The 56,068-nt window shown below is 67.9% G+C and carries 55 protein-coding genes and 3 tRNA genes (2 of these 58 cut by a window edge); 34 read left to right on the forward strand and 24 right to left on the reverse strand.

All coding sequences use genetic code 11. The features are described 5' to 3' along the window. Positions 1 to 61, reverse strand: the start of a protein-coding gene (locus tag RZO50_RS04055) for a LacI family DNA-binding transcriptional regulator (protein WP_322598401.1). The gene continues 992 nt to the left of window position 1, outside the view; only the first 61 of its 1,053 coding nucleotides appear in the window; the start codon lies at positions 59 to 61; its stop codon lies beyond the left edge, outside the window. A gap of 71 nt (positions 62 to 132) precedes the next feature. Here RZO50_RS04055 and RZO50_RS04060 point away from each other — a divergent pair, with 71 nt between their 5' ends. The 5 genes from RZO50_RS04060 to RZO50_RS04080 are packed head-to-tail and all read left to right on the forward strand — an operon-like array spanning position 133 to position 6,217. Further along, positions 133 to 1,371, forward strand: a complete 1,239-nt coding sequence (locus RZO50_RS04060) for an MFS transporter (RefSeq protein WP_322598402.1) — start codon at positions 133 to 135, stop codon at positions 1,369 to 1,371. Between the two features lie 22 nt (positions 1,372 to 1,393). Further along, positions 1,394 to 2,089 carry an endonuclease NucS gene (gene nucS / locus RZO50_RS04065; protein ID WP_322598403.1) on the forward strand — a complete coding sequence of 232 codons (696 nt, stop codon included), beginning with the start codon at positions 1,394 to 1,396 and terminating at the stop codon, positions 2,087 to 2,089. A gap of 46 nt (positions 2,090 to 2,135) precedes the next feature. Continuing rightward, positions 2,136 to 2,819, forward strand: a complete 684-nt coding sequence (locus RZO50_RS04070; protein ID WP_322598404.1) for an HAD hydrolase-like protein — start codon at positions 2,136 to 2,138, stop codon at positions 2,817 to 2,819. Between the two features lie 9 nt (positions 2,820 to 2,828). Beyond that, the gene (locus RZO50_RS04075; protein ID WP_322598405.1) at positions 2,829 to 4,094 is read left to right on the forward strand and encodes a hypothetical protein; all 1,266 of its coding nucleotides are present in this window, start codon (positions 2,829 to 2,831) and stop codon (positions 4,092 to 4,094) included. A gap of 47 nt (positions 4,095 to 4,141) precedes the next feature. Beyond that, on the forward strand, positions 4,142 to 6,217 hold the full coding sequence (locus RZO50_RS04080) for a bifunctional lysylphosphatidylglycerol flippase/synthetase MprF (protein ID WP_322598406.1): 2,076 nt from the start codon (positions 4,142 to 4,144) through the stop codon (positions 6,215 to 6,217). A 68-nt stretch (positions 6,218 to 6,285) separates the two neighbouring features. Here the strand turns inward: RZO50_RS04080 and RZO50_RS04085 are convergent, their stop codons facing one another. Further along, complete coding sequence (locus RZO50_RS04085) at positions 6,286 to 6,492, reverse strand: cold-shock protein (RefSeq protein ID WP_071044236.1); 207 nt, start codon at positions 6,490 to 6,492, stop codon at positions 6,286 to 6,288. A 156-nt stretch (positions 6,493 to 6,648) separates the two neighbouring features. On the opposite strand from RZO50_RS04085, the gene RZO50_RS04090 reads away from it, so the two are divergent. Continuing rightward, a complete protein-coding gene (locus tag RZO50_RS04090; protein ID WP_322598407.1) occupies positions 6,649 to 7,287 on the forward strand; it encodes a GntR family transcriptional regulator in 639 nt (212 codons plus the stop codon). 87 nt (positions 7,288 to 7,374) lie between these two features. After that, the gene (locus RZO50_RS04095; RefSeq protein ID WP_322598408.1) at positions 7,375 to 7,863 is read left to right on the forward strand and encodes a GNAT family N-acetyltransferase; all 489 of its coding nucleotides are present in this window, start codon (positions 7,375 to 7,377) and stop codon (positions 7,861 to 7,863) included. A 132-nt stretch (positions 7,864 to 7,995) separates the two neighbouring features. On the opposite strand, the gene RZO50_RS04100 is transcribed toward RZO50_RS04095, so the two are convergent. After that, positions 7,996 to 8,079, reverse strand: a tRNA-Leu gene (locus tag RZO50_RS04100). Positions 8,080 to 8,238: 159 nt separating this feature from the next. Between RZO50_RS04100 and RZO50_RS04105 the strand changes: the two genes are divergently transcribed. The 7 genes from RZO50_RS04105 (at position 8,239) to pknB (ending at position 17,087) form a co-directional block, all read left to right on the forward strand. Further along, positions 8,239 to 8,973 (forward strand): DUF3662 and FHA domain-containing protein, encoded by a 735-nt coding sequence (locus tag RZO50_RS04105; RefSeq protein ID WP_322598409.1) that lies wholly within the window; start codon positions 8,239 to 8,241, stop codon positions 8,971 to 8,973. Next, positions 8,970 to 9,494, forward strand: coding sequence for an FHA domain-containing protein FhaB/FipA (locus tag RZO50_RS04110; protein WP_322598410.1), 525 nt, complete (start codon positions 8,970 to 8,972; stop codon positions 9,492 to 9,494). The genes RZO50_RS04105 and RZO50_RS04110 overlap by 4 nt, the downstream gene beginning before the upstream one ends. A gap of 18 nt (positions 9,495 to 9,512) precedes the next feature. Further along, entirely contained in the window at positions 9,513 to 10,754 is a 1,242-nt protein-coding gene (locus tag RZO50_RS04115) for a PP2C family protein-serine/threonine phosphatase (protein ID WP_322598411.1), read from the forward strand. After that, positions 10,751 to 12,142, forward strand: a complete 1,392-nt coding sequence (locus tag RZO50_RS04120; protein WP_322598412.1) for an FtsW/RodA/SpoVE family cell cycle protein — start codon at positions 10,751 to 10,753, stop codon at positions 12,140 to 12,142. Before RZO50_RS04115 ends, RZO50_RS04120 begins: the two co-directional genes overlap by 4 nt. After that, positions 12,139 to 13,596 (forward strand): peptidoglycan D,D-transpeptidase FtsI family protein, encoded by a 1,458-nt coding sequence (locus tag RZO50_RS04125; protein WP_322598413.1) that lies wholly within the window; start codon positions 12,139 to 12,141, stop codon positions 13,594 to 13,596. The genes RZO50_RS04120 and RZO50_RS04125 overlap by 4 nt, the downstream gene beginning before the upstream one ends. Further along, positions 13,593 to 15,314 (forward strand): serine/threonine-protein kinase, encoded by a 1,722-nt coding sequence (locus RZO50_RS04130; protein WP_322598414.1) that lies wholly within the window; start codon positions 13,593 to 13,595, stop codon positions 15,312 to 15,314. The genes RZO50_RS04125 and RZO50_RS04130 overlap by 4 nt, the downstream gene beginning before the upstream one ends. Positions 15,315 to 15,389: 75 nt before the next feature. Next, positions 15,390 to 17,087, forward strand: a complete 1,698-nt coding sequence (pknB, locus tag RZO50_RS04135; protein ID WP_322598415.1) for a Stk1 family PASTA domain-containing Ser/Thr kinase — start codon at positions 15,390 to 15,392, stop codon at positions 17,085 to 17,087. A 6-nt stretch (positions 17,088 to 17,093) separates the two neighbouring features. Here the strand turns inward: pknB and RZO50_RS04140 are convergent, their stop codons facing one another. The 3 genes from RZO50_RS04140 to RZO50_RS04150 are packed head-to-tail and all read right to left on the reverse strand — an operon-like array spanning position 17,094 to position 18,699. After that, positions 17,094 to 17,732: an anthranilate synthase component II gene (locus RZO50_RS04140; RefSeq protein WP_322598416.1), complete on the reverse strand. Its 639-nt coding sequence runs from the start codon at positions 17,730 to 17,732 to the stop codon at positions 17,094 to 17,096. Beyond that, a complete protein-coding gene (locus tag RZO50_RS04145) occupies positions 17,729 to 17,884 on the reverse strand; it encodes a hypothetical protein (protein WP_322598417.1) in 156 nt (51 codons plus the stop codon). Before RZO50_RS04145 ends, RZO50_RS04140 begins: the two co-directional genes overlap by 4 nt. After that, a complete protein-coding gene (locus RZO50_RS04150; protein ID WP_322598418.1) occupies positions 17,884 to 18,699 on the reverse strand; it encodes a class E sortase in 816 nt (271 codons plus the stop codon). Before RZO50_RS04150 ends, RZO50_RS04145 begins: the two co-directional genes overlap by 1 nt. A 53-nt stretch (positions 18,700 to 18,752) precedes the next feature. Between RZO50_RS04150 and RZO50_RS04155 the strand changes: the two genes are divergently transcribed. Continuing rightward, on the forward strand, positions 18,753 to 18,992 hold the full coding sequence (locus RZO50_RS04155) for a cell division protein CrgA (protein ID WP_322598419.1): 240 nt from the start codon (positions 18,753 to 18,755) through the stop codon (positions 18,990 to 18,992). A 122-nt stretch (positions 18,993 to 19,114) separates the two neighbouring features. Here the strand turns inward: RZO50_RS04155 and RZO50_RS04160 are convergent, their stop codons facing one another. Continuing rightward, positions 19,115 to 20,002 (reverse strand): rhomboid family intramembrane serine protease, encoded by an 888-nt coding sequence (locus RZO50_RS04160; protein WP_322598420.1) that lies wholly within the window; start codon positions 20,000 to 20,002, stop codon positions 19,115 to 19,117. Between the two features lie 21 nt (positions 20,003 to 20,023). Continuing rightward, positions 20,024 to 20,581 (reverse strand): peptidylprolyl isomerase, encoded by a 558-nt coding sequence (locus RZO50_RS04165; RefSeq protein ID WP_322598421.1) that lies wholly within the window; start codon positions 20,579 to 20,581, stop codon positions 20,024 to 20,026. Positions 20,582 to 20,679: 98 nt separating this feature from the next. On the opposite strand from RZO50_RS04165, the gene RZO50_RS04170 reads away from it, so the two are divergent. After that, positions 20,680 to 21,264, forward strand: a complete 585-nt coding sequence (locus RZO50_RS04170) for a DNA helicase (protein ID WP_322598422.1) — start codon at positions 20,680 to 20,682, stop codon at positions 21,262 to 21,264. Next, positions 21,261 to 21,749, forward strand: coding sequence for an aminoacyl-tRNA deacylase (locus tag RZO50_RS04175; protein WP_322598423.1), 489 nt, complete (start codon positions 21,261 to 21,263; stop codon positions 21,747 to 21,749). The genes RZO50_RS04170 and RZO50_RS04175 overlap by 4 nt, the downstream gene beginning before the upstream one ends. Here RZO50_RS04175 and RZO50_RS04180 read toward each other — a convergent pair whose 3' ends face one another. After that, positions 21,750 to 22,175, reverse strand: a complete 426-nt coding sequence (locus RZO50_RS04180; RefSeq protein ID WP_322598424.1) for an NUDIX hydrolase — start codon at positions 22,173 to 22,175, stop codon at positions 21,750 to 21,752. It lies immediately after the preceding gene. A 74-nt stretch (positions 22,176 to 22,249) separates the two neighbouring features. On the opposite strand from RZO50_RS04180, the gene RZO50_RS04185 reads away from it, so the two are divergent. After that, positions 22,250 to 23,095: a class I SAM-dependent methyltransferase gene (locus RZO50_RS04185; RefSeq protein WP_322598425.1), complete on the forward strand. Its 846-nt coding sequence runs from the start codon at positions 22,250 to 22,252 to the stop codon at positions 23,093 to 23,095. Between the two features lie 95 nt (positions 23,096 to 23,190). Here the strand turns inward: RZO50_RS04185 and RZO50_RS04190 are convergent. The 9 genes from RZO50_RS04190 to dnaA form a co-directional block, all read right to left on the reverse strand. Next, positions 23,191 to 23,263: transfer RNA gene (locus RZO50_RS04190), tRNA-Ala, on the reverse strand. A gap of 13 nt (positions 23,264 to 23,276) precedes the next feature. Further along, positions 23,277 to 23,350 (reverse strand) — tRNA-Ile (locus RZO50_RS04195). An 81-nt stretch (positions 23,351 to 23,431) separates the two neighbouring features. Then, on the reverse strand, positions 23,432 to 23,836 hold the full coding sequence (locus tag RZO50_RS04200) for a DUF3566 domain-containing protein (RefSeq protein ID WP_322598426.1): 405 nt from the start codon (positions 23,834 to 23,836) through the stop codon (positions 23,432 to 23,434). Continuing rightward, complete coding sequence (gene gyrA, locus RZO50_RS04205; protein ID WP_322598427.1) at positions 23,833 to 26,385, reverse strand: DNA gyrase subunit A; 2,553 nt, start codon at positions 26,383 to 26,385, stop codon at positions 23,833 to 23,835. The genes RZO50_RS04200 and gyrA overlap by 4 nt, the downstream gene beginning before the upstream one ends. A gap of 127 nt (positions 26,386 to 26,512) precedes the next feature. Then, positions 26,513 to 28,564 carry a DNA topoisomerase (ATP-hydrolyzing) subunit B gene (gene gyrB, locus RZO50_RS04210; RefSeq protein ID WP_322598428.1) on the reverse strand — a complete coding sequence of 684 codons (2,052 nt, stop codon included), beginning with the start codon at positions 28,562 to 28,564 and terminating at the stop codon, positions 26,513 to 26,515. 121 nt (positions 28,565 to 28,685) lie between these two features. Continuing rightward, positions 28,686 to 29,180: a DciA family protein gene (locus RZO50_RS04215; RefSeq protein ID WP_322598429.1), complete on the reverse strand. Its 495-nt coding sequence runs from the start codon at positions 29,178 to 29,180 to the stop codon at positions 28,686 to 28,688. Beyond that, a complete protein-coding gene (recF, locus tag RZO50_RS04220; protein WP_322598430.1) occupies positions 29,173 to 30,342 on the reverse strand; it encodes a DNA replication/repair protein RecF in 1,170 nt (389 codons plus the stop codon). Before recF ends, RZO50_RS04215 begins: the two co-directional genes overlap by 8 nt. 75 nt (positions 30,343 to 30,417) lie before the next feature. Continuing rightward, positions 30,418 to 31,572, reverse strand: coding sequence for a DNA polymerase III subunit beta (dnaN, locus tag RZO50_RS04225; RefSeq protein ID WP_322598431.1), 1,155 nt, complete (start codon positions 31,570 to 31,572; stop codon positions 30,418 to 30,420). 519 nt (positions 31,573 to 32,091) lie between these two features. Next, positions 32,092 to 33,540 (reverse strand): chromosomal replication initiator protein DnaA, encoded by a 1,449-nt coding sequence (dnaA, locus tag RZO50_RS04230; RefSeq protein WP_322598432.1) that lies wholly within the window; start codon positions 33,538 to 33,540, stop codon positions 32,092 to 32,094. Positions 33,541 to 33,840: 300 nt separating this feature from the next. On the opposite strand from dnaA, the gene rpmH reads away from it, so the two are divergent. From rpmH to rsmG, 6 genes are read left to right on the forward strand one after another with little or no spacing between them, the layout of a single operon-like run. After that, the gene (gene rpmH / locus RZO50_RS04235; RefSeq protein WP_071044216.1) at positions 33,841 to 33,978 is read left to right on the forward strand and encodes a 50S ribosomal protein L34; all 138 of its coding nucleotides are present in this window, start codon (positions 33,841 to 33,843) and stop codon (positions 33,976 to 33,978) included. A gap of 7 nt (positions 33,979 to 33,985) precedes the next feature. Continuing rightward, entirely contained in the window at positions 33,986 to 34,321 is a 336-nt protein-coding gene (gene rnpA, locus RZO50_RS04240) for a ribonuclease P protein component (protein ID WP_322598433.1), read from the forward strand. Then, on the forward strand, positions 34,318 to 34,674 hold the full coding sequence (gene yidD / locus RZO50_RS04245; RefSeq protein WP_322598434.1) for a membrane protein insertion efficiency factor YidD: 357 nt from the start codon (positions 34,318 to 34,320) through the stop codon (positions 34,672 to 34,674). The genes rnpA and yidD overlap by 4 nt, the downstream gene beginning before the upstream one ends. Positions 34,675 to 34,682: 8 nt before the next feature. Continuing rightward, positions 34,683 to 35,795 carry a membrane protein insertase YidC gene (gene yidC / locus RZO50_RS04250; RefSeq protein WP_322598435.1) on the forward strand — a complete coding sequence of 371 codons (1,113 nt, stop codon included), beginning with the start codon at positions 34,683 to 34,685 and terminating at the stop codon, positions 35,793 to 35,795. Between the two features lie 23 nt (positions 35,796 to 35,818). Next, positions 35,819 to 36,334, forward strand: a complete 516-nt coding sequence (locus tag RZO50_RS04255) for a Jag family protein (protein ID WP_322598436.1) — start codon at positions 35,819 to 35,821, stop codon at positions 36,332 to 36,334. Between the two features lie 27 nt (positions 36,335 to 36,361). After that, complete coding sequence (rsmG, locus tag RZO50_RS04260) at positions 36,362 to 36,988, forward strand: 16S rRNA (guanine(527)-N(7))-methyltransferase RsmG (protein WP_322598437.1); 627 nt, start codon at positions 36,362 to 36,364, stop codon at positions 36,986 to 36,988. 1,246 nt (positions 36,989 to 38,234) lie between these two features. Here the strand turns inward: rsmG and RZO50_RS04265 are convergent. Then, positions 38,235 to 38,516 (reverse strand): GIY-YIG nuclease family protein, encoded by a 282-nt coding sequence (locus tag RZO50_RS04265; RefSeq protein ID WP_322598438.1) that lies wholly within the window; start codon positions 38,514 to 38,516, stop codon positions 38,235 to 38,237. 944 nt (positions 38,517 to 39,460) lie between these two features. Between RZO50_RS04265 and RZO50_RS04270 the strand changes: the two genes are divergently transcribed. The 3 genes from RZO50_RS04270 to RZO50_RS04280 all read left to right on the forward strand — a co-directional run bounded on the left by RZO50_RS04270 (position 39,461) and on the right by RZO50_RS04280 (position 41,805). After that, a complete protein-coding gene (locus RZO50_RS04270; RefSeq protein ID WP_322598747.1) occupies positions 39,461 to 40,399 on the forward strand; it encodes a ParA family protein in 939 nt (312 codons plus the stop codon). Continuing rightward, a complete protein-coding gene (locus tag RZO50_RS04275) occupies positions 40,399 to 41,400 on the forward strand; it encodes a ParB/RepB/Spo0J family partition protein (protein WP_322598439.1) in 1,002 nt (333 codons plus the stop codon). Before RZO50_RS04270 ends, RZO50_RS04275 begins: the two co-directional genes overlap by 1 nt. A 63-nt stretch (positions 41,401 to 41,463) precedes the next feature. Next, positions 41,464 to 41,805, forward strand: coding sequence for a tryptophan synthase subunit alpha (locus tag RZO50_RS04280; protein ID WP_322598440.1), 342 nt, complete (start codon positions 41,464 to 41,466; stop codon positions 41,803 to 41,805). A gap of 108 nt (positions 41,806 to 41,913) precedes the next feature. Here the strand turns inward: RZO50_RS04280 and trxA are convergent, their stop codons facing one another. The 4 genes from trxA to RZO50_RS04300 form a co-directional block, all read right to left on the reverse strand. Next, positions 41,914 to 42,237, reverse strand: a complete 324-nt coding sequence (gene trxA, locus RZO50_RS04285) for a thioredoxin (RefSeq protein ID WP_322598441.1) — start codon at positions 42,235 to 42,237, stop codon at positions 41,914 to 41,916. A 38-nt stretch (positions 42,238 to 42,275) separates the two neighbouring features. Beyond that, on the reverse strand, positions 42,276 to 43,304 hold the full coding sequence (trxB, locus tag RZO50_RS04290) for a thioredoxin-disulfide reductase (RefSeq protein WP_322598442.1): 1,029 nt from the start codon (positions 43,302 to 43,304) through the stop codon (positions 42,276 to 42,278). An 87-nt stretch (positions 43,305 to 43,391) separates the two neighbouring features. Next, positions 43,392 to 45,011: a murein biosynthesis integral membrane protein MurJ gene (gene murJ / locus RZO50_RS04295; RefSeq protein WP_322598443.1), complete on the reverse strand. Its 1,620-nt coding sequence runs from the start codon at positions 45,009 to 45,011 to the stop codon at positions 43,392 to 43,394. After that, on the reverse strand, positions 45,008 to 47,257 hold the full coding sequence (locus tag RZO50_RS04300; RefSeq protein WP_322598444.1) for a DUF6049 family protein: 2,250 nt from the start codon (positions 47,255 to 47,257) through the stop codon (positions 45,008 to 45,010). The genes murJ and RZO50_RS04300 overlap by 4 nt, the downstream gene beginning before the upstream one ends. Before the next feature lie 122 nt (positions 47,258 to 47,379). Between RZO50_RS04300 and RZO50_RS04305 the strand changes: the two genes are divergently transcribed. Together RZO50_RS04305 and RZO50_RS04310 are read left to right on the forward strand one after the other, a co-directional pair. Next, complete coding sequence (locus tag RZO50_RS04305; protein ID WP_322598445.1) at positions 47,380 to 48,900, forward strand: DUF7059 domain-containing protein; 1,521 nt, start codon at positions 47,380 to 47,382, stop codon at positions 48,898 to 48,900. Between the two features lie 35 nt (positions 48,901 to 48,935). Further along, a complete protein-coding gene (locus RZO50_RS04310; protein ID WP_322598446.1) occupies positions 48,936 to 50,363 on the forward strand; it encodes a CCA tRNA nucleotidyltransferase in 1,428 nt (475 codons plus the stop codon). Positions 50,364 to 50,418: 55 nt separating this feature from the next. Here the strand turns inward: RZO50_RS04310 and RZO50_RS04315 are convergent, their stop codons facing one another. Beyond that, positions 50,419 to 51,462 (reverse strand): NAD(P)-dependent alcohol dehydrogenase, encoded by a 1,044-nt coding sequence (locus RZO50_RS04315; RefSeq protein ID WP_322598447.1) that lies wholly within the window; start codon positions 51,460 to 51,462, stop codon positions 50,419 to 50,421. 134 nt (positions 51,463 to 51,596) lie between these two features. Between RZO50_RS04315 and RZO50_RS04320 the strand changes: the two genes are divergently transcribed. From RZO50_RS04320 to RZO50_RS04340, 5 genes are all read left to right on the forward strand, one after another. Continuing rightward, positions 51,597 to 52,910, forward strand: coding sequence for a GAF domain-containing protein (locus RZO50_RS04320; protein WP_322598448.1), 1,314 nt, complete (start codon positions 51,597 to 51,599; stop codon positions 52,908 to 52,910). A gap of 108 nt (positions 52,911 to 53,018) precedes the next feature. Continuing rightward, the gene (gene exaC / locus RZO50_RS04325) at positions 53,019 to 54,569 is read left to right on the forward strand and encodes an acetaldehyde dehydrogenase ExaC (RefSeq protein ID WP_322598449.1); all 1,551 of its coding nucleotides are present in this window, start codon (positions 53,019 to 53,021) and stop codon (positions 54,567 to 54,569) included. A gap of 140 nt (positions 54,570 to 54,709) precedes the next feature. Next, positions 54,710 to 55,111, forward strand: coding sequence for a DUF779 domain-containing protein (locus tag RZO50_RS04330; RefSeq protein WP_322598450.1), 402 nt, complete (start codon positions 54,710 to 54,712; stop codon positions 55,109 to 55,111). A gap of 40 nt (positions 55,112 to 55,151) precedes the next feature. Then, the gene (locus RZO50_RS04335; RefSeq protein WP_322598451.1) at positions 55,152 to 55,784 is read left to right on the forward strand and encodes a TMEM175 family protein; all 633 of its coding nucleotides are present in this window, start codon (positions 55,152 to 55,154) and stop codon (positions 55,782 to 55,784) included. 84 nt (positions 55,785 to 55,868) lie between these two features. After that, positions 55,869 to 56,068, forward strand: partial view of a mechanosensitive ion channel family protein gene (locus RZO50_RS04340; protein ID WP_322598452.1) — the 5' end (the start) only. The gene runs 976 nt beyond the window's last position; only the first 200 of its 1,176 coding nucleotides appear in the window; its start codon is at positions 55,869 to 55,871; its stop codon lies off the right edge, out of view.

Raw genomic sequence — 56,068 nt, forward strand, 5'->3', positions numbered from 1 at the left:
TCGACGGCGAGACGCGCGCCTCTCGGGCGACGTCGGCGATCGTGGCTCTCCGGGCGCTCATCGTGCGTCGATGCTAGCGCGCACGTCCCGAATCGTTTCGATTCGAATCGATTCGACGGTACGATGGTCGCCATGGATCAGCCCCTCACCCGCGCCCAGTACGTGCGCTGGCGCACGGCCGTGTTCGCGATCTTCCTCGCCAGCGGACTGAGCATCGCGACATGGGCTTCACGCGTCCCCGACATCAAGGACGCGCTCGGCATCGACAACAGCCAGATCGGTCTGCTGCTGCTCGGAATGGGAATCGCCTCCATCGTCGGACTGTCGATGGCGTCGGTGATCATCGCCCGCGTCGGCACGCGGCGCGGGATGCTCGGTTCGATGCTCGTCTTCGCCGCCGGGGTCGCGCTCGTAGGGCTCGGAACGGACGTGTGGGGTTCCTTCCCCGTCGTCGTCGCGGGATTGGCGCTGTTCGGCTTCGGCAACGGTGCCGTCGACGTGATGATGAACGTCGAGGGCGCCGCCATCGAGAGCCACTCGGGCAAGACGATCCTCCCCCTCTTCCACGCCTTCTTCTCCTTCGGCACCGTCATCGGGGCGAGCCTCGGCGCCCTGGCTGCAGCCCTCCGCGTCGGGGTCGCCGTCCACGCGCTCGTGATCGCGGGCACGATCGTCCTGATCGCCGTGGTGTCATTCGCGAACGTCCCCGTGCGCGAGCAGGCCGGCGATCCCGTCGCCGCCGAGCCCGGGTGGCGCGAGCGTCTCGCGGTGTCCTTGTCGGCCTGGCGCGAACCCCGCACGTATGCGCTGGGTGTGATCATGCTCGGAATGTCGTTCGCCGAGGGCGGGGCGAACGACTGGCTCGCTCTCGGCGTCAGCGAAGCGCACGGCGGCGGGGCGACGCTCGGAGCCGCGGCGCTGGCCGTGTTCTCGGTCGCGATGACGGTCGTTCGCGTGTTCGGCGGCCCACTCGTCGACCGCTTCGGGCGCGTGGCGACGCTCCGCGTGCTCTCTGCGGCGGCGGCCGTCGGCATCCTGCTGTTCATCCTGGCGCCGAACCTTCCCCTGGTCTTCGTGGGGGCCGCCCTGTGGGGCGTGGGCGCTTCGCTCGGCTTCCCCCTCGGCATGTCGGCCGCCGCGGACGACCCCGCCAAGGCCGCCGCGCGCGTCAGCGCCGCGGCGACGATCGGCTACGTCGCCTTCCTCGCCGGTCCCCCGGCCCTGGGCTTCATCAGCGACCAGATCGGGCTGCTGAACACGCTCTACATCCTCGTGGCGCTCGTCGTGGCCTCCGGTATCGCCTCCGGCGCCGCCCGTCCGATCGCCGGCTCGACCGTGGGTGCCGGTAACCCGCACGAGCGCATCCGCTGACGACGGGGCGTAGGCTCTTCGGGTGCGTCTCGTCATCGCCCGCTGCTCGGTCGACTACACCGGACGGCTCAATGCCCACCTGCCGCTTGCGACCCGTCTGCTGGTCCACAAGGGCGACGGAAGCCTCCTGGTCCACTCCGACGGCGGGTCGTACAAGCCGCTGAACTGGATGAGTCCGCCGTGCCGACTCGAGGTCGAGGAACCCGATGAGGAGTCGGCGAGCGCCGGCGTGCAAGAGCACTGGCGCGTCACCCACGCCAAATCCGGCGACGCGCTGCTCGTGCGCATCTACGAGGTTCTCCACGACACCTCCCACGAACTGGGAATCGACCCCGGCCTGCAGAAGGACGGCGTCGAGGCCGACCTGCAGCGCCTGCTGGCCGAACAGGTCGAGGTGATCGGCGAAGACCTGACCCTCGTGCGGCGGGAGTTCCCGACGGCGATCGGCCCGGTGGACCTCCTGCTGCGCGACCCCACCGGCGGCACGATCGCCGTCGAGGTGAAGCGCCGCGGAGACATCGACGGCGTGGAGCAGCTCACCCGGTACCTGGATCTCCTCGGACGCGATCCGCACCTCTCCCCGGTGACGGGCGTCTTCGCCGCGCAGGAGATCAAGCCGCAGGCCCGGGTGCTCGCCACCGATCGCGGCATCCGTTGCGTCACCCTCGACTACGAGGGCATGAAGGGCATCGAGTCCGGCGCCCCCCGTCTGTTCTGACCGCACACCGGCGCTCCGCCGCAGTCCGGCCCCGTAGGCTGGGACCATGGCGACGCGATCCCCCTGGACCTGCATCCTCTGGGATGTCGACGGCACGATCGTGGATGCGTCCGACGGCATTCTGCGCCGTCTCACGATCGCCCTCGAGCACTTCGGAAAGCCGAAGCCGACCCGCGCGGAACTGGCGCATTGGATCGGCCCGCCGATGTACGAGTCCTTCCAGGCGAACGTCGGCATGAGCCCCGAAGAAGCCGCGGAGGCCGTCGCGTTCTACCGCACGCTGGGCAAGGCCGATGGCTACACGACCGGCGCGAAGCTCTTCCCCGGTGTCGGCGAACTCATCCACGAGGCGCACGCATGCGGGATCCCACAGGCCACGGCCAGCTCGAAGCCCGAGAACCAGGTCGTCGCCCTCATGGACCACTTCGACCTCGCCCCCTGCTTCACCGCAACGGTCGGTTCGACGCCGGACGAGAGAACCCTCGCCACGAAGGCCGACATCGTCGCGGAGGCCCTGCGACGACTCGCTTCGGCCGGGGTCGACACCTCTCGACCGGTTCTGATCGGCGACCGCCACCACGACGTCGAGGGCGGCGCCGCCCATGACGTTCCGGTGATCTTCGTGGGGTGGGGCTTCAGCTGGCCGCACGAGTCCGAGGGCGCCCAGGCGTCCGTGGAGACCGTCGACCGGCTGCGCGACCTGCTGCTGCTCACCGACGCGGACGCCTAAGGGTCGACGATGGATGACGTCGCCGCCGAGGTGGTCGGCTGGGTGATCCCGGCGATCGTCGTCTTCGGTGTCGCCGCGCTCGCGCTGGCCGTCACCGTCTGGGCGATCCGGCGCGCCCGCCGCTCCCCCGCCGCGCGCCGTCGCGCCGATCAGGAGCGGCTCGATGCCGGCGCCGTCTTGGTCCGCCTCGATGACGCCATCGCGGAGCTCGAGCTGGAAGTGGGCCTGTCCGGTGCGCTCTACGGCGGCGACGCCCCCGCATCGCTTCGGCGCGCTCGATTGACCGCCCAGCACACCCGGGACGCCGGCTTCGACCTCTACCGCGCGATCTCGCTTCCCACCGCCACGCCCGTGGAGGTTCGCCGCGGCGCCAAGCGCATCCGGGAGCAGGCCGACAAAGCGGCCGTCGCCATCCGTCACGCACGCTCGGACCACGTGGAGTGGATGGGGCGTCACGTCACCGCCGGTTCCCAGTTGGCATCGACGCGGCGTCGCCTCGACGACCTCCGGGCCTCGATGGGGGAACCGGGTCCACTGCTCGATCAGCTCGCGGCGACGTTCGCCGAAGACGAATGGCGCGCCGCGTCCGACGCGGCCACCAATGCCGTCACCGAGGCGGCCGAAGCGCAGGTCCGCCTCGACGCGGCCGCCGAGGCGGTCGAAGATCCCTCACGCAACGCGCTGGCCGACATCGCCGCCGCCGAGCGCGCCCTCCGCCAGGCCGAGACGGACGCGCGCGCCTTCGAGGAGGCCTACCGGCTGATCACCCAGGCGTCGCAGGCCCTCCCCGGCGAGTTCGAGGCCACACGCACAGCGATGCGACAGGCCGTGCTCTCGCGCAGCACCCTGCCTCCGGACGACGCCGACCGCCTGGCCGACGAGGTTCGCGCCATCGAGGTCGAGCTGAACACCCTCGAACGCGACGCGGCCCGACGCCCGACGTGGGCGATCGACCGTATCGCGCGCCTCCGCGACCGCCTCGACCTGGCGATGGGCGACGCGCGGACCGCGCAGCAACGTCTCCGCGGCGCACGCAGCGCCCTCCCCGGCACGCTCGCGGCAGCGCGCAACGCGGTGGCCATGGCAGAGGCCGTCGCGACCCACACCCACGGCAGTGCGGATGCCCGATCTCGGCTGCGTTCCGCACAGCGCGAACTGGCCAACGCCCGCGCGTCGGCCGACCCGGTCACCGCCCTCGACGCCGCGCGGCGCGCGATGCGCGAGGCGGAGGACGCCAAGGCCCTCGCCGACTACGAACGCCTGCACGGTCGGTGACCCCGGCCTCCCGGTCGACGGCTTCGGCTGTCGATAGGGTGAGGGCCATGAGCGAGGCCCCCGCGCGAGCGCCCCACCCGGTCCGGGTGTTCCTGCGCCGCATCCCGGCAACCCTGACTTTCGTGGCCGCGCTGCTGGCGGTCGGCGTGATCTGGGGCGGCCTGTGGTCGCCGTTCGAAGACACCGACCTGTTCGACGCGGTCGCCTACGGTCTGCCCGCCTTCGCCGAAGGACGCTGGTGGACGGTGGTCACGGGCACCTTCTTCGTCAATCAGCCGTGGGTGTACATCTTCACGCTCGCCAGCTTCGCCGGCATGGCCTACCTGGAGTTCCGCCGCGGTACGCGCGTCGCGCTGCTCTACTACTGGATCGGGCAACTGTTCGCGGTGTTCGCCACCGCCCTCGTCCTGTGGCTTGCCGCACTGGCGCCCTGGGAGTGGGCACAGACGCAGGCCGCCGCGCTGGACGTGGGCGCATCCGGCGGCACCATGGCGTGCATCGCCGCGGCGGTGGGACTGTTCGCATCGCCGTGGCGTGTCCGCGCGTGGCTGCTGCTGCTCGCGCTGTCGTTCCTCGCCCTGCTGTTCTGGGGCCACATCGCCGATGTCGAGCACCTGCTCGCCGTGCTGTTGATCATGTTCGTGGATCGTTCGCTGACCATTCAGCGCTCCAGCGTGCGCGAGCAGCGCTTCCTGGCGTTCTTCGGCATGGTGGTCATCGGGGCGATCCAGGTCATCGTCCTCCTCGTGCCGACCGACGGCATGTTCGGTCCGACCGAGCCCGCTTCGGGCGGCTACATCGACGCGGCCGTCGACGTCGTGATCATCCTGCTGGTGGCCAACGGAATGCGCCGCGGTCGACGCTGGGCGTGGGTCGTGAGCATCATCCTGGCCTCTCTCAACGTGCTGACGGGCGCCCTCGTGCTGACGATCATCAGCGTCTCCAGCGAGGCTGACCTGGAGTCCCTCATCGATGCCGAGACCGAGCTGGCGATGGCCAGCGCCGTCATGTGGCTGCTCATGCTGGTCTACATCCTCTGGGTGCGCGGCGCGTTCGCGGTGCGCCGCCGAACGCGTCTCGGCGCCGAGACGCCGCCGACGGTCGATGAGGTGAAAGACATCATCCGCGCCGACGGCGGCGGCACCCTGTCGTGGATGACCACGTGGGATGACATGTCCTACGCGCACATCGCCGGTGGCGTCGTCGGCTTTCAGAGTCGTCGAGGAGTCGCCATCGCGCTCGGCGATCCGCTTGGGCCGGAGCCGCTCCGACCCGGCGTCGTCCGCGGGTTCATCGACGCAGCGGAGCGCGCCGCTCTCGTGCCGTGCTTCTTCAGCGCGGGCGAGGCCACGCGCGCGGCCATGCCCGACGGCTGGCGCTCCCTCGTCGTCGCCGACGACACGATCGTGGACCTGCCCGGGCTGGAGTTCAAGGGCAAGGCATGGAACTCGGTCCGCTCCTCGATGAATCGCGCGGGTCGGGAGGAGATGACCTTCGTCATGTCCCGCTATACCGACCAGCCGTGGGGTGTGCAGCAGCAGATCCGAGCCATCTCGGAGATGTGGGTCGGCGACAAGGGCCTGCCCGAGATGGGATTCACGCTGGGCACCCTCACCGAGGCCCGCGACCCGGAGGTGAGGCTCGCACTCGCCCTGTCTCCCCGCGGGGACGTCGACGGCTTCCTGTCGTGGTTGCCGGTCTACGGGCGAGGCGGCGTGGTCCGCGGATACACCCTCGACCTGATGCGGCGTCGCGAGGGCGGCTTCCCACCCGTGATGGAGTTCCTGATCGGCTCCTCCGCGAAGCACTTCGCCGAGGAGGGTGCCGAGATCCTGTCGCTGTCAGGGGCACCCCTCGCCCACGAGGAACCGGCGGACGCGGGCCTGATCGCCGACCTCACCGACAGGCTGGCCGCGACCCTCGAACCCGTGTACGGATTCCGATCCCTGCACCGCTTCAAGCAGAAGTTCAATCCGCGCTACGAGACGATGTACCTGCTGTACCGCGATGAGGGGGATCTTCCCGCCATCGCCGCCGGTCTGACCAAGGCCTTCCTGCCCGACGCGACGCTGCGGCAGTTCGCGGGCGCGGGGATGGAACTGGTGCGCGGCGACCACGGCTGACGCCCGGCCCGAGATACCCGGACCGGGCGACGCCGGTGTTCTGCGCCGAACCGGCGCGTCACACAGACTCAGAGGGGCCGGATGGCCTCCGCCTGCAGGCCCTTGGGGCCCTGGGCGATCTCGAACTCGACCCGCTGGTTCTCTTCGAGGGAGCGGTATCCCTTGGACTCGATCGCGGTGTAGTGCGCGAAGACGTCTGCGCCGCCTTCATCCGGAGCGATGAAGCCGAAGCCCTTCTCCGCGTTGAACCACTTGACCGTACCCTGCGTGCTCATTACTTGCCGTTCTTGCTGGGCGTCCGCGCACGTTCGGCGCGAATCACCGTCCACGCTACTGGTGGTGCCCCGTCAGCACACCCCCCGTTTCAGACAGTGACGAAAACGTTGCCAAATCAGCGTCCTCGAAGGCGGCCGCCCTACACTGACGGCGACATGTCCGAGTCGCTCCGACCCTTCGATCCCCGCGGAACCGTCCTCGGGGACGAGGTCTACACGCGCCTCGGTGAAGCGATCATCGACGGATCGCTCGCTCCCGGTGAGAGATTGCGTGACCATGAGCTCGCCCGCCGGCTCGGCGTTTCCCGCACACCCGTGCGCGAAGCACTGCAACGACTCGAGCGGATCGGGCTGGTCGAGGTGGCGCCGAATCGGTACACGCGCGTGTCGATCCCGTCGCAGAAGAGCCGCGAAGACGTCCGCGAGTTCCTCGTGCTGTCCGCCTCCAACGCGGCGCGCTTCGCCCTGCGCCGCGGAACGGATGTTGACATCGCTCGGGCGGTCGACCTCGCCGAAGCCGTCGTGACGGCATCGGCCGCCGACGACTACACCGCCATCGTGACGGCCTCTTCCGAGTTGTTCGCCCACCTGATGTTCACGGCCGGAAACGGCACGATCCTGCAGGTGATGAAAGAGGCGCAGTTGGCGATCCGCCGCTATACGAGCCAGTGGCGCCCGTATGACACCGATCCCGACGTGCGCACCGCGAAGTACCGAGCGGTGCGCGACGCCCTTGCGGACCGCGATGACGCGGCGGCCGAACACGCCGTCCGCGCCGTCTACGGGCTGGACTGAGCGGCCCTGATCAGTCCGGTTCCTTCCGTTCGCATCCCCTCCCCCCGTTCGGGCCCGCCGTCGCTCTCGGGGTCTAGGTTGGGAGGCGTGGCAGGACACGTCGAACTCCGTGACCTCGACGACGACGATCTCGACGCCGTCTTCGACATGATGCGAGCGCCCGAGGCGGTGCAGATGGCAGCCTTCACGGCGGCCGATCCGGATGATCGGGCCGCTTTCGATGCATGGATCGCGCGCGAGAGAGCGGCACCGCTCGTCCGCCTGTACGCCGTCACCGAAGACGGCGGCTTCGCCGGCACCGCGGCACTGTTCACCGTCGACGTCGAGCGCGAGATGACCTTCTGGATCGCCGCGAACGCGTGGGGCCGTGGTGTGGCCAGCGAAGCGGTGCGCATCCTGCTCTCCCTCGAACCGGAGCGACCGCTGTTCGCCCGGGCCGCCGCATCCAACGCCGCAGCCCTCGCCGTCCTCGCGAAAGCCGGGTTCACCGAGGTCTCCCGCACCCTCGCGAACGCCCCCGCACTCGGGCACCAGGTGGAGGAGATCACCCTCACCCTCGCTCCCGTGCTCGAATGACTGCGCCGCCTCGGCAACTCGGCATGAGGGACCACGCATCGCGCGCCGGTTCGCGCCGAACCGGGTTCAGGGGCGGGCGGCGGGATGCCCGGAAACGCGAAAACCCCCGGATGATCCGGGGGCTTTCCGCTGTGCGCGAGGGGGGACTTGAACCCCCACGCCCTTGCGGGCACTGGCACCTGAAGCCAGCGCGTCTACCTATTCCGCCACTCGCGCGAGGCGCCCAGACCGAGCCCGGGCACTCAACTTACCGAGAATAACACGGCGCACCGCCTGCTCATGCATCGTGCGACCCGCCACACGATGTCATCACCATGGCGGATTCAGCGTATGCAATTAGCATGTAGCGAACCGTCTGCCTGCCTGAGGAGCCCCGTGGGACTACTGGACAGCTTCGAGAAGGGACTCGAACGCGCTGTGAACAGCGCGTTCGCGAAGACCTTCCGCAGCGGAATTCAGCCTGTCGAGATCGCGTCGGCGCTGCGCTCCGAACTCGACAAGAAGGCCGCCGTCGTCAGCCGCGATCGCATCCTGGCACCGAACACCTTCACGGTGCGCCTCGCTCCCTCCGATGAGGAGAAGATGGCCGCGATCGGGCCCGCGCTGCTCGACGAGCTCGACGGCCTGGTCAAGAAGCACGCGCGAGCGCAGGGCTACAGTTTCGCCGGCGCCGTCACGATCGAGCTCCGTCGCGACCCGTCCGTGTCGACGGGGACCCTGCGCGTGGATTCCGAGACCGCGCAGGGTCAGGTGTCGTGGCGCGCGGTGGTCGACGTCGAGGGCAAGCGCCACCCCCTGACCGCGTCGCGCACGGTGATCGGCCGCGGCAGCGATGCCGACATCACGATCTCCGACAGCGGGACCAGCCGCAAACACGTGGAGATCCTGTGGGACGGCGAGCGCGCGATGGTGCGCGACCTCGGCTCCACGAACGGCACCAAACTGAACGGGGTCAAGGTCGGCGAAGCGCCGCTGGCCCCGGATTCGACCATCACGATCGGGCGCACCGATATCGTGTTCCGTGTCGTCGCACACGCGGCGCCGTCACGCCCGCCGCGCCCCGTCAGCGACGCGACCCGGGTATTCGACCAGCGCGAGGGACTGTCGTGAGCGAACTGACCCTGCTGCTCCTGCGCATCGGCTTCCTCGTGCTGATGTGGTTCTTCGTCTTCGCGGTCGTCTACTCGCTGCGCGCCGACCTGTTCGGAGTGAAGGTGCGGAAGATGCCAGAGCCGGCCGCTGCCGGCGCGCAGACGAAGGCGCCCGCTTCCTCCCCCGATGCGCCCACGGCCGCGGTCGCCCGCTCGAGCGGCGCTTCGTCGGGGATGGCGACACGTGATTCCGTCTCGCGCATCGTCATCACCAGCGGTCCGAAGGCAGGGCTCGAAGTCCCCCTCGGCGACGACACCGTCACGATCGGACGTTCCAGCGAATCCGGCCTGGTGATCCGCGACGACTACACCTCGAGCCACCACGCCCGCCTCGTCCAGCGCGGCGACCAGTGGATGCTGCAGGACCTGGATTCCACGAACGGGACGTGGCACGACGGCACGCGGGTCACGGCGCCGGTCCCGATCAAGACCGGCGCCCCGATCAAGGTCGGCGCAACGACCTTCGAGCTGCGGAAGTAAACCCCGAGGTCGACACGGATGGTCTTCCAAGGATCGAGCGCGGCGATCTCCCACACCGGGAAGGTCCGCTCCAACAACCAGGATTCCGGCTATGCCGGATCCAACCTCTTCGTTGTCGCCGACGGCATGGGGGGCCATGCCGGGGGCGATGTGGCGTCGGCACTCGTGATCCACCGCCTCGAGCACCTCGACGACGATCCGTTCGACTCGCCGACGGTGGCCGAGCGCGCCCTTCGCGACGCGATCGCCGACAGCGCGACGGAGCTGATCGACACCGTCGGACGACGCCCCGAACTGGCGGGCATGGGCACCACGGTCAGCGCGCTGGTGATGGTCGACGACCTCGCGGTGATCGCGCACATCGGCGATTCGCGGATCTATCTCTACCGCGACGGCTCGCTGACCCAGATCACTACCGACCACACCTTCGTGCAGCGGCTGGTGGATTCGGGACGCATCACGCCCGAAGAGGCGCGGTACCACCCGCGTCGCTCGGTTCTCATGCGGGTGCTCGGCGACATGGACCCCGATCCCGAGATCGACACGTTCATCATGCCGACCAAGCCCGGCGACCGCTGGCTGCTGTGTTCGGACGGGTTGTCCGGAGTCGTCGACGACGCTCACACCCAGAAGGCCCTCGCCGCGGGGAACGCACCCGGACGCACGGCAGACACCCTGCTCAAGCAGGCCCTCGACGGCGGCGCCCCCGACAACGTCACGATCGTGCTGGTGGATGTCGGCGGCGCGCATCCGGTCTTCACCGGAACCGCCACCGTCGTCGGATCCGCATCCAATCCCGAGGGTGTCGAGGTTCCCGCGGCCCGTCCCGGCCGCTCGAGCTGGCTCCACCCCAACCGCCAGGCCGCGAACGAGCCGACGCACTTCGAACCCGACGCCGACTTCCTCGAAGAGCTCATCGAAGAGGACAAGCGTCGAGCACGTCGTCGCAGAGTCGGCTGGATCGTGGGGCTCGTGCTGGTGATCGGGATGCTCGCGACGGCGGGCTTCCTGGCGTACGAGTGGACCCAGACCCGGTATTTCATCGGCGCCGACGAAGACACGGTCGTGATCTACCGGGGCATCCAGCAGGACATCGGTCCGATCTCGCTGTCGACGCCGTACCAGGACACCGGCATCGCGCTGGAAGACCTCCCCTCGTTCACCCGCAGCACCGTCGAGCGCACCATCTCGGCCACCTCCCTCGACGCGGCCGAAGTGATCGTCGACCGGCTGCGCGACACCGCGGAGGCTTACGGATGAGCGCCCCCCTCGACACGACCGACCAGGTGTCGACCGACACCGCCGTCGTGCGCGCGCTGCGCAAGATCCGTGTGCCGCAGACACGACGCAATCGCGAACTCGCCCTGATCCTGTTCGCGACCCTCATCAACGGGTCCGCGGTCGCGCTCGTCCAGCTCGGCGCCATCGGCGCGATCGACTGGACCTTCATGATCTACACCGCCGCGATCGCGGTGCTCGTGCTCGCCCTGCACGTCGTGCTGCGATTCGTCGCCCAGTCGGCCGACCCGTTCGTCGTGCCGATCGCCACCCTGCTCACCGGGCTCGGGCTCGCCGAGATCTACCGCATCGACATCGCCAAGGGCGCCGAGGGGTGGGATGCCTTCTCGACACGCCAGCTCGCGTGGGCGGCGATCGCCCTGGCGGGAGCCATCGCCCTGGTGCTGATCCTGCGGAACTACCGCGTGCTGTTCCGCTACACGTACGTGTCGGGATTCGTGGGTCTGCTGCTGCTGATACTCCCGTTCATCCCGGGTCTGGGGACCGACGCCAACGCGAATGTCTGGGTCTCGCTCGGGTTCGTGTCGTTCCAGCCGGGTGAACTCGCCAAGATCGCGCTGGCGATCTTCTTCGCGGGATACCTGGTCCGCACGCGCGAATCGCTCACCTCGACCGGCACGCGATTCCTCGGACTCACGTGGCCCCGTGCGCGGGAGCTGGGGCCGGTGCTGGTCGTGTGGGGCGTCTCGCTCGGCATCATCGTGATGCAGCGCGACCTCGGTACCGGGATCCTCATCTTCGGCATGTTCATCGCCATGCTGTACGTGGCCACCGGCAAGACCAGCTGGGCCCTCATCGGGGTGACCCTCGCCGCCCTGGGCGCCTTCCTCGCCTCCCGCGTGCTCCCGTACGTCGGCGAGCGCTTCTCGAACTGGCTCGACGCGTTCAACCCCGACACCATCAACGGACCCAGCTACCAGCTCGTCCAAGGCATCTTCGGACTCGCGCAAGGCGGCCTCATCGGCACCGGTCTCGGCCAGGGGCGTCCCGAGCTGACCCCGGTCGCCGAGAGCGACTACATCCTGCCGAGCCTCGGCGAGGAGCTCGGTCTGGTCGGCGTCTTCGCCATCCTGTGCCTCTACATGGTGTTCATCAGCCGCGGCATCCGCATCGGGCTCGCCGGGCAGGACGACTTCGGCAAGCTCCTCGCGACCGGCCTGGCCTTCACGATCGGCCTGCAGGTGTTCATCATGGTGGGCGGGGTGACGCGGGTGATCCCCCTGACGGGTCTGACGACACCCTTCCTCGCCGCCGGCGGGTCCTCCCTCGTCGCCAACTGGCTCATCGTCGCCCTCCTGCTGCGGATCTCCGACGCCGTGCGCAACAAGCCCCGGGTGGTGATCGGATGACCCGCGAACTGCGCCGCCTGAGCATCGTGCTCCTGGCGATGTTCCTCGCCCTGTTCACCTCGGTCAGCTACATCCAGGTGATCCACGCCGACGCTCTGGCCGAGAACCCCGCGAACACCCGTGCCCTCTACGACTCCTACGAGGTGCAGCGGGGGTCGATCATCGCCAGCGGCGCCGCGATCGCCTCGTCGGTTCCCTCGGATGACGTCTACAGCTGGCAGCGGGTCTACCCGAACGGCGAGCTGTGGGCGCCGGTGACGGGCTACATCAATCCTGCGCTCGGATCGGCGACCGGCATCGAACAGGCCATGAATGCGCAGCTGAGCGGAACCGGCAGCACGCAGTTCCTCTCCCGTATCGAGCGCATCATCACCGGCCAGCCGGCGGCCGGATCGAACGTGGTGCTGTCGTTGGATGCGACGGTGCAGCAGGCGGCCTACGACGCCCTGGGCGATCTGACGGGCGCGGTCATCGCGATCGAGCCCGAGACCGGGCGCATCCTGGCGATGGTCACCAGCCCCGACTACGACCCCAACGCCCTGGCATCCCACAACACCTCCGAGGTGGTCGACATCTACAGCCAGCTGGAGTCGGATCCCGCGAAGCCGCTGTCGAATCGCGCCATCGCGGGCGATCTGAACCCGCCCGGATCGACGTTCAAGCTCGTCACCGTGTCGGCCGCGCTCGCGAGCGGCGACTGGACACCCGAGTCCGAACTGCCCAACCCGGGGACCTATACGTTGCCGGGTTCGTCGAGCGTCATCCGCAACGCCACCGGCGGCACGTGCGGATCGGGCGACACCGTCACGATCGCCGATGCGCTGCGCCTGAGCTGCAACATCCCCTTCGCCGAACTCGCGGTCGAACTCGGCGATCAGGCCATCCTCGAGGAGGCCGAGAAGTACGGCTTCAACATGTCGTTCGAGACCCCGCTCGTCTCGACCGCGTCGAGCTACCCGCGCGGCCTCGACGACGCGCAGACCGCGCTCACCGGGTTCGGGCAGGGGCAGGTGACGGCGACCCCGCTGCAGATGGCGATGGTCTCGGCCGGCATCGCCAACGAGGGAATCGTGATGAACCCGCGCATGGTCGACCGTGTCATCGGGCCGGACCTGTCGGTGCAGCAGACGTTCGAAGACACCGAGTTCGGCCGAGCCCTGGAATCCGATCTCGCCGACGAGCTCGTGGCGATGATGGTCGACAACGTCGAAAACGGCGTCGCAGGCGGTGCAAGAATAGACGGAGTGGATGTGGCCGGTAAGACCGGCACCGCAGAGAACGGGACGGATGACCCGTATACGCTCTGGTTCACTGGCTTCGCCCCCGCCGAGAATCCCGAGGTCGCTGTAGCGGTCGTCGTGGAGGACGGTGGCGGTCAGGGGCAATCCGGGAGCGGCGACACGATCGCCGCGCCTATCGCGAAGAAGGTCATGGAGGCGGTGCTGGGACAATGAGACCGACGCAAGGTGCGACCTTCGGTGGGCGCTATGAACTGGATTCGCGTATCGCCGTCGGCGGTATGGGCGAAGTGTGGGAGGCCACCGACCACGTCATCGGCCGTACCGTCGCGATCAAGATCCTCAAAGACGAATACATGGGGGACCCCGGGTTCCTCGAGCGGTTCCGTGCGGAGGCGCGCCACGCCGCCCTCGTCAATCACGAGGGCATCGCGAGCGTGTTCGACTACGGCGAGGAGAACGGCAGCGCCTTCCTCGTCATGGAGCTCGTGCCAGGTGAGGCGCTGTCGACGATCCTCGAGCGCGAGACGTCGCTTTCCACCGACAAGACCCTCGACATCGTCGCGCAGACCTCCGCGGCCCTTCAGGCGGCGCACGCCGCAGGGCTCGTCCACCGCGACATCAAGCCCGGGAACCTGCTGATCACCCCGGACGGTCGCGTCAAGATCACCGACTTCGGCATCGCTCGCATCGCCGACCAGGTGCCGTTGACGGCGACCGGTCAGGTCATGGGGACCGTTCAATACCTGTCACCGGAGCAGGCGTCCGGGCACCCGGCCTCGCCCGCGACCGACATCTACTCGCTCGGGATCGTCGCGTACGAGTCACTCGCCGGCAAAAGGCCCTTCACGGGCGAGTCGCAGGTCGCCATCGCGATGGCCCAGATCAACGAGCAGGCTCCCCCGCTCCCGGCGACGGTCGCACAGCCTGTGCAGAACTTCGTCACGGCCATGATCGCCAAGAAGCCCGAAGAGCGCCCGGGGTCGGCGGCGACGGTCGCCCGAGCCGCGACCGCGCTGCGCCGGGGCGACCTGGCGGCGGCGGCTTCTGCCGTGCCGGCGATCGCGGCGGGCGAGGTCGGCGACGACGTCACCCAGCTGCTCACGGCCGGGGGCGCCACCGCCGCCGCCACCCAGCTGCTTCCCACCGACACCGCCGCAGCGCCCCTCGCCGACGGCGAGGAAGAGCCGGCGCAGAAGAAGCGCAGTCGCTGGACCTGGCCGCTGATCGCTTTGATCATCCTCCTCGCGCTCGTCCTCGGCGGAACGCTGTGGGCGCTGTTCGGCAACTCCCAGCCGGAGCCCGAGCCGAGCGAGACCACGACCTCGGCGACCCCCACGCCGACCCCGACGACGCCCACGCCGACGCCGACCGAGGAGCGTGTGGACGTGAGCGCGCTCGGGCTGACGGGACAGACCTGCGACGCCGCGCGCGGGATCCTCGAGGAGAACGACCTGGTCGCCGACTGCCAGACCGGCAACGCAGCGGGAACCGCCGAGCAGGTCGGCATCGTCTACGAGGTGAATCCGACCGGTCGCGTCGAGACCGGCACCACGATCACCCTCACCGCCTACGGCGAGCAGGTGGAGATGCCCACGCCCACGACCCCGTCGCTCGATGCACAGACGGTGGCACCGGGGGGCACCCTCACGGTGACGTGGGAGGGGTACAGCTGCCCCGCCGGCGAGGGATCCCCGAGCGCCTACAACCTCGCGGCGACCAACGGCACCTTCGCGAACGGCCAGTCGACCTCGTCGTTCGGGCAGAGTGACCGCAACGCGCAGATCACCGTGCCGAACAACGGCAGCGGCACCGTCATCGTGACCTACACCGTCACCTGCAGCGGGGGCGAGGCCGGGCAGCGGCAGTCTCCCGAGTCGGGTGAGGCCACCGCCACGATCGAGCCCGCGCCCACGACCTCACCCACCCCGTGATGCCTCGTCGGCCTCGATCCGTTCGCGGGGACCGAGGTCGACTAGGCTGGGGAGGCAACACCCGGGGGAGAGAACGTGACCGCTGAACCACGCGTGCTTTCGGGACGCTATCGCGTCGACGAGATCATCGGACGTGGCGGCATGGCGACCGTCTACCGCGGTTACGACCTCACGCTCGGCCGCGACGTCGCCATCAAGATCCTCGACCGCGAGCTGGCCGACGACAACTCCTTCCGGACGCGGTTCCGCCTCGAGGCGCAGGCGGCTTCACGCATGTCTCATCCGGCCATTGTGCGCGTCTACGACGCAGGTGAGGACACCGAGCGCAACCCCGATGGGTCCACCCGCGCGGTTCCCTTCATCGTGATGGAGCTCGTCAAAGGGCACCTGCTGAAGGATGTGATCGCCGAGGGGCCCGTGCCCGTCGAGGACACCGTCCGCTACATCGACGGCATCCTCGAAGCGCTCGAGTACAGCCACCGCGCCGGCGTCGTGCACCGCGACATCAAGCCCGGCAACGTGATGGTCACCGACGCCGGTCAGATCAAGGTCATGGACTTCGGGATCGCGCGTGCGGTGTCGGACTCGTCGTCCACGGTGGCCGAGACGACGCAGATCCTCGGCACGGCGGCGTACTTCTCGCCCGAACAGGCCAAGGGCGACCCGGTCGATGCGCGCGCCGATCTGTACTCCACCGGCGTGGTGCTCTACGAACTGCTGTGCGGCAAGCAGCCCTTCCGCGGAGAGACCCCGGTCGCGATCGCGTACCAGCACGTCAGCGAGACGCCCGTCCCTCCCAGCGAGATCAACGAGTCGGTGCCGCGCGCACTCGACGCGATCGCGTTGCGTGCCCTGGCGAAGGATCCCTACCAGCGCTACCAGGATGCGGCGGGTTTCCGTGAGGCGCTCGACGCGACGGTCGACGGGAAGTCGCCGTCGAAGCGTCAGGTCGGCGCCCTCACGAGCGAGCTGTACGGCCCGAACCCGCGTCAGGCGGCAGAGACGGCGCGGTCACTGCGGCAGCTGAGCACCGACACGACCATGAAGCGGACCCAGCCGGGGCCGCCGATCGCCTGGATCTGGGCAGGCGTGGCGATCATCGCGGTGCTGCTGATCTCGGTACTGTTCTGGGCGCTGTCGGTGCGGCCGACAACCGATGCCCCCTCCACCGCGCGGGTCGTCCCCGATGTCAGCGGGATGACGTTCGAACGCGCCGAGGAGGCTCTCGCGACTCTCGACCTGGTGGCTGTGGAGAAGTCGGAGACGAGTGCCGACGTCGCCGAGGGGAACGTCATCCGCACGGAGCCGGTGGCCGACACCTCGGTCAATCCCGGGCAAGAGGTCGACGTCTTCGTCTCCACCGGTCAGGAGCTCGCGGAGGTGCCGGTGCTCGAGGGTCTGGGTCAGGACGCGGCGACGCAGGCGCTGGAGGATGCGGACCTCGCGCTGGGCACCATCAATCGCACCAACGACCCCGACCTGTCCGAGGGGATCGTGATCTCGGCGGATCAGGCCGCGGGCGCCGAGGTGCCGGTGGGAACGACGGTGAATCTCACCGTCGCCAGCGGCCGGGTCGTGATCAACGATGTGACCGGATACACCGTCGAGGCCGCCACCCGCGAGTTCGAGGACGTCGGGCTGTCGGTGCTGACCCAGGAGGATCAGTCGTGCGCGGCTTCCGCGCCGCCGATCGTGCAGACACAGTCGCTGGCGCCCGGTGAGGTTCCGGTGCACTCGGAGATCACCCTCACGTACTGCTCCGGCACGTCCTGACCTGCGTCAGGGCCTCAGGCCGACGCTGCGATCGACAGCACCATCGAGCCCGACATCGGCGAGCCAGTTCGCGAGCAGTCGGTACCCGCCCTCGGTGAGGACACTCTCCGGGTGGAACTGCACCCCCTCGATCGCATGGTGCCGGTGACGCAGTCCCATGATCGTCCCGGTGGCGGTCACGCTCGTCACGAGGAGGTCGGAGGGTACGGTGTCGGCCACGACGGCGAGGGAGTGGTACCGCCCCGCGGTGAACGGCTCGGCCAGTCCCTCGTAGAGCGGCGAGGGGTGGGTCGTCCGGTGGACGGCGGAGGTCATCCCGTGCATGAGCTCGGGCGCGTGGTCGACCCGGGCACCGAACGCTTCGGCGATCGCCTGGTGCCCCAGACACACGCCGAGGAGAGGGTGTCCGAGCGTCGCCGCGACCCGGACGACCTCCACGGACGCACCCGCGTCAGCCGGAACACCCGGGCCGGGCGAGATCATCGTCGCGCGTGCCGCGCGGAGCGCATCCGGAATGCGATCCGGCCTCAGGTCGTCCGACTCGACGATCTCGGTTGTCGCACCCAGCTCGTGGAGGTAGCCGATGAGGGTGTGGACGAAGCTGTCGTGGTTGTCGACGACGAGGATTCGCCCGTCGGGGTTCACTCGACGGTGACTTCCTGCGGATTGACGTACTCGCTGATCCACGGGAACGCGTAGAAGAACAGCCCGTAGAGCGCCGCGGCGAGCAGGATGAGGACCAGGAAGAGCCGAACCCACCAGGGGCCGGGCAGGATCCTCCACAGACCGGCATACATCAGGCGGAAACTCCTTCGGTGAGGGCCTCGGGCATGCCCGCGTCCCGGGGGGTGAACGACTCGAACACACCGTAGGCGACGATGCGCTCGGCGAGCGAGTACATCGGGCTGCAGCTGGTCATCGTGATGTACTTGCCGTCCGCCTCGATTTCGGGCTTCTGCGGCACGGCGGCCAGGACATCGACCTCGCTCGGCGTGACGTACTCGAGGGTGCGGAAGCGGTAGGTGTACCACCCCTCCTCCACCTCGACGACGATCGCATCACCCACCTGGAGGTCGGCGATCTGGTTGAACGGCTTTCCGTAGGTGGTGCGGTGAGCGGCGACGGCGAAGTTGCCGGTCTCTCCGGGCATCGGCGACCCCGGGTAGTGTCCGATCCCGATGGGATCGAGGGTGCCTGCGCGGGTGACGCCGCCCGCCATCGGTACGGCGTAGTCCTCGCCGAAGCGCGGCACCCGCATCACGCCGAAGACCTCGGTGTCGGCGGGTTCGGCCAGGACGGGCGGCTCGATGTCGCCCGCGGTCTCCTCCGACGTGTCACTCTCGGTCGGTTCGGGGATCACCGGCGGTGCCTGCTGGGCCCACTGCTCGGAGATCTCCAGCCCCTCCGCGTTTCGCTGCGCACCGTAGATGAAGTCGCCGATCCACAGCTGCCAGGCGACGTAGAGCATCGCGACGACGCCTGCCGTGATCAGGAGCTCGCCGATGACGCCGGTGACAGAAGCGCGGCGCCGGGGTCGCGCGGGCTTACGGCGCGAAGAGCGGTCGCGCAGCGCAGGGGCCGCTTGCTGTTCGGCACTGGTCTGATCGCCCACACGGCGAGTCTAATGACCACGAGCTGTGGCACGCCTGGCAGTAGACTGTCGGCATGGCTCGACCCGGACGAGAAGACGACGCGATGGCGGACCGCCCCGAGGGCGAACCGGCACCGAACCCGGTGTGGTTCAAGCCGATCATGCTCGGGCTCATGCTGCTCGGCCTCGTCTGGGTGCTGGTGTTCTATCTCAGCGCCACCCAGTTCCCGATCCCGGGCATCGGAGCGTGGAATCTCGTGATCGGCTTCGGCATCGCGTTCGTGGGATTCCTCATGACCACCCGGTGGCGCTGACACGCGCATCCGCATCGAATGACACCGTCCCAGATGGGGCGGTGTTTTTCGTTGTCCGCCTGTCGGGAATTACACGCGTGTGATTTCTCCCCACCTGTGGAAGAACCTGTGGATAACTTCCCTCAGAAGTACAGCAGCGGCGGAACCAGCAGCAACGCGAGCAGCCCGGCCGCCACGGCGACCAGAAGCAGGATCTGGAGCCCGCGACGACGCGGCGATCGCGTCGCGGCGAAGATGAACCCGACAAGGGCGCCCACGACGAGTCCGCCCACGTGGGCTTGCCACGACACGTTGAAACCGGGGAGGAATCCGATCACGAGGTTCAGCCCCAGGATGATCGCGATCCCGGTGACGTTCGCACCCAGGTGTCGTCCGATCACCAGGAGTGCCCCGAACAGTCCGAAGATCGCACCGGAGGCCCCGACCACCGGTGTCGTGAACGACAGCAGCGCCACCGCGACAGAACCTCCCAGCACGCTCAAGACGTACAGGGCGAGGAAGCGCCATCGCCCGAGGAGAGGCTCGAGGCTGCGGCCGATGAGCCAGAGGGCGAGCATGTTCAGGCCGATGTGCCAGAAGCTCGCGTGCACCAGAGCCACCGTGAGGATGGTCCAGGGCTGGAAGGGCACCAGGCTGCTCGGGAAGGCCGGATAGATGGTGGGTGCCCAGAACAACAGCGCGTTCTGGACGATGTCACCGAACCCCGGGATCAGCGACAGCAGGTAGGTGAACGCGGTCACCGCGATGATCGCGTAGGTGACCACCGGACGGCCGCCGTACGTGGCGACCGCCCGGGGTCGGGACCAGCGCCGCTCCGCCTTGCGTTGCGCGGGGGTGCGGTTCTTGCGTTGCTCGGCCATGCACTCCGGACAGATCACGCCGACGGCCCCCTGCGTCTGGCATTCCGGACAGATCGTCCGAAGGCAGCGCTGACAGAGCACGAAGCTCTGGCGATCCGGGTGCCGGTAGCAGTAGTTGTCGGTGTTCCGTTGGAAGTCGGCCGAGGTCATGGGGTGTCTGACGCCGAGGTGTCAGACCGCGACGATGTCGACCGACTCGAGCACGACGGGCTCGATCGGACGGTCGCCCGCGGCGGTGGGCACCTTGCTGATGGCGTCGACGACCTTCTTCGAGTCATCGTCCGCGACCTCGCCGAAGATGGAGTGCTTCCCCTGCAGCCACGGGGTGGGGTCGGTGGTGATGAAGAACTGCGAGCCGTTCGTGCCCTCGGGCTTGCCGGTGATGGCGTTGCGGCGCAGGCCCGCATTGGCCATGGCGAGCTTGTACGGCTCGTTGAAGGTGAGCTCGCCGTTGATCTCGTCATCGAAGGTGTAGCCGGGTCCGCCGACGCCCTGACCGAGCGGGTCGCCGCCCTGGATCATGAAGCCCGGGATGATGCGGTGGAAGACCACGTCCTTATAGAGGGGTCCTTCACCGGGCTCACCGGTCTGGGGGTGAGTCCACGACCCCGACCCGTCAGCGAGACCCGTGAAGTTCTTCACGGTGCGGGGCGCGTGATCCCCGAAGAGATTGACGACGATGTCGCCGTGGTTGGTGTGCAAGGTGGCGACGGCGGTGTGCTGAGGCATGTGTATATTCTCGCAGAGTTGCGTGCAACCCCTCCCTCTGCGGGAGACGTCTGGCAAGATGGGGACGAACCGACAGTCCCGGATTTAGGGAGGGCCCCGTGAGCCTGAGCCGCAAGCGCAAGAAGGAACTCCGCAAGCTCCAGCAGCAGGCGAACAAGCTGTGGGATTCGCAGCAGGTGCTGGTTGACGAGGCCGCGGGTATGGCCCGCGAAGCCGGTCGTCAGCTCGGCAACTACAACCGCGAGCAGATCGTTCCTCAGGTGCACCAGGCCTACGGCAAGTACGCCGCGCCGTATGTGGACAAGAGCGTCGCGTACTCCAAGAACGTCCTGAGCGACCGGGTCGTCCCCGCGACCGGCGCCCTCGTGGGCTCCGCGCTCTCGGTGTGGGATGCCGCGAACGACACCCGTGACCGGCTGAAGGCCGGCAAGGGCTTCGGCGAGCTGGATTCGAAGAAGTACGCCAAGAAGGCTGACAAGTACGGCAAGGACGTGCAGAAGAAGCTCGCCAAGAAGCTCGCTGCTCTGGAGCCGAAGCCCAAGGGCATCGGCGCCGGCGGCGTGATCGCGATCGTCCTCGGTGTGGTGGCCGCCGCGGGCGTGCTCTACGCCGCGTGGCAGACGCTTCGCGCCGACGACGAGCTCTGGGTGGCGGACGACCCGCTTCGCGCGCCCGACGCGTGATCGACGCGAACCCATCGCTTCGTCGAGCCCGTGACGCCGCCCAGGCGCGCGGGCTCGACGTGTCTTTCCAGGAGCGACCCGCGGCGCACAGCCTCCCCGAGGCCGCGGCGCTGCTCGGCATCCCGCCCCGCAGCATCGTGAAGACCTTGGTGGTCAAGCGCTCGGACGACACCTTCCTGTTCGCCCTGGTGCCCGGCGACCGAGCGATCTCTTGGCCGAAGCTCCGCGCATCGGTCGGCGTGAACCGCCTGCAGCTCGCGCCGCCGGACCAGGCACGGGCCGCGACCGGGTACGAGCGTGGCACGATCGTGCCGGTCGGCAGCGAGACCGATCTCCCCGTCTTCGCCGACCGGACGATCGCCGGTGAGCGGATCGCGATGGGTGCCGGCGCGCACGGCTACAGCATGTTCGTCGACGCCGACGCGCTGATCGAGGCCTATGGCGCCACGGTCGCCGACATCACGAAGCCCCTTGATGGCGCCTGATCACAGATGACCTGACATCCGCAACGCGATGTCGACGAGCTTGACCCGCTGCAGGCGCTTCACCTCTGCCAAGGGAAACCAGTCGGCGCGGTCCGTGGAGCCGTCGATCTCGTTCCGCAGGCGACCACCGGTGATATGCGCACGGTAGACGATGCGCAGGGCGTGCAGCGAACCGACGGGATCATCCGCCAGACGCCGACCCTCGGGGATGACCCGCGAGTGGATGCCCAGGAGCTCGTCGATCTCGACGCGGAATCCGGTCTCTTCGCGCACCTCACGACGTGCCGCCCGTTCGGGGTCTTCCCCCGGCTCGAGCCCGCCGCCGGGCATCGTCCACGCGGCGCGCCGACCTTCGGTCCAGTGAGCCAGCAGGAGTCTGCGCTCATCGTCCAGGATCACCGCGTACGCTGCGACCCGCATGTCCATTCGGAAAGACTATCCGGCTGGTCCTCGGCTCATCCGTGCTATCGGCTTCGGAAGGCGCTGGCTAGAGTTGCCCCGTGGACGAGCACAGGGTCGAGGTCGACTGGTCGTCGGCGCGAGCGACCAATCTCAGGAACTGGGACGAACGCGTGCCCATGCATGTCGAGGGGTACGAGCTTCACGCGTTCGACGACCCGGAGCACCTGAGCGACGTCGTCGAGGACGACCTCGCTGCGCTCCTGCCGTTTCTGCCCGCGCAGAGTCTCCGCGGACTCGACCTCTGCCATCTCCAATGCCACATCGGGACGGACACGGTATCGCTCGCGCGCGCCGGCGCCCGGGTCACCGGTGTCGACTTCTCGAGGCCGGCACTTCGCGCCGCGAGCGCCTTGGCGGAGAGGTCCGGCGTGGATGCAACCTGGATCGAATCCGACGTGCTGGATGCCCGTTCAGCCGTATCGGGTGACTTCGACGTGGTGTACACCAGTATCGGCACGATCGGATGGTTGCACGACCTGGATCGTTGGGCGAACCAGATCGTCCAACTTCTGCGACCTGGCGGCACGTTCTACATTCGCGACGGGCACCCCGCGCTCTTCTCGCTCGATGAGAACTCCGAGACGCTCACGACGCGGTACGCCTATTTCGGAGACGGACGCGCGCTGCAGTGGGATGAGGAGTCGAGCTACTCCGGTGAGGGCACACTCGCGAACACCCGCACGTACGAGTGGCCGCACGCGCTATCCGAGGTCTTCGGCGCGATCCTCCGGGCTGGTTTGCGGATTCTTCACTTCGACGAGGGCACGACGATTCCGTGGAAGTTCAGCTCGCGCATGGTCGACGTGCCCCACGGCTTCGCGTGGCCCGAAGCGGAGCGAGACCTCATCCCCTGCACCTTCACGATCGTCGCTCGGCGAGACTGACGCTGCGGGCGGCGACGCCGGAGTCGCATCGCTCTCGAGGAAGACGGCGAGGCGGTAGACGAAGAAGCCCCGGCCGGGACCGGGGCTTCGAACTGTGGAGCCTAGGAGATTCGAACTCCTGACATCCTGCTTGCAAAGCAGGCGCTCTACCAACTGAGCTAAGGCCCCGGGGCTGTGTGAGTGGGGCTACCAGGACTTGAACCTGGGACCTCTTCATTATCAGTGAAGCGCTCTAACCGCCTGAGCTATAGCCCCGTGTGGAGGATCGGCCGGAGCCGTCAACCTCCAAGACTTTACCCGATGTCCGCGGCAATCACGAAATCGGGAGAGCCGTCGTCAGTTCGAGGTGAACCCGACCAGCAACCCGCCGGTCACCTTCACCGCGAGGTTGTAGACGCCGGCGATGACCGCGCCCATCACCGTGATCACCACGAGGTTCAAGATCGCCACCACGGAGGAGAAGGCCAGCACCTGCGGGAACCCGACGAAGGCCGTGATGGAGATCCCGCCGTCCGAGAAGCTCGTGAAGAACTCGTCGACCTGGCTGATGATCCCCGTCGTGGAAACGATCGCATAGACGAGGAGGTACGAGACCACCGTCGCGATGGCGACCGCGACCGCGGCGAGGAAGGACAGCTTCACCGCGGACCAGAAGTCCACGTACACCAGGCGCAGGCGTACCTGCTTGGCGTTCGCCTTGGAACTGGATTTCTTCGCGAGCTTGTCGGCTACCGTGCTCATGCGTCCATACTCTTCTCAGTCGACTGGGAATCGCCCGAGGCTTCAGACGGGTTCTCTTCCTCGGCGGCTTCTTCGGCCATCTTCCGCTCGATGTTGCGAGCGATCGCGAGGATCTTGTCGTCGTCTCCCAGACGAGCGAAGACCACACCCATGGTGTCGCGACCCTTGGCAGGGACCTCGGCCACGGCAGAGCGTACCACCTTGCCGCTGGCAAGGACCACCAAGACCTCATCGTCGCTGTGCACCAGCAGACCGCCCGCCAGAACCCCCCGGTCATCGTGTAGTTTCGCGACCTTGATGCCGAGGCCACCGCGACTCTGGGTGCGGTACTGCGCCACCTCGGTGCGCTTGGCGTACCCGCCGTCGGTGACGACGAAGACGAACTCGTCATCCTTGGCGACGGAGGCCGACAGCAGACTGTCGCGGTCGCGGAAGGTCATGCCCTTCACGCCCTCGGTCGCCCGCCCCATGGGTCGGAGCGCCTCGTCGGTGGCCGTGAAGCGGAGCGACATCCCATTGCGGCTGATGAGCAGGATGTCTTCGCCCTCATCGATGAGCAGGGCGCTGACCAGCTCATCCTCCTCGCGAAGTCGGATCGCGATGACCCCGCCCTGCCGGTTCGTGTCGTAATCGGTCAGGCGTGTCTTCTTCACCAGGCCGCTGCGCGTGGCCAGCACGAGGTAGTCGGCGACGTTGTAGTCGCGGATGTCGCGGATCTGCGCGATCTCCTCATCGGGCTGCAGCGCGAGCAGGTTCGCCACGTGCTGACCCTTGGCATCCCGGCCGCCCTCCGGCACCTCGTACGCTTTGGCCCGGTAGACCCGTCCCTTGTTGGTGAAGAACAGCAGCCAGTGGTGGGTGGTGGTGACGAAGAAGTGCTCGACGACGTCGTCGGCGCGCAGCTGCGCGCCGCGCACGCCCCGACCGCCCCGGTGCTGCGAACGGTAATTGTCGCTTCGGGTGCGTTTGATGTAGCCGGCGCGCGTGACGGTGACCACCATCTCCTCTTCGGGGATGAGATCTTCCACCGACATGTCGCCGTCGAAACCGGGCAGGATGTGGGTGCGTCGGTCATCGCCGAACTTGTCCACGATGACGCCGAGCTCGTCGCGGACGATTCCCCGCTGACGGCTCGGGTCGGCGAGGATGTCCTGGTAGTCGCGGATCTGCGCCTCGAGCTCGGTGGCCTCGTCGATGATCTTCTGACGTTCCATCGCGGCCAGTCGGCGCAGCTGCATCGCGAGGATCGCATCGGCCTGGATGTCGTCGATCTCCAGCAGGGACTTCAGGCCGTCGCGCGCATCGTCGACGGTCGCCGAGCGTCGGATCAGCGCGATGACCTCATCGAGCGCATCGAGCGCTTTGAGGTACCCGCGCAGGATGTGCATGCGCTCCTCGGCCTTGCGCAGGCGGAAGCGGGTGCGGCGCACGATCACGTTGATCTGGTGGTCGATCCAGTGGCTGATGAACCCGTCGAGAGCGAGCGTGCGCGGCACACCGTCGACGATCGCGAGCATGTTCGCGCCGAAGTTCTCCTGCAGCTGCGTGTGCTTGTAGAGGTTGTTCAGCACGACCTTCGCGACCGCGTCGCGCTTGAGCACGATTACGAGTCGCTGACCGGTCCGGTCACTGGTCTCGTCGCGGATGTCGGCGATCCCGGTGATCTTCCCGTCGCGTGCCAGGTCGCCGATCTTCACGGCCAGGTTGTCGGGGTTCACCTGGTAGGGCAGCTCGGTGATGACCAGGCACGTGCGGCCCTGGATCTCCTCGATGGCCACGACCGCGCGCATCGTGATCGAACCACGACCGGTGCGGTACGCCTCGCGGATGCCCCGCGTCCCGAGGATCTGCGCCCCGGTGGGGAAGTCCGGGCCGGGGATGCGCTCGATGAGCGCTTCGAGCAGCTCTTCACGCGGCGCATCCGGATTGTCCAACGCCCACAGCGCGCCGTTGGCGACTTCGCGGAGGTTGTGCGGCGGGATGTTGGTGGCCATGCCGACGGCGATGCCGACAGACCCGTTGACGAGGAGATTCGGGAAGCGCGAGGGCAGGACGGCCGGTTCCTGGGTCTGACCGTCGTAGTTGTCCTGGAAGTCGACGGTCTCCTCTTCGATGTCACGGACCATCTCGAGGGCGATCGTCGCCATCTTCGTCTCGGTGTACCGAGGTGCCGCGGCGCCCATGTTGCCGGGGGAACCGAAGTTGCCCTGGCCCTGTGCGAGCGGGTACCGCATCGACCAGGGCTGCACGAGTCGGACCAGGGCGTCGTAGATCGCCGTGTCACCGTGCGGGTGGTACTGCCCCATGACCTCGCCGACGACGCGGGCGCACTTGGAGAACGACTTGTCGGGCCGGAAACCACCGTCGTACATGCCGTAGATCACACGGCGGTGCACCGGCTTCAGGCCGTCGCGCACGTCCGGAAGCGCACGCCCGACGATGACCGCCATCGCATAGTCGAGGTAGCTGCGCTGCATCTCCAGCTGCAGGTCGACCTGGTCGATCTTGCCGTGATCGTGCTCGGGAGTGGGGCGTTCTTCGTCAGCCATGTGGTGTCTCCGTGTCCGTGCGTTCCGTCTCGTCGCTTCGCGCTTCGCTCACGCTCCGGGCCGGAGCCGTCGCGAGGGCTGGGTCGTTGAGCGGGTGAAGCGAGACGAAACGCCCACGACCTGGTGTTCAGATATCGAGGAAGCGGACGTCCTTCGCGTTGCGCTGGATGAACCCGCGGCGCGACTCGACGTCCTCCCCCATGAGCACGGAGAAGATCTCATCGGCCGCGGCCGCGTCGTCGATCGTCACCTGCTTGAGCGTGCGGGTGGTGACATCCATCGTCGTCTCCCACAGTTCCTTGGCGTTCATCTCGCCGAGACCCTTGTAGCGCTGCACGCCGCTGTCTTTGGGGATGCGCTTGCCGCTGGCCAGACCGTCGGCCAGCAGTGCGTCGCGCTCCCGGTCGCTGAAGACGTACTCGTGGGGCGAGTTCGACCACTTCAGGCGGTACAGCGGAGGCTGTGCGAGGTAGACGAAGCCGGCCTCGATGAGTCCGCGCATGTAGCGGAAGAGGAGGGTGAGCAGCAGCGTCGTGATGTGCTGACCGTCGACGTCGGCATCGGCCATCAGCACGATCTTGTGGTATCGCGCCTTGGCGATGTCGAAGTCCTCGCCGATGCCCGACCCGAAGGCCTGGATCATCGCCTGGACCTCCTTGTTCGACAGCGCTTTGTCCAAACGCGCGCGCTCGACGTTGAGGATCTTCCCCCGCAGCGCGAGGATGGCCTGCGTGTGCGGGTCGCGTCCCTGCACGGCCGAACCACCTGCCGAGTCGCCCTCGACGAGGAAGATCTCGCTGATCGAGGGGTCCTTGCTGGTGCAGTCCTTGAGCTTGTCAGGCATCGCCGCCGACTCGAACACGCTCTTGCGCCGGGCGGTCTCGCGCGCCTTGCGCGCAGCCATCCGTGCGCTGGCGGCGTCGATGGCCTTGCGGATGATGTTCTTGGCCTGCTGAGGGTTGCGGTCGAACCAGTCGCCGAGCTGATCTCCGACGACCTTCTGCACGAACGCGCGGGCCTCGGTGTTGCCGAGCTTGGTCTTGGTCTGACCCTCGAACTGCGGCTCGGACAGCTTCACCGAGATGACTGCCGTCAGCCCCTCGCGGATGTCTTCGCCGGTGAGGTTGTCGTCCTTCTCCTTCAACAGGTTCTGTGCGCGCGCGTAGCGGTTGACCAATGCGGTCAACGCCGAGCGGAACCCCTCTTCGTGGGTGCCGCCCTCGTGCGTGTTGATCGTGTTGGCGAAGGTGAAGACGTTCTCGGTGTAGCTCGTGGTCCACTGCATCGCCATCTCCATGGCGATGCTGCGCTCGGTGTCCTCGGACTCGACCTCGATGATCTCGTCGTTGACGACCTCCGCGTGGCGGACCTTGTTGAGGTACTCGACGTAGTCGACGAGACCGCGCTCGTACAGGAAGCTGTCGTGGCGCGCATCCGGGGTCTCGGTGCCGTTACTCGGCTCGACGTCTTCGACGTAGGCCTGCGGCCGCTCATCCCGCAGGTCGATACGCAGCCCCTTGTTCAGGAACGCCATCTGCTGGAAACGCGTCCGGAGGGTGTCGTAGTCGAACTCGACCGTGTCGAAGATCTCCGGATCCGGCCAGAAGGTGATGGTCGTACCGGTCAGCTCGCTGTCCTCGCCCTTCGCCAGGGGAGCCAGCGGTTGGCCGCCGTCACGGTAGGACTGGCGCCACACGGATCCCTGGCGATGGACCTCGACCTCGAGGCGATACGACAGCGCATTCACGACCGACGATCCGACGCCGTGGAGTCCACCTGACACGGCGTAACCGCCGCCACCGAACTTGCCGCCCGCGTGGAGGACCGTGAGCACGACCTCGACCGTGGACTTCCCCTCGGTGCGGTGCATGTCGACCGGGATCCCCCGGCCGTTGTCGATGACACGGACCGCGCCGTCTTCGAGGATCGTCACCTGAATGGTGTCGCAGTAGCCGGCGAGAGCTTCATCGACCGAGTTGTCGACGATCTCGTACACGAGGTGGTGCAGACCGCGCTCCCCCGTCGAGCCGATGTACATACCCGGGCGCTTGCGCACCGCTTCCAGGCCTTCGAGCACCTGGATGGCGTCGGCCCCGTACTCGGCGGGCTTCCCGCTGGGGGTGGGTGCGGCGTTCTCCGCCGCGTCCTCGGGAACGCTATCGGGGTTCTGGGACGTCATGGGTGAAGGCGCTCCACATCTGTCGGCCGGATCCGTCCCACCCTATCAACTCCGGCCCCGCCAGACGGGTTCTGAGGCCCTGTGGCGCGATGAAATCATCGCAGATACTGCGAGACGTGGATTATCCGTAGGTATCGCGAGGGCCGCGCCCTGGAACGGCTCTGGTGCCCCATTTCCATGAGGGGACGTCGGGGCCGATGAACCGGACCGCTACGACGCCGGCTTCCGGATAGCGCCGGACGATCTCGGTGAGGATCTGCGAGCGCATGAGCTGGAGCTGCTTGGCCCAGGCGGTCGAATCGGCCTGAATCGTCAGCGTCCCCTCGTGAAAAGACACCGGCCGCGTCCGTTCGGCGGTATCGGCTCCGGCGACCTCCGCCCATGTCCGCACCACGTCTTCCCGTGCGAGCTGGCCCTCCCACCCGGCCTGCCGGGTCAGCTCGGTCAGCACGTCTCCGACGCCGCGCGGATCCCGCCCGGCGGTGAACGGCTGGTTCTCGTCGTCGTCCCGCACCCGGCGACGGCGCCGCCACGACTTCGCCGAGGGCTTAAGACCTCGCAGCCGCAGATACGTCGCGACCGTCTCGGGCACCTGCTCGGAAGAGATGTCATCCATCATGCGCCTCCGGTGCGTCGGAGAGGATGCGACCGTTCTCGACGCGCACGACCTGCGTGCGAAGCGGCGGCGGGACGTCCTGCTCGACGGCGGCGGTGACGACGACCTGCTCATACCCCCGCGCGACCTCTGCCAGGCGCACCCGACGATCGGCGTCCAATTCGGCGAACACGTCGTCGAGGATCAGAACGGGGTCACCGAGGAGAGAATCGGCGCGGAGGAGTTCGGCGGATGCCAGGCGCAGCGAGAGCGCGACCGACCAGGACTCGCCGTGGGAGGCGTAGCCCTTCACGGGAAGTCCACGCACCTTCAGCACCAGGTCGTCCCGGTGCGGGCCCACCAAGGTCACGCCCCGATCGAGCTCGGAGACGCGGCGCGCACCCAGCGCGGCGCGGAACTGATCCTGGATCGGAGTGGCGGAGGCCTGGTCGTCGCCGGAGGACTCCTCTTCTTCGGGGTCTCCCCCGGCGACCGACATCGCCCAATGCAGACGCGGCTCATGGTCGGCGCCGGCGATCGCGGTGTAGGCGTCGGCCAGGGGCTGGGACAGATCGTCGGCCAGTCGGAGCCTCGCCTCGATCACCTGGGAGCCCAGCGTGACGAGCTTGTCGTCCCAGACATCGAGGGTCGACAACCCGTCGCCCTTCACGCCGCGGGCGCGCGCCGACTTCAACAGCGCGTTGCGCTGTTTGAGGGCGCGGTCGTAGTCCTGCAGCACCGAGGCCATCCGCGGTGAGCGCTGAGTCAGCAGCTGATCGGCGAATCGACGACGGGCGGACGGATCCCCCCGCACGATCTGGAGGTCCTCGGGGGCGAAGAGCACGACCTGCGCGTAACGGGGAAGCTCGGCCGTCTTGACGGGCGAACCGTTCACACGAGCCTTGTTCGAGCCCTGCTTGTTCACTTGGAGCTCGAGGCTGACCCGCCGCTCGCCGTGCGCGAGACGGGTGCGGATGAAGGCCGCATCCTTGCCCTCGCGCACCATCGGCGCGTCTTGCGACACCCGGTGCGAGCCGAGGGTTGCGAAATAGGCGATCGCCTCGGCGAGATTGGTCTTCCCTTGCCCGTTTCGACCGACGAAGACATTCGGACCGGGTCGCAGAGACACGTCGGCGGCCGCATAGTTGCGGAAGTCGACGAGTGAGAGCTGCTCCACGATCACCGGAACAGCCTAATGATCGCCTCGGACGTCACCCGATGAGCTCCCCTCCGATCCGCGTCAGCGCGCCGATGCGGATCAGCGAAGCAGCAGGTTCGGCTGCAGCAGGTACTTGAACGAATCCTCGCCACCCTTGTCGACGGAGGTCTGCGGGGTGACCAACACCGGGCTGAGCTTGTTGGCGTTCTCGCTGGAGGTGAAGGTCACGCGCGCGAACTCGCTGCGGACCGCTCCCAGCGACTCGAGCAGGTACTGCGGGTTCAGACCCAGCGTCACGTCGTCACCGCCCGAGAGGGTTGCGTCGACCGACTCGCTCGCGCGGGCCTGCTCGGTTCCGGAGGCATCCATCGACACGCTCTCGGGGGTGAAGGTGAAGCGGAGCGGCGCGGAGCGGTCGAGCACGAGCGCGACACGGCGGACCGCTTCGGCCAGTTCAGCGGTGTTGACGACCGCGTGGTGCTCGTTCTGTTCCGGGAACAGCCGACGCACGGGCGGGAAGTTGCCCTTGATCAACAGCGACGTGACGGTCTTGTTGCCCGCGGTGAACGCGATGATCTCGCGGTCGCCGCTGCCGGAGAACGCGATCGAGATGTCGCCGGAGTGCGCGAAAGTCTTCCCGACTTCCGTGAGGGTGCGCGCGGGAACCAGAGCCGTCGTCGGCTCTTCGGAGGCGGTCGACCCGCCGTCCCAGGGGATCTCCCGCAGAGCGACTCGGTAACGGTCGGTGGCGACGAGGCTGAGGCGATTCCCCGTGACTTCGAGCTGGACGCCCGTCAGCACCGGAGTGACGTCGTCGCGCGAGGCGGCGAAAGCGACCTGGGCGATCGCGGTCGCGAAATCTTCACCGGGAACGAGTCCGGACTGTCCCGAGACCTCGGGGATGGCGGGGTACTCCTCGACCGGCATCGACGCGAGCGTGAATCGTGCCGATCCGCACGTGAGGACTACGCCGTCGTCCGGGTCGACCGTGATCTGGATCGGCGCGTTCGGCAGGCGGCTGGCGATGTCCGACAGCAGGCGCCCGTGTACGAGGATCGTGCCCGGCTCGTCGACCGTGGCATCGATGGTCGTTCGTGCCGATGCCTCGTAGTCGAATGCCGACAGCGACAAACCGTTCTCGCCCGCCTCGATGAGCACGCCCGCGAGAATCGGCTGCGGGTTCCGCTGTGGGAGGAGCTTGACGACGAATGAGACGGCTTCGCTGAAGACATCGCGATTGACCTGGAATCTCACGTACGCTCCCTCGACTTCGGCATGGGGTTACTCATGCTACTGCCCTGCCCGGCCCATGCTAGTGCCCGACTGGCGTCGGCCGACATCCGCCGCCGGCGTCGGGTCGGAATGTCTTTCCCCTGTGCAAGGTCATCGAATCGATCTCTGCTTAAGTTCTTGTTCTTCATCTTGTTAACAACTGTGGAAACTGTGGATAACTCGGTGGAGGCCAGTCCGCCGTAGGGAACTACACACGTGTGAGATGTGGAATCGGTGCGGAATCATGCGGGTCCGGCTCGGCGAAGCGATGACACGTTCATCTCGTCTTCCACAGGCGGATGCCGTTTCGTTCACATGTCGAGTCGCTGCATCCCCAGTTATCCACAGGTTTTCCACACTGTGAAGAACGCGCATGATGGCCTGTCTATGCGTTGGCTGTCAAGTGCGAAGATGCGCGGGCGCGTCGTCGATCGCCGCGGTGCCCCTGATGAGCGCGGGTATGACAGCGAGACCCTCCCTCAAGGGTCTCGCGACGGTGCGTCAGCGCGTGCGGCCGAGCTGAGCGGTGATCTCGGTCACCTGGTTGTAGATCGAGCGACGCTCCTTCATGAGATCGCTGATCTTCTTGTACGCGTACATGACCGTGGTGTGGTCGCGGTTGCCGAAGAGCTGACCGATCTTCGGCAACGACAGATTGGTTCGCTCGCGGCAGAGGTACATCGCGATCTGACGAGCGATCGCGACGGCTTGCGAGCGACTGGAGCCGTACAGGTCGTCGACCGTCAGCTTGAAGTACTGCGCCGTCGCTTGGATGATGTCCGTCGGCGAAATGACGTTCGCGTCGTCCTGATCGACGATGTCGCGCAGAACGGTCTGTGCCAGCGACATATCCAGAGTCGACCGGTTCAGGCTCGCGAACGCCGAGACGCGGATCAGCGCACCCTCGAGTTCGCGGATGTTCGAGGAGACCACCGTGGCGATGTACTCCAACACCTCGTCGGGAATGTGGAGGCGCTCGCTCTGGGCCTTCTTGCGGAGGATCGCGATGCGGGTCTCTAGGTCGGGCGCCTGAACGTCGGTGATGAGTCCCCATTCGAAGCGGGAACGCATGCGATCCTCGAACCCGGTGAGGTGTTTCGGGGGGACGTCGCTGGTGATGACGACCTGCTTGTCGTGATCATGCAGCGTGTTGAAGGTGTGGAAAAAGGCTTCCTGCGTCTCGGCGCGACCCTGGAGGAACTGGATGTCGTCGATCAACAGGATGTCCACGTCGCGGTACCGCGCCTGGAACGCAGATCCGCGGTTGTTCGCGATCGAGTTGATGAAGTCGTTGGTGAACTCCTCACTCGAGACGTACCGGACCCGGATGCCGGAGTACAGACTCATGGCGTAGTCGCCGATGGCGTGGAGGAGGTGGGTCTTGCCGAGGCCCGAGTCGCCGTAGATGAACAACGGGTTGTAGGCCTTCGCCGGCGCCTCGGCCACGGCAACCGCGGCGGCATGCGCGAAGCGGTTGGACTGGCCGATGACGAAGTTGTCGAACGTGTACTTCGGGTTCAGGCGGGTGTCGTCGCGCGATGTGCCACCGCTGGGGGCCGGGGCGGGCTCCTCGAACACCTGGCGTGCGGTCGGCACGGGCGTCATCGCCGGGGTGGGGAGGTTGAGTTCTTGGATGGGGACGGGCGCCGTGAGATGTGCGTCGACGATCTCGGGGTTGACCACGACGCGGAAGGTCGCTGCCGGCGGGTCGTATGCCGGATCCTGCTCGACGTGCGCGAGTGCTTCCATGATCGGCGCCCGAAGACGCTTGTTGAGCTGCGCCGCGGTGAGGTCGTTGGGGACGTCGAGGTACAGCGTTCCCCCCATGACACCCTGTGGCACCGCGAGGTTCAAGAAACCGTGCAGCTGCGGGGTGACGCGATCGTCGACGGCGAGTGCCTCCAGAACACGACCCCAGATGGGGACGTCTGGAATCTCGTGCTGCGACATGGATCTCCCGAGGAAAGTGATGTTCCGCGCCCGCGAGACGACACCCGCGCAACCTGTGGATAACTGACCGTGCCACGCTAGTCAGCGGCAGGGCTGCGAGCAAACTCCACTGTAGTTCCGGGCCGCGTGTCCTGACCAGCCGGTTCCCAGGCTTTGTGGATAATGTCGCCTTCGCGCGCGCAGGTTTGAGTCCTGCACGCTGTCGACGTATCCTTACTCAGTTGACTTATGCCCTCGTGGCAGTCCTGTACCCCGTCCCCGGAAGAGCGTCCCGAGGACACCCCATCCGGAAGAGATCTCATGAGCAAGCGCACTTTCCAGCCCAACAACCGTCGTCGCGCCAAGAAGCACGGCTTCCGCGCCCGCATGCGCACCCGCGCCGGCCGCGCCATCCTCTCTGCACGTCGCGCCAAGGGCCGCGACGCCCTCTCGGCCTGATCACACGGTGCTCGCGAGGCAGAACCGACTGACCCGCGGAGCGGAATACAAGGCCGTCGTCCGCCGGGGTAACCGGTGCGCCGGAGCGAACTCGATCACGTATGTGACGCAGTCCGGCGACGATCGCGCGGCCCGTTTCGGATTCATCGTGAGCAAGCAAGTCGGTTCAGCCGTCGTCCGCAACACCGTGCGGCGACGGCTGAAGGCTGTATGCGCGGCGGCGCTGACCGATGTCCGTCCCGGCGCCGATGTCGTCATCCGCGCCCTGCCCGGGTCGGCGACCGCGGACTTCGCGCAGCTGCGCGACGAGGTCACCCGATGCTTGGCGAAGCGGGCGGCATGAGCGTCCTCCCTGCGTACGCTCTCGGCGACGGTCATCTGGCCGCATCCGACTCGCTGCGTGCGCTACCGCTTCTCCCCCGGAACGCCGCCTTGGCGTTGCTGCACGGCTACCGTGCGACCATCTCGCACACCTACGGTGACGTGTGCAAGTACTACCCCTCGTGCACCGCTTATTCCGTCGCGGCCGTGCAGCAGTACGGCGCCGTGGTCGGCAGTGCGATGACCGCCGCGCGATTGGCGCGGTGCCACCCTTGGGCGAAGGGCGGCGTCGATGACGTGCCGCTTCGCGAGAACTTCCGTCACGACATCACCCCCCGGGGTTTCGTCGTTCCTGGCCCCACCGGAAAGGACTGATCCCGCGCATGGATCTTCTCAGCTTCGCGACTTCGGCGACAGAGACGTCGGGCGGTGGTGGTTTCGATCTGATCGGAACCATCCTGTGGCCCCTGAAATGGCTGGTCGAGCTCGTGCTGGTCGGCTGGCACGCGCTGTTCACCGCATTGGGCATGCCGGCGGCCGACGGATTCACCTGGGTGCTGTCCATCGTCGGACTGGTGATCGTCGTGCGATCGGCGATGATCCCGCTGTTCGTACGGCAGATCAAGAGCCAGCGCAAGATGATGGAAATTGCCCCTGAACTGCGGAAAGTCCAGGAGAAGTACAAGGGCAAGCGTGATCAGCTCTCGCGCGAGGCGATGAGCCGCGAGACGATGGCGCTGTACAAGAAGCACGGCACCACGCCCGTCTCGAGCTGCCTGCCCCTTCTGGTGCAGATGCCGGTGTTCTTCGCGCTCTTCAGCGTTCTGAACGATGTGCAGAAGATCGGAGACGACCCGAACTTCAGCGGTGTGGGGCTGCTGAACACGGAGCTGACGCAGGAGTTCTACGACGCGAACCTGTTCGGCACGGTGTCTCTTCACGAGACTCTGATCGACGCCATCAACGCCGGCAACGGCACGGCGATCCTGACGCTGGTGACGCTCGTCGTTCTGATGATCGCTTCGCAGTTCTTCACACAGCTTCAGATCATCTCGAAGAACCTGTCGCCCGAGGCCAAGACGGGCCAGGCGTACCAGATGCAGAAGATCATGCTGTACGTCCTCCCCTTCGCGTTCGTCTTCTCGGGTGTCTTCTTCCCGCTGGGTGTCGTCATCTACTGGTTCGTGTCGAACCTGTGGACGATGGGCCAGCAGTTCCTGGTCATCCGAGAGATGCCCACGCCCGGTTCAGACGCGGCGAAGGCTCGCGAGGAGCGCCTGGCGCGCAAGGGCAAGGCGATCGACTCGTCCGGCAAGGTCGTGTCGATGGAGAAGTACGAGGCCGAGCAGCAGCGACTGGTGGAAGAAGCCGAGCGTGCTAAGGCGGCCCAGCCCAAGCGCCAGCAGCCGGTCAGCAAGCAGCGGGCCAAGAAGCTGGCACAGAAGCAACCTGGACAGGGCGGCGGCAACGGGCCGTCTGGCAACGCCAAGTCCTGACCCGGATAGACGACTGAGGAATGATGAGCAGCAATTCTGAGACCGTGACGACGTCCGCGCCCGACCGCACCCCCGCGACCGTCGAGCAGCTCGAGCAGGAGGGCGACGTCGCGGCGGACTTCATCGAGGAACTCCTCGACATCGCCGATATCGACGGCGACTTGGGTCTGGACGTTCGCGCAGGCCGCGCGTATGTATCGGTGGAGGCTGAAGACGACGACTCGGTCCGCGTGATCTCCGCGCCGGATACCGTGCAGGCGCTCCAGGAGCTGACGCGGATTGCGGTCCAGAACAAGACGGGACGATTCTCACGACTGATCTTGGACATCGGCGGATCGAGGGATGCCCGTCAGACCCAGCTCGGTCAGCTCGTGGATCGCGCGATCGAACGGCTTGATGACGGCGCCTCGCAGGCGTCCCTTCCGGCGATGTCGAGCTACGAGCGGAAGCTGGTTCATGACATCGTCGCCGAGCGAGGGTTGGTGTCGGAGTCGTACGGCGAAGGGGCGGATCGCCACACGGTGATCCGCCGTCGCTGAGTCACCGACGTTTCACGTGAAACGCTCATGACGGAACTCGAGCAGGAACCTGCGGCAGCAGCCAGTCTCTTCGGCGATCGGATCGAACTCGCCCGGCAGTTTGCTCAGGCGTTGGCCTCCCACGGGGAGGAGCGCGGACTGATCGGTCCGCTTGAACTCCCCCGACTGTGGACGCGGCACGTCCTGAACAGCGTCGTGGCGGCACCCTTGTTCTCAGGACGTGTCGGCGACGTCGGTTCGGGTGCGGGACTGCCGGGAATCGTGCTCGCGATCGCGCGGCCCGACGTGCACTGGGTGTTGATCGAGCCTATGGAGCGTCGGTGCATCTGGCTGAGCGAGCAGGTGGCTGCGCTCGAACTGGACAACGTCGAGATCGTGCGCGCGCGAGCCGAGGAGTGGACCGAGGGACCGGTCCTCGATCAGGTCACTGCGCGCGCCGTCAGTGCGCTGCGCACGCTGATCCCGCTGACCGCTCCCCTGGTGCGCGACGGTGGTGAGTTGATCTTGCTCAAGGGCGCCAACGCGAGCAACGAGATTGCCGCCGCGGAGAAGCAGATCCGTAGGTTCAAGCTGACGGACGTCCGCGTGGAGATGGTCGGAGAGGGCGTCATCTCGGAGCCCACGCGAGTTCTCCGCGCAACAGTCTCCCGTTGACACCCCGCGGTCGAGTAGCGCACAAAGGCACCCCCGCCGATCGAGTAGCGCACAAAGGCACCCCCGCCGATCGAGTAGCGCGCAGAGCGCGCACCGAGATCCTTCAGGTCTCGATACGCCGGCTCTGCCGTCTACTCGACCGCCATCCCCCCGCCGATCGAGTAGCGCGCGCAAAGGCACCCCCGGCGATCGAGTAGCGCGCGAAGCGCGCGTACCGAGATCCACGAACCCAGTCGATCGGGTACACCGTCGCCCATGGTCCAGGACCCCACCGTTTCACGTGAAACAGCGACCTCTCGAGGCGTGCGTCCCACGCGTGTCCCCCGCCGACCGAGGACCGCACATAGTGCACGTACCGGGCTCCTTCAGGTCTCGATACGCCGGCTTCGCCGTCTACTCGACCGCCGCCTCCCCCGCCGATCGAGTAGCGCGCGAAGCGCGCGTACCGAGATCCACGAGCCCAAGGCGATCGGGTATACCGTCGCCCATGGTCCAGGACCACACCGTTTCACGTGAAACAGCGACCTCTCGAGGCGTGCGTCCCACGCGTGTCCCCCGCCGACCGAGGATCGCACGGCGTGCACGTACCGGGCTCCTTCAGGTCTCGATACGCCGGCTTCGCCGTCTACTCGACCGCCGCCTCCCCCGCCGATCGAGTAGCGCGCGAAGCGCGCGTACCGAGATCCACGAGCCCAAGGCGATCGGGTATACCGTCGCCCATGGTCCAGGACCACACCGTTTCACGTGAAACAGCGACCACTCGAGCGTGCGTCCCACCCGTGTCCCCGCCGATCGAGGATCGCACGGCGTGCGCGCAACGGGCTCCTTCAGGTCTCGATACGCCGGCTTCGCCGTCTACTCGACCACCGTCTCCCCCGCCGATCGAGGACCGCACATAGAGCGCGTACCGGGATCCTTCAGGTCTCGATACGCCGGCTTCGCCGTCTACTCGACCGCCGCCTCCCCAGCCGATCGAGTGGCGCACTAGCATCCTCCCCCGCCGATCGAGTAGCGCGCGTACAGAGATTTACGAGCCGGAGGTGCACTGGGCTATCGTCTCCCGTGCCTCGAAACCACTGTTTCACGTGGAGCAGTGTCCTGCCGCGCGGGCAACGTTCTTTCCCTGCGAGCGGTCGCGTATCGATGTCACGATCGCTGCCTGACGAGGCTCCAGGTGAAGTGCCCTCATCACGACGCTCATCCCTGCCGTTCTTCGTGTGATCGACCTTCGCGGAGAGTGCCTACGTCATCTGCGCGGCTTCTTGCTCAGGGCCGGGAGTGCATCGACGTCACCGGCAATAAGGGCGATCCGCTTCGCGCGACTCCAGCCCTGGACCTGCTTTTCACGTTGAAAGGCGTCATCCATCCGTTCGTATTCCGCGAAGTAGGCCAAGCGCACCGGTCGTCGGGTGAAGGTGTACTCCGATCCCTCGCCGTAGTTGTGCTGCGCAATGCGATAGTCGAGGTCTCGCGTGCTCCCAACATAGAACGAGCGGTCGGAGCACTCGAGGATGTACATGTATGGCATGCCTCGAGGGTTCCTGTCCGAGCCGGGTTGGGAGGTGCGGTGACCTGGTTTTGGGAGCGGTGGTGGCCGGCCCCGGCCTTGGGGAGGAGTGGACGTGGGGTATTTCCTTGTCGAGGACCACCGCCTGAGTCGGCGGCGGATCGTCACGCAGTGGGGATCGAGAATCGCTGATCTCGGTACGCGCACTTCGTGTGCTACTCGATCGGCGGGGCGGCGAGGGCGGTGGTCGAGTAGGCGGCGCAGCCGGTGTATCGAGACCTGGGGGATCTCGGTACGCGCACTTCGTGCGCTACTCGGTCGGCGGGGCGGGGGTGTGGGGTACGCGATTGTCGGGGCTGGGTGTCGGTGGGGTGGGAGGACGGGGTTTGTTTCACGTGAAACGGTGATGCATGTCCGGTGGTGGAGTAGGCGGCGCAGCCGGTGTATCGAGACCTGGGGGATCTCGGCACGCGCGCTTCGCGCGCTACTCGATCGGCGGGGCGGCGGGGGATCTCGGTACGCGCACTTCGTGCGCTACTCGGTCGGCGGGGCGGGGGTGTGGGATACGCAATTGTCGGGGCCGGGTGTCGGTGCGGTGGGAGGACGGGGTTTGTTTCACGTGAAACGGTGGTGCTCGTCCGGTGGTCGAGTAGGCGGCGGAGCCGGTGTATCGAGACCCGGAGAATCTCGGTACGCGCGCTTCGCGCGCTACTCGATCGGCGGGCGCGGGGTTGGGCGGTGCGCGATCGGCGGGGCGGCGGGGGATCTCGGTACGCGCACTCTGTGCGCTACTCGATCGGCGGGATGGGGGGTTTGTGCGCTACTCGATCGGCGGGATGGGGGCTTTTCGCTACTCGGTCGGCGGGGGGGGTCGGGGTTCACGGAGGGGGTTTGCTCAGCGAAGTCGGGGGTGCGGGTTAGAGTGGAGTGATGCTCGAACGGACGCAAAAGAGAGAGCGTTTCACGTGAAACAGCCCGAAGAATCGGCCGCGGAATCCCCGTTCTCGTTCGACGACACACCGCTCGCCCGGGAGATCGCGGACCTGTCTGCTCGGCGCCGCACGCTGGAAAGCGTGGATATCTCCCTGAGTGGGAGGACACGCGTCATCACCGTCTCGAACCAAAAGGGTGGGGTCGGCAAGACCACAAGCACCGTGAACCTTGCCGCCGCGCTCGCATCCATGGGGGCGCGGGTTCTCGTGATCGACCTGGATCCGCAGGGGAACGCCTCCACGGCTCTCGGCGTGCCACACGACTCAGAGACGCCGAGCGTCTATGACGTGCTGATCGACGACTTTCCGATCGCGGACATCGTGCAGACCAGCCCTGAGTCCCCCAACTTGTTCTGTGCGCCCAGCACCATCCACCTGGCCGGCGCCGAGATCGAGCTTGTGTCGCAAGTGGCTCGCGAGCACCGTCTCAAGACGGCCCTCGACACGTATCTGTCCGAGTTGACCGAGCGGCTGGACTTCGTCATCATCGACTGCCCGCCCTCGCTCGGTCTGCTGACGATCAACGCGTTCACCGCTGCGCACGAGCTGCTCATTCCGATCCAGTGCGAGTACTACGCGCTCGAGGGTCTCAGCCAGCTTCTCGGCACCGTGCGCATGATCCAGAAGCACCTCAACACGGGCTTGCACCTGTCGACGATCATGCTCACGATGTACGACGGGCGCACCCGACTCGCGCAACAGGTGGCGGAGGAGGTGCGCGAGCACTTCCCGCAGGAGGTGTTGCGCACCATGATCCCGCGGTCGGTGCGCGTCTCGGAGGCGCCGAGCTTCGGGCAGACCGTCATCGCTTACGATGGTCAGTCGGCCGGCGCCATCGCCTACCGCGAAGCGGCGGTCGAGATCATCGGGCGCGACAAAGAAAGTTCGGTAACGATCGAAGGGACATCCTGATGCCGAAGCGCACGGGACTCGGAAGAGGTATCGGGGCACTCATCCCCACGAATGAGGCTGTGGAGGATCGCCCCTCGGACGTCTTCTTCCCCAAGTCGGTCGCCGACGACGTCGATGGCGGGGCGTCCGCGCCGTCCGATGTGTCAGATGGCGACTCGCCGGCAGGAGACGTGGCGGATCTGGTCGCCGTTCCTGGCGCGCGCTTGGCGCACGTCGACCCGCACACGATCGTTCCCAACCCACGACAGCCACGCACGCACTTCGACCAGGAAGATCTCGAAGAGCTCATCCACAGCGTTCGGGAGTTCGGCGTGCTCCAGCCCGTCGTCGTTCGCGACACCGGTGAAGGCCAGTACGAACTCATCATGGGCGAGCGGCGCACCCGCGCGGCTCGGGCCGCGGGCCTGACCTCGATGCCCGCGATCATCCGCGACACGGCGGATGAGCATCTCCTCCGGGATGCTCTCCTCGAGAACCTCCACCGTTCCGAACTGAACCCGCTGGAAGAGGCCTCCGCCTACCAGCAGCTGCTCGACGACTTCGGCATCACGCAGGAAGAGCTCGCCACACGCATCGGCCGCTCGCGCCCGCAGATCAGCAACACCATCCGTCTGCTGAAACTCCCCGTCCCCGTGCAGCAACGAGTCGCCGCCGGCGTCCTCAGCGCCGGACACGCCCGCGCCATCCTTTCGTTGGACACCCCCGAGTCGATGCAGAAGCTCTCCGACAAGATCGTCAACGAGGACCTCTCGGTGCGCGCGGCAGAAGCCGCAGCCAAGTCCACAGGGCCATCGTCGGGTACCGGAACGAAACCGCAGGCCGGAGCACGCAAGGCGTATCTCGACGAGGTCGCTGAGCGTCTCGGAGATCGCCTCAACACGCGAGTGAAGGTCAGCCTCGGCATGCGAAAAGGGCAGATCAACATCGATTTCGCCAGCATCCAGGACCTCAATCGCATCCTCCAGGACCTCGGTGAGGACGGCTTCGGCACCACTCCCTGATCGCCTTCTCCACACCCCCGACGCGATCGTGCCGATGTCGGTCTCGCGGCGTACCCTGGATAGGTGACGCACGACGAGAACACCCCGCGCCGAGCCAGTCTGGAGCTGCTGCGCGCGGAGGCGGCGGACGAACTGTCCGTCCTCGTCGACGAACGACTCCACGGCGGTGAAGACCCGTGGGACTTCATGGAAGACCTCCCCACGGTCGATGAACTGGTCGTTCTGACCCTCCGTGCGGAGAACATCGCCGCCAACGGTGGCGTGCGGCCCTCTCAAGCTCGGCACTATCGAGTGCTTCGCCAGATCGCGCTGGATTACCCGCCCCTGACGAAGGCGGTGTGGCGGCTCTTGGGCGAGGAGAAACACCGTCGGTGGGACGCATCCGCTCACGCCGACGCTTCCTGAGCGCTGCCTTCCGGCCCCACAAGAGCTGCTTGCGTCGAGCCGCGCGCAGACGAAAACCCCGCCGTCCCGAAGGGGCGACGGGGTTTTCAGCGTCCGAGGACGACGTCGTTACTTGAGGAACTCGGCGAGGTCCTGCTCGAGGGCGAACTTCGGCTTCGCACCGATGATGGTGGACTTCACCTCGCCACCGTGGAAGACCTTCATCGCCGGGATCGACGTGATCTGATACTTCATCGCGAGGTCCGGGTTCTCGTCGACGTTGAGCTTGAGGACGGTGATCTTGTCGGCGTTCTCCGACTGGATCTCGTCGAGGACGGGCGAGACCATGCGACACGGGCCGCACCACTCTGCCCAGAAGTCCACGAGCACGGGGCCGTCGGCCTGCAGGACGTCCTGCTCAAAGGTCGCCGACGTGGTCGCCTTGGCGGTCATTTCCACTCTCCTTCAGGGGTTTTCTTGCGTCTATCAGGTCAACGTGCGACAGCGGGGGATTGTTCCGCGGCCTCGAGGGGAGCCTCATCGTCCGCGCCGGGACGGTCCTCGATGGGGTCCGCGTCGGCGTCGGGTGCGCCTGCCTCACCGAGTGCAGCGAGGTAGTGCTCGACATCCAATGCGGCGATCGTCCCGCTGCCGGCCGCGGTGACGGCCTGGCGGTAGGTCGGGTCGATGACATCGCCGGCGGCGAAGACGCCCGGAACCGAGGTGCGCGAGGAGCGACCGTCGACCCACACCGTGCCGGCCTCGGTGAGGTCGAGCGTGCCGTGGACGAGGTGCGTACGCGGGTTGTGCCCGATCGCGACGAACAGTCCCTGCAGGGCGAGCTCGCGACGGCTGCCGTCGACGGTGTCTTCGAGCACGACGCCCGAGACCGCATCGTCGCCGAGGACGTCGACGACCTGGCTGTTCCAGACGAACTCGATCTTGTCGTTGTTGAAGGCACGCTCCTGCATGATCTTGGATGCGCGCAACTCGTCGCGGCGGTGGATCACGTAGACCTTCGACGCGAACTTGGTCAGGAACGTCGCCTCTTCGATGGCGGAGTCACCACCGCCGACGACGGCGATCTCGCGCTCGCGGAAGAAGAAGCCGTCGCAGGTCGCGCAGTACGAGACCCCGCGGCCGGAGAGGCGCTGCTCGCCTTCGATGCCGATCTTGCGCGGCGCCGAACCGGTGGCGAAGACGATCGAGTCGGCTTCGTACGACTTTCCGCTGCCGAGAGTGACCTTCTTGGTGCGCCCCGTGATGTCGAGCTCGACGACGTCGTCGTACAGGACTTCAGCCCCGAACTTCTCCGCCTGCTCCTGCATCTTCGCCATGAGGTCGGGGCCCATGATGCCTTCGGGGAACCCGGGGAAATTCTCCACCTCGGTGGTGTTCATGAGTTCGCCACCGGCTTCGACCGAGCTGGCGACGACGAGGGGCTCGAGGTTCGCCCGCGCGGCGTAGATCGCCGCCGTGTAACCCGCGGGACCCGAGCCGATGATGATGACCTGACGCACTGCGCCTCCTTCGTTGTGGTGCCGGCAGTGACAACACATGGTAACGGCACGGAATTCCCCGAAGGTGAACGGCAGGTGCGGGGTCCCTCAGCGGCCGCCGGGCAGGAAACGTCGCACCAGACCCATGGCGGTCTGCAGTTCGGGTGCGCGCAGGACCGCGAGCATCGCGACGTACACGACCGACACCCCGAGGCCGATGATCCCGGTGCCGATCGCAGCGAGAAGCGGATTGGATGTGGTCCACCCGGCCTCTCCTCCGAGGAGCAGGTAGATGCCCCAGCCGGCGGCACCGGCAGGGATCGCGGCCAGCACGAAACGGGCGAGGGACAGCATCCACTCCCCCACCCGGAGGCCTCCCAGTCGGCGCTGGAGCAGCCATGTCGCGAGGATGACTTGCACCACTGAGGCGAGGGACTGGGTGAGGGCGACGGATGCGGCCAGCTGCGGCAGCCGGATCACCTCGGCGTCGACGAGGGCGGCCGATACGAGTGCGCCGGCGATCACCAGGACGACCTGTGCGACGGTGAACAAGAACGGGGTTCGGGTGTCGTCGTAGGCGTAGAACGTGCGCTGGATGACGAAGAGCACCGAGAGCGGCACGAGACACACGAGGAACGCGAGGAGCACGGGGGCCGCTTGCAGGGCCCCGGCGGCGTCATTGGTGAAGATGCGGCTCGCGGGGACCGCCGCGACGGCCAGCGCCGCAGTCGCCAGCACGACGAACAGGCCGAGGGTGCGGATGCTGCTGACGATGTCGTCGCGCACCTCGCCGTCGCGCCCTGCTGTGGCGTGCTCGCTCAGCCGGGTGTAATACGGCGTTCCGATCGACAACACGATGATGGAGTACGGGAGCATGAACAGCAGCCACGCGTTCTGGAACGCGAACACCGACGGACCGTCGTTGGATGCCTCGGAGAGCACGCGGGTCTGCACGAGACCGGCCAGCTGGCCGGCGAGCATCATCAGGAAGGTCCACCCGGCGAGGCGGCCGATCTGACCGAGCCCCACGCCCTTCCAGCGGAAATCGGGTCGCACGCGCAGTTTCGCCGAACGCCAGAAGACCAGCAGGAGAGCCGCTTGCACGACGATCCCGGTCGTCGCTGTTCCGGCCAGCAGGGCGATCATGTCGGGTGTCCACCCGGCCACGTCGGTGACCGGCCCGCTGAACAGGGCGATGAAGGCCAGGAAGCCGACGATCGAGACGACGTTGTTGACGATCGGGGCCCAGGTGAACGGGCCGTAGACCCGTCGGGCGTTGAGCGTCTCACCCACCAGCGCATACAGGCCGTAGAAGAACACCTGTGGCAGGCACCAGTAGGCGAAGGCGGTGGCGAGCGCCGTCTGCTCCGGTGAATACTCCGGTGCGTACAGCTGCACCAGCCAGGGGGCCGCGGCCGTGGCCGCCGCCGTTGTCACCAAGAGACCGACCGTGCCGAGCGTGAACAGCTTCGAGACGAACGCGCTCCCGCCGTCGGCGTGCGCCGCGGCCTTCACGATCTGCGGCACGACGACGGCGCTGAGCAGACCGGCCGAGATGATCGCGTAGATGTTGTTCGGCAGCTGATTGGCGACGGCGAAGGCGTCGGCGGCCGCGCTCGGGACGGATCCGACGGCGGCGACGAGAACGACGGTGCGAAGCAGCCCGGTGAGTCGCGAGACGACGGTGCCGGCGCCGATCAGGACGCTGGCGCGGCCGATACCGCTCATCGATCCGCCTCCGGGGCGGTGTCGGACGCGGCGGCGGAGGCGTCGGGACCGCCGCGTCGCCGGTGGCGGATCGTGCGGACCAGACCGACGATGAGCAGACCGCCGACCAGAATCGCGAGGGCCGTGATGCCGATCCCCTCCCATTCCGCGCGCACATAGACTTCCACGCGCTCCGCGGAGCCGATCTGCACACCGACGGGGCTGCGCAGTTCGAGGGCGACATCGACCTCACCGTTGCCGATCCGCGCCTCGACGGGGACCTCGATGCGGGTATTGGATGCGGGGCTCGCGACGACGGTGACCGTGTCCTCGACATCGAGGCGCAGGTCGTCGGGCCGGGCCGAGAGGGTGAGGTTCACCGGGTAGGGCAGGTCGTTCCTGACCCACACCGGGAGGGTGGAGGTCGAACCGAGCAGCTGGATGGTGCTCGGCGGCAGCAACCCCACCGAGTCGATCGTGCGCGTCGTCCCCATGCGCTGTTCGGCGACGACCGCGGGCCACGTGTCCTCGCCCCGCCACGCGTTGCCGAGCACCTGCAGGATCTCGTTGCGGTTCGGTCCGGTGAGGAGCGAGGGTTCGTCGAGCACGGTGGCGAACTGCGCCAGGCCGACCTCGTCCGCATGCATGTCTGATGCGGCATATGCCCGTTCCTCGTCGGGGAGGCCGCCGAGCAGCTGGACCGGAGCCGGCGTGGTGGCGATCAGCCCGGCGATGGTCGACGCCGCGGTCGAGGGGGCCTGGGTGGCGGCGAGGATCGCCGCGCGGAGCGCCAGGCGCGACCGAGCGTCGGCGGCGCGGTCGACCGTGACCAGCAGCGGATCGTCGCCGGCGTCGTCGGCGGCGACGTGCAGGTAGGCGCTGGCGGCGGCGAGCGGTTCGGCTCGCAGCGTGGTGTCGTCCTGCACGGAGGCGGCGTGCAGTTCGCGGGAGATGTCGCTGTCGTACACCAGCACCTGCGTGTCGGTGGCCGACGCCCGGGCGGATGCGGTCGCACCCCCTCCCGAGACGAGGTCCGACGCGGTGAGGAGGAGGGGAGGGGTGCCGTCGCCTCCGCCGGCGAGGGCGTCGGCGACGGATGCGCCGCCCGTGCCTGTCGCGGGCCACAGGATCTCGGGGTAGGCCGCATCCACATCGAGCAGCTCCTCGAGCGACGGCAGGTCGTCGTCTGTCGCGTCGGCTTCCCCGGTGTCGGAGACGGACGGCGACGGAGTGGGCGAGGGCGTGTCGGTCGCGTCGGGCTCTGGCCGCTCGGCGGGGACGGGGAAGTCCTCATCGCGCATGAGCGCGGTCAGCGACCCCGGCTCGAGCAGGTCGTCGAAGCCGGCCTCGACCTGCGCGGTGACGTCGGCATCGCCGTACTGCAGGGCGAAGCGCGCGTTCGGCAGGGCTTGGAGATCGTCGAGCCACTCCCGAGCCGACGGTGGCGCGGACGATCCGAGCAGCCGGATCGAAGCGAGGATCGCCGGGTCGATCGCCAGGACGACGGGCGTGCCCGCCACCGCATCCAGCTGCGACGCGAGGGAGCCGCCCTCGACGGTGAGCTCCTCCAGCTGCGCGGCGCTGAGCACGGCGGTGTCGATGGCGGGTGCGGTGATCGGCACGATGACCGTCAGCGGGGTCGCCCCTTCGTCGTCGGGGACCGTGACGGCGCTGCGCACCTCCACCTCGTCGTCGCCGACGGTGAAGGTGGCCGCCAGCGGGTACACGCCGGGCTGGCGGTCGGCGAGGGCCTCGTCGTCGGCATCGATCGTGAGCCTGCCGGTCTGCTCGGCACCGGAAAGGGTGGCTCCGAACGAGGTTGTGCCGATCTCCTCGGTGCGCGCAGCGGACTCTCCGTCGAGCCACGAGGTGAGCGAGCTGCGGCTCGAGAGAGCGTCGTCGGCCAGGCCGAGGGAGACGTCGACCGCGGCGAGGGCTTCGAGGGTGCCGTTGTCGACGACGAACGACACCGTGAGCGCGTCACCGTCATCGAGGATCCCGTTGCCGGCGGGCGCCATCACGTACGAGACGTCCCCGCTCAATGCGGGGGCGTCGGACACCTCCGGTTCGGGTTCGACCGGTGCCGCCGACGCGGGGGTCGGCGCCAACAGGACGGATCCGCACAGGGCAGCAGCGGTCACGGCCACGAGACCGAGGCCCGCCGCCCTGCGACCCGCGGCGTCGAGGGTCGCGTCGGCTGTCCCGGCGCGCGCGGCGCGGCGGCGGGGCGTGCGCGTGGCGCGCGAAGAGGAAACGGTGTCGGTCATGGGGAGCTCCCGCGCGGTCACGCCCGCACGATCGGTGCGATTCTACGGTTCGCTCCTGCAGTCCCCTGGGAGCCGTGCCGCGCATCTGCCCGGCGGTGGGCGTGACGGGGTTGAATGAAGGGATGCTGCCTGAACCCGATCCCGCCACGTGCGCCGCTCTCGCCGACGACCTGCGCGGCGTCGGATTCACGTCCGAGAACCTCCGTGCGGCGTGGGGCGAGAGCGCGGACGACGCGACCGGGCGGGAGCTGCGCGCCCCCGCTCTGCGTGCGCTCGGCGACCGCACCGACCCGCTCGCGGTGCTGGGCCGCCTGTTCGCCCTGGGGGCGCACCAGCCGACAGCGGACGTCGCGGCGGCTCTTCCGCGGTGCGGCGTCGAGGGACTCGAACGTCTCGGACTGGCCACCGCGCACGGCGAGACCGTGCACCCCGCCGCGGTGCTGCGACCGCAGTCCTTCGCCGACGACACCGGCGAGGGCGAGTGGTGGATCGCGAGCGACCTCGACGAGATGGCGAGGGGCGGCACGCTCCCCGAAGACCACGTGCTGGGTGTCGGCGGGGCCTCACGGACACTTGCTGCCCTGCAGGTGCCGACACCCGCGGCGCGCGTGCTCGACCTCGGCACCGGATGCGGCATCCAAGCCCTTCGGGCACGCCGTTTCGCCGACACCGTTGTGGCCACCGACATCTCCGAAGGCGCGGTGCGCTTCACCCGGCTGAACGCGCTGTTGAACGGTGTCGAGGGCATCGAGACCCGGGTCGGCAACCTTTTCGACCCGGTCGCGGGCGAGAGATTCGACCGGGTCGTGTCGAATCCGCCGTTTGTGATCACCCCTCGTGCGGCCGGCGTTCCCGCCTACGAGTACCGCGATGGCGGTCTCGTCGGCGACGCCCTGGTCGAGGCGGTCGTGACCGGCGTCGGCGAGGTGCTCGAACCCGGCGGGGTGGCGCAGTTCCTCGGCAACTGGGAGACCCGTGACGGCGTGGACGGGCTCGAGCGGGTACGCGACTGGGTGGCCGCCTCGCCGGTGCCGCTGGATGCGTGGGTCGTCGAACGCGAACAGCTCGACCCGCTCGCCTACGCCGAACTGTGGATTCGCGACGGCGGCACGGTGCCCACCGGCGACCGCTTCGCCCGGCTGCTGGATGCGTGGCTGGACGACTTCGACGCGCGCGGGGTGACGGCGGTCGGCTTCGGGTCGGTGCTCCTGCGCCGCGCGGTGGGCCGGCCGACCCTCTCCCGATACGAGCGGGTGGGCACGGCGCTCGGAGCGCGGGCGATCGGCGGGCACATCGCCGGGGCTCTGGAGGCCCATGACCGCATCGCCGGTCTCGGCGACGCCGACCTTGCCGCGTGCGTGCTGCGCACCGCACCGGATGTCACCGAAGCCCGCCACCATATGCCCGGCGCCGAAGATCCGATGGTCATCGAACTGCGCCAGGGCGGGGGCTACGGCCGGGCCCTGTCGGTGGATCCCGGACTTGCGGCTCTCGTGGGCGCGTGCGACGGCGACCTGGCCGTCGGCGTGCTGATCGGCGCCATCGCCCAGCTGCTCGAGGTCGACGCCGCGAGCCTCCAGGAGGATCTCCTCCCCCGGGTCCGAGAACTGATCGTCACCGGGTTCCTCGCCGTCGTGGACTGACGGAGGTCGCGAATCGCATCGGTAGGCTCGAGTCCATGCTGAACATGGCCGAGGGTGTCGCGCGCCTCGGCGCGCTCGCCGAGTCTCCGATCGTCGCCACGCTCGCCGACGCCTTCGCCGCCGCGGGGCGCGAACTGGCGATCGTCGGCGGGCCCGTCCGCGATGCGCTGCTGGACCGCCCCGTGCACGACCTCGACTTCACCACCGACGCGCATCCCGACGAGATCCTGCGGATCATCACGCCGATCAGCACCGCGCAGTGGGATGTCGGACGGGAGTTCGGCACGATCGGCGCACGAGTCCGCGGCGAACAGGTCGAGGTGACCACGTACCGCGCCGACAGCTACGACGGGACCACCCGCAAGCCCGTCGTCGCTTTCGGCGACAGCCTGGACGGCGACCTGGTGCGGCGGGATTTCACGGTCAACGCGATGGCGATGCGGGTGCCTCAGCGCACGCTCGTCGACCCGACCGGCGGCGTCGAAGACCTGCTCGCCGGGCGCCTGCGCACCCCCATCGACCCGCACGTGAGCTTCGGGGACGACCCGCTGCGCATGCTGCGGGCCGCCCGCTTCGCCTCGCAGCTGGAGTTCGAGGTCGATCCGGGCACCGCAGAGGCGATGTCCGAGCTGCGCGAGACGTTGCGCATCGTCAGCCCGGAGCGGGTGCAGGGTGAGATGGTGCGCCTGCTCGGCACCGACGACCCGGTCCGCGGCATCAGACTGCTGGTCGACACCGGCTTGATGGCGGAGTTCCTTCCGGAGGTTCCGGCACTGCGACTCGAGGTCGACGAGCATCACCACCACAAGGACGTCTACGAGCATTCGCTCACGGTCGTCCGGCAGACGATCGACCTCGAGAAGGCGCGTCACCCGGGGGCTGCCCCGGATGTGCCGCTGCGCCTGGCGGCCCTCCTGCACGACATCGGCAAGCCCGCCACGCGGCGCCTCGAGCCCGGTGGCGCGGTGACCTTCCACCACCACGACATCAAGGGCGCGCGCATGGCGAAGAAGCGCCTCAACGCGCTCCGCTTCGACTCCGACACCACCAAGACGGTGTGCCGTCTGATCGAACTGCACCTGCGGTTCTTCGGCTACGCCGAGGGGGCGTGGACGGACGCCGCCGTGCGGCGCTACGTGCGCGACGCGGATGCGGAGCTCGAGCGGCTGCACATCCTCACCCGGGCCGATGTGACCACCCGCAACCGGCGGAAGGCGAACCGGCTCGCGACGGCGTACGACGACATCGAGCGCCGGATCGCAGCGCTTGCCGAGCAGGAGGAGCTCGACGCGATGCGTCCCGAGCTCGACGGCAACCGCATCCAGGAGGTCCTGGGCATCAGACCCGGCCGCGAGGTGGGTGAGGCGTACCGCTTCCTGCTCGACATCCGGCTCGACGAGGGCCTCATCGGGCCCGAAGCCGCGGAGGAGCGCCTGCGCGCCTGGTGGGCCGCCCGCTCCTGACGACATCGGCCCGCACCCTCGAGCGAGAGCGCGGGCCGATCGCCGGAGACCCGGGTCAGGCGTCGTTCGGCACGACCACGGCGCGGCCGCGCACGGTGCCCTCGTGCAGCTTGGCGTACGCGTCGACGGCGTCGTCGATGCCGTAGCGCTCGACGTGCACGCCGACCGACCCGCTGCGGGCCAGGTCGAGCACCTCGCGCAGCTCGGCGCGTGTGCCCCAGTACGGCGCGCGCACCGCGGCGCCGAACGGCGTCGAGAAGAAGCCGGTCGCGAGGGTGCCGCCGCCGATGCCGACGATGTGGATGTACCCGTCGACGGCGACGACGCTGCGCGAGAGGTCCAGCGTCGGCTGCGCACCGACGAAGTCGAACACCGCATCGGCGCCGAGGCCCCCGGTGATCTCGCGGATGCGCTCGGCGGCGTTCTCGTCGGAGATCACGGTGTGGTGCGCGCCGACCTCGGTGGCCAGCTCCAGCTTCTCCTCGCTGACGTCGAGGGCGATGACGTTGGCCCCGCTGATCGCGCGGATGATCTGAACGCCCACGTGACCGAGCCCGCCGACGCCAATGACGACGGCGAACGATCCCGGGCGCAGCTTGTGCTCGGCGGCGGTGATGGCGTGATACGGCGTGAGACCGGCGTCGGTGAGCGAGACGGTCTCGACCGGATCGAGATCGCCCAGCGGAATCAGGTGACGCTTGTCGTCGACGATGACGTACTCGGCCATGGCGCCGGGCGCGCCGAGGCCAGGAGGGGCGATGCCCATCTCCGCGGCGTGCGGGCAGTAGTTCTCGGCGCCCTGCGAACACGCGTGGCACTGGCCGCACCCCCACGGACCGTAGATGGCGTACGACCCGCCCAGTTCGACTCCCTCGACGCCGTCGCCGAGCATGTCCACGACCCCGACGCCCTCGTGGCCGAGGGTGAGGGGCAGCGGATAGGCGTACTGGTCCTCGGGCAGGTCCATCAGGAACCAGTCGGAGTGGCACAGGCCGGCAGCGGTGACTTTCAACCGGATCTGGCCCGGCCCGGGTTCGGGGGTGTCGATCTCGACGACCTCGGGGCCTTTACCGATCTCGCGGTACTGGACGGCTTTCATGGATCCTCCTCATTTCTCGGGGTTGAGGGTCTGTCTCACCGTGTCATCGCCGGCGGGATCATGCGAGGGGGGTGACCCGGCTCGACCCGCGACCTACACTGGCGGTACGCTCCTCCATCGCCGATCGGAGCCGGATGTCCTCTGCGTGGTCGCGCCAGCGCGGGGTCTCACCCGAGACGTCCCGCCTGCTCATCGAACGTGCCCACGAGGAGCTCGTGGCCGGCAACCCCGGCGACACCCGCCTCGCCGACGTGCGACCGCTGGTGCGCGATTCCTGGGAACGCTCGCTGGCCTCCCTCGTCGGTGCCGAAGGCCTCCCTCCGATGGACCTCTCCCCCGAAGAGCTCGAGGAATACCGTCGCGCGCACCCGCTGGCGACCGTGATGGACATGGTTCGCGGGCTGCTGCTTCCGGGCGAGGCGGCTGCCTCGGGGGTCGTCGTCGCCGTCGGCGACGCGTCGGGTCGCCTGCTCTGGGTCGAGGGCGATCACGACATCCGTCATCGCACCGGCGACATGGGCTTCGTGGAGGGGGCGAACTGGTCGGAGGATGCCGTGGGCACCGCCGCCCCCGGCACGGCGCTGCGGCTGGACCGCTCGGTGCAGATCCACGGGGCGGAGCACTACAACCGCCTGGTGCAACCGTGGTCGTGCACGGCGGCGCCTTTGCATGATCCCGAGACGCGGCGACTGCTGGGCGTGATCGATGTGACCGGCGGCGTCGAGGCCGTCACCCCGCAGGCGCAGCTGCTCGTGGATGCGACCGCGCGCGCGATCGAGAGCGAACTGCTCGTGGCGCGGCTGCGGCAGCGGACCGAGACACCGGCCCCGCGTCGGACGCGGCGCACCCCCGTCCGCGCCATGCTCCGCGTGCTCGGCCGCGACCGGGCGGTGCTGGAGACCGGAGACCCGGCCGACCCCACCGCGTCGGTGGAACTGAGCGCGCGCCATGCCGAGATCCTCCTCATGCTCGCCACCCATCGCGCGGGCCTGTCCGCCGGCGCACTGGGCGAGCTCGTGTACGGCGACGGTGCGACGGACACCCTGCGGCCCGAGATGGTGCGACTGCGCAAAGTGCTCGAGGCCGTGGCGCCCTCGCTCGTGCCGGCGTCACGCCCGTACCGGCTCACGGTCGATCTCGACACCGACGCGCAGCACGTCGTCTCCCTCCTCGACCGTGGCGCCCACCGCGTCGCGCTCGCCGCCTACGTCGGCACGGTGCTGCCGGACTCGGTGGCTCCGGGAGTGGAGCAGCTGCGAGCCTCTGTCAGCGCGGCACTGCGCGAAGCGCTCATCGAAGACGCCGGGGTCGACGTGCTCCTGGCCTACGCCGAGACCGAGGAGGGCGTCGAGGACGCCGAGGTGCTCCGCATGTGCCTCGAGATGCTCCCGGCGCGTTCGCCCAAACGCGCCGGTCTCGTCGCGCGCCTCGACCGTCTGACGCCCTGACGCGCGGCCCGACGCTGCCGTCGCAACCGAATGCAACGTTGCGCGGCCTACCGTCGACGACACGTTGCGACAGCGTCCGTCGCGCAGCCAGTCGAAGGAGACAGGACTATGACCATCGTCGAAGAAGGCGTCTCGAGCGTCTACGCCGCCCCCGGTCAGCGAGGATCCCTCGCCGATTACCGTTCCCGCTACGGCCACTACATCGGTGGAGAGTTCGTCGAGCCCGTGAAGGGCCAGTACTTCGAGAACATCTCCCCCGTCAACGGAAAACCGTTCTGCGAGGTCGGCCGCGGCACCGTCGAAGACATCGACCGGGCCGTGGAGGTCGCGTGGAAGGCGTTCGAGTCGTGGAAGCGCACGACTCCCGCCGAACGCGCCGTCGTGCTCAACAAGATCGCCGACCGCATCGAGCAGAACCTCGAGATGATCGCCGTCGCCGAGACGTGGGAGAACGGCAAGCCGGTCCGCGAGACGCTCGCCGCCGACATCCCGCTCGCCGTCGATCACTTCCGCTACTTCGCCGGCGTGCTCCGCGCGCAGGAGGGGTCGCTCAGCCAGCTCGACGAGAACACCGTCGCGTACCACTTCAACGAGCCGCTGGGTGTCGTCGGCCAGATCATCCCGTGGAACTTCCCCATCCTCATGGCCACGTGGAAGCTCGCCCCGGCGCTCGCCGCCGGCAACTGTGTGGTGCTGAAGCCGGCCGAGCAGACGCCCGCATCCATCCTGTTCCTGTTCGACATCATCGGCGACCTGCTGCCGGCCGGTGTCGTGAACATCGTCAACGGGTTCGGCATCGAAGCCGGGGCCCCGCTCGCGCAGCACAAGCGCATCCGAAAGGTCGCCTTCACGGGCGAGACCACCACCGGGCGCCTGATCATGCAATACGCCTCGCAGAACCTCATCCCCGTGACCCTCGAGCTCGGGGGCAAGTCCGCGAACGTGTTCTTCGAAGACGTCGCGCAGAGCACCGAAGACGCCTACTACGACAAGGCGCTCGAGGGCTTCACGATGTTCGCCCTCAACCAGGGCGAGGTGTGCACGTGTCCCTCGCGCGGGCTCATCCAGCGGTCGATCTACGACCGGTTCCTCGGTGACAGCCTCGACCGGGTCGGCAAGATCACGCAGGGCAATCCGCTCGACCCCGACACGATGATCGGCGCGCAGGCCTCGAACGACCAGCTCGAGAAGATCCTCAGCTACATCGACATCGGCAAGGCCGGTGGCGCGAAGCTGCTCACCGGGGGCGAGCGGGTCGACCTCGGCGGCGACCTCAGCGAGGGCTACTACGTCGCCCCGACCGTGTTCGAGGGGTCGAACGACATGCGCATCTTCCAGGAGGAGATCTTCGGACCGGTCGTCTCGGTGACCTCGTTCGACGACTTCGACGATGCCATCTCGATCGCCAACGACACCCTCTACGGCCTCGGCGCCGGGGTGTGGAGCCGATCCGGCGACACCGCCTACAAGGCCGGCCGTGCCATCGAGGCCGGTCGCGTGTGGACGAACACGTACCACCAGTACCCCGCGCACGCCGCGTTCGGCGGGTACAAGCAGTCCGGCATCGGTCGCGAGAACCACCTGAAGATGCTCGACCACTACCAGCAGACGAAGAACCTGCTGGTCTCGTACGCGGAAGGCGCGATGGGCTTCTTCTGAGTCACCCTCGCCACGACGGGTGAGCCCTAACTCAGGCTGAAGGCAGGTGGGCGGCCGGTTCGGTGTCCGAATCCGGCTCCCCAGCCTGAGTAAGGGCTCACCCCACCCCGGTCACACATCCCGAAGGACAGGAGAAGGCGATGGCAGAGACGACGACGTACAGCCGGGTGGCGGTGACCGACGAGGCCGCGGGGCTGCTGCGCGAGCTGACGGGCACGCACGGCCCGCTGATGTTCCACCAGTCGGGCGGATGCTGCGACGGCAGCGCCCCCATGTGCTACCCCGTCGGGATGTTCCTCACCGGCCCCTCGGACGTCCATCTCGGATCCCTCCACGTGGGCCTGGACGACCCCATCGAGGTGTACATCTCCGAAGCCCAGTTCGAGTACTGGAAGTACACGCACATCACCATCGACGCGGTCCCCGGGCGCGGGGCGGGGTTCAGCGTCGAGGGGCCCACGGGCAAGCGGTTCATCATCCGGTCGCGGATGCTGACCCCGCCCGAGCTGGAGGCATTCGGCCTGGGGCCGGCGGCCACGTGACCCTTGCGGATGCCGCACACGCCTGCGCTACCGTGTGCGCATGGGTGAGGCCGCACCGTCCCGTGACACGCGGGCGCTTCCCAGCGCGGAACGTCTGAAGGCGTTCACCGACGCGGTCGTCGCGATCGCGATGACGTTGCTCATCCTGCCGCTCATGGAAAGCGTGAGCGACGCCGGGTCCGAGCACGGGTCACTGGCGGCATGGTTCGTGGACGAGTGGCCGGCGCTGCTGGCGTTCGGGCTCAGTTTCGTCCTCATCGCGAACTTCTGGCTCGTGCACCACCGCCTGTTCGCCCCGGTCGAGCGTGTGGACGGCGCCGTCCTGTGGCTCACGGTGCTGTGGATGTTCACGATCGTGTGGATGCCGGTGGCGACGGCCATCACGACCGCGTTCGCCGAGGGGGCCCTGCAGCTCGTCGTCTACATCGGCAACTTGACGACGACCTCGGCTGTGCTCGGATTCACCCGCCTCTATCTCTCACGGCATCCCGAGCTGCGCCGGCAGCCGGCGGTGTCGATGCGGGAAGAACTGGTCGACGGATGGGTCGTGACCGCCCTGTTCGTGGTCGCCCTCGTGGTGAGCATCATCGTCCCCGCCATCGGGTACGGCGCCCTGTTCCTGCTGGTCCTCGGTCCGCTCATCGGTCGCGTCTTGCGCCGCCGCCGCGCCTGAGTGATCGGTCAGAGAACCCGCGTCGATTTGCCCCGCGCCACCGGCGGGTGCCTACCGTGGAGGCACACGACGGAAGGGAGTGGTGTGTTCCTCACCACCGACGACGACAACCTCGGCGAGAACGTGACGGAGGCCCTGCAGGAGGGTTGGCGCACGTGGACCGGGTTCAGCATGGCTCTCGCGATCGCGGTGGGCATCGCGATCGGCATCGCGATCGTGGTGGCGATCATCCTCTCCCTCGTCGGCCGGCGGATGCCGTGGGCGCACGATCTTCATCAGCGACT

It is taken from the genome of Microbacterium xanthum (genome assembly GCF_034531355.1).
Classification (GTDB): Bacteria; Actinomycetota; Actinomycetes; order Actinomycetales; family Microbacteriaceae; genus Microbacterium; species Microbacterium xanthum.

What these genes read in the sequence shown, in the direction of transcription:
- RZO50_RS04060 (WP_322598402.1), top strand. Translation starts at nt 133, where the DNA reads ATGGATCAGCCCCTCACCCGCGCCCAGTACGTGCGCTGGCGCACGGCC.
- RZO50_RS04070 (WP_322598404.1), top strand. Translation starts at nt 2,136, where the DNA reads ATGGCGACGCGATCCCCCTGGACCTGCATCCTCTGGGATGTCGACGGC.
- RZO50_RS04075 (WP_322598405.1), top strand. Translation starts at nt 2,829, where the DNA reads ATGGATGACGTCGCCGCCGAGGTGGTCGGCTGGGTGATCCCGGCGATC.
- RZO50_RS04080 (WP_322598406.1), top strand. Translation starts at nt 4,142, where the DNA reads ATGAGCGAGGCCCCCGCGCGAGCGCCCCACCCGGTCCGGGTGTTCCTG.
- RZO50_RS04085 (WP_071044236.1), bottom strand. Translation starts at nt 6,492, where the DNA reads ATGAGCACGCAGGGTACGGTCAAGTGGTTCAACGCGGAGAAGGGCTTC.
- RZO50_RS04090 (WP_322598407.1), top strand. Translation starts at nt 6,649, where the DNA reads ATGTCCGAGTCGCTCCGACCCTTCGATCCCCGCGGAACCGTCCTCGGG.
- RZO50_RS04115 (WP_322598411.1), top strand. Translation starts at nt 9,513, where the DNA reads ATGGTCTTCCAAGGATCGAGCGCGGCGATCTCCCACACCGGGAAGGTC.
- RZO50_RS04120 (WP_322598412.1), top strand. Translation starts at nt 10,751, where the DNA reads ATGAGCGCCCCCCTCGACACGACCGACCAGGTGTCGACCGACACCGCC.
- RZO50_RS04125 (WP_322598413.1), top strand. Translation starts at nt 12,139, where the DNA reads ATGACCCGCGAACTGCGCCGCCTGAGCATCGTGCTCCTGGCGATGTTC.
- RZO50_RS04130 (WP_322598414.1), top strand. Translation starts at nt 13,593, where the DNA reads ATGAGACCGACGCAAGGTGCGACCTTCGGTGGGCGCTATGAACTGGAT.
- RZO50_RS04145 (WP_322598417.1), bottom strand. Translation starts at nt 17,884, where the DNA reads ATGTATGCCGGTCTGTGGAGGATCCTGCCCGGCCCCTGGTGGGTTCGG.
- RZO50_RS04155 (WP_322598419.1), top strand. Translation starts at nt 18,753, where the DNA reads ATGGCTCGACCCGGACGAGAAGACGACGCGATGGCGGACCGCCCCGAG.
- RZO50_RS04160 (WP_322598420.1), bottom strand. Translation starts at nt 20,002, where the DNA reads ATGACCTCGGCCGACTTCCAACGGAACACCGACAACTACTGCTACCGG.
- RZO50_RS04165 (WP_322598421.1), bottom strand. Translation starts at nt 20,581, where the DNA reads ATGCCTCAGCACACCGCCGTCGCCACCTTGCACACCAACCACGGCGAC.
- RZO50_RS04180 (WP_322598424.1), bottom strand. Translation starts at nt 22,175, where the DNA reads ATGGACATGCGGGTCGCAGCGTACGCGGTGATCCTGGACGATGAGCGC.
- RZO50_RS04200 (WP_322598426.1), bottom strand. Translation starts at nt 23,836, where the DNA reads ATGAGCACGGTAGCCGACAAGCTCGCGAAGAAATCCAGTTCCAAGGCG.
- gyrA (WP_322598427.1), bottom strand. Translation starts at nt 26,385, where the DNA reads ATGGCTGACGAAGAACGCCCCACTCCCGAGCACGATCACGGCAAGATC.
- gyrB (WP_322598428.1), bottom strand. Translation starts at nt 28,564, where the DNA reads ATGACGTCCCAGAACCCCGATAGCGTTCCCGAGGACGCGGCGGAGAAC.
- RZO50_RS04215 (WP_322598429.1), bottom strand. Translation starts at nt 29,180, where the DNA reads ATGGATGACATCTCTTCCGAGCAGGTGCCCGAGACGGTCGCGACGTAT.
- dnaA (WP_322598432.1), bottom strand. Translation starts at nt 33,540, where the DNA reads ATGTCGCAGCACGAGATTCCAGACGTCCCCATCTGGGGTCGTGTTCTG.
- rpmH (WP_071044216.1), top strand. Translation starts at nt 33,841, where the DNA reads ATGAGCAAGCGCACTTTCCAGCCCAACAACCGTCGTCGCGCCAAGAAG.
- yidD (WP_322598434.1), top strand. Translation starts at nt 34,318, where the DNA reads ATGAGCGTCCTCCCTGCGTACGCTCTCGGCGACGGTCATCTGGCCGCA.
- yidC (WP_322598435.1), top strand. Translation starts at nt 34,683, where the DNA reads ATGGATCTTCTCAGCTTCGCGACTTCGGCGACAGAGACGTCGGGCGGT.
- RZO50_RS04255 (WP_322598436.1), top strand. Translation starts at nt 35,819, where the DNA reads ATGAGCAGCAATTCTGAGACCGTGACGACGTCCGCGCCCGACCGCACC.
- rsmG (WP_322598437.1), top strand. Translation starts at nt 36,362, where the DNA reads ATGACGGAACTCGAGCAGGAACCTGCGGCAGCAGCCAGTCTCTTCGGC.
- RZO50_RS04265 (WP_322598438.1), bottom strand. Translation starts at nt 38,516, where the DNA reads ATGCCATACATGTACATCCTCGAGTGCTCCGACCGCTCGTTCTATGTT.
- RZO50_RS04275 (WP_322598439.1), top strand. Translation starts at nt 40,399, where the DNA reads ATGCCGAAGCGCACGGGACTCGGAAGAGGTATCGGGGCACTCATCCCC.
- trxA (WP_322598441.1), bottom strand. Translation starts at nt 42,237, where the DNA reads ATGACCGCCAAGGCGACCACGTCGGCGACCTTTGAGCAGGACGTCCTG.
- murJ (WP_322598443.1), bottom strand. Translation starts at nt 45,011, where the DNA reads ATGAGCGGTATCGGCCGCGCCAGCGTCCTGATCGGCGCCGGCACCGTC.
- RZO50_RS04300 (WP_322598444.1), bottom strand. Translation starts at nt 47,257, where the DNA reads ATGACCGACACCGTTTCCTCTTCGCGCGCCACGCGCACGCCCCGCCGC.
- RZO50_RS04305 (WP_322598445.1), top strand. Translation starts at nt 47,380, where the DNA reads ATGCTGCCTGAACCCGATCCCGCCACGTGCGCCGCTCTCGCCGACGAC.
- RZO50_RS04310 (WP_322598446.1), top strand. Translation starts at nt 48,936, where the DNA reads ATGCTGAACATGGCCGAGGGTGTCGCGCGCCTCGGCGCGCTCGCCGAG.
- RZO50_RS04315 (WP_322598447.1), bottom strand. Translation starts at nt 51,462, where the DNA reads ATGAAAGCCGTCCAGTACCGCGAGATCGGTAAAGGCCCCGAGGTCGTC.
- RZO50_RS04320 (WP_322598448.1), top strand. Translation starts at nt 51,597, where the DNA reads ATGTCCTCTGCGTGGTCGCGCCAGCGCGGGGTCTCACCCGAGACGTCC.
- exaC (WP_322598449.1), top strand. Translation starts at nt 53,019, where the DNA reads ATGACCATCGTCGAAGAAGGCGTCTCGAGCGTCTACGCCGCCCCCGGT.
- RZO50_RS04330 (WP_322598450.1), top strand. Translation starts at nt 54,710, where the DNA reads ATGGCAGAGACGACGACGTACAGCCGGGTGGCGGTGACCGACGAGGCC.
- RZO50_RS04335 (WP_322598451.1), top strand. Translation starts at nt 55,152, where the DNA reads ATGGGTGAGGCCGCACCGTCCCGTGACACGCGGGCGCTTCCCAGCGCG.